The sequence below is a fragment of the Nocardia wallacei genome, assembly GCF_029869545.1.
In the GTDB taxonomy this organism is placed as follows: Bacteria; Actinomycetota; Actinomycetes; order Mycobacteriales; family Mycobacteriaceae; genus Nocardia; species Nocardia wallacei_A.
Genome location: NZ_JARWQD010000160.1, coordinates 1 through 55247, shown reverse-complemented (window position 1 = coordinate 55247; position 55247 = coordinate 1). Strand labels below are relative to the sequence as shown.

Here is a 55247-nt window from a genome sequence, read left to right as displayed (position 1 = left end):
GCTCGTCAGGCTGGTCCTGGCCAACTGGGGCAGTCACGGGCAGCAGTGGCAGCCGGTGGTCGAGCAGCTGGAGGGCATGGTCGACGATCCGGAGCCCCTGGTGGCCGTGGCCGGGCTGCGCCTGTCCACCATTCAGACCGAGCTGGCCGCCAAACATCTTGCGGCGCACAATATTCCGACGGTCAGTTCGATCGCCACCGCGGACCAGCTCAACTACGGCCAGATTCGCGGATTCATCCGCTCGGCGCCGCCGAACTCGGAATACGCCGCGGCACTGCACGATTACCTGCGCGGCCGCCCCGAGCTGGATACCGCGATCCTGGTGTACGACGCGAACTCCGATATCAACGACGACCCGGGCACGACCTCCGGGGCGGACCTGTTCACCCGGTCGCTGCGCGACGATTTCAGCGCTCGTTTCGCCGATGTCATCAGGTTCCCCGCGCAGAGTTACGTGGGTATCTCCGGTCCGACGGCGGCGAGCCCGAGCCTGTTCACCAATATCGTGCAGAACATCTGCGCGGTGAAACCCGAGGTGGTGCTGTACGCCGGTCGCGTGGTGGACTTCGGCAACTTCCTCGAGTCGATGTATGCGCGGGTGTGCCCGGACACTCCGGTCACGGTGTTCGGGGCGAGCGCGGATTTCGGTGCGCTGCACCTGCGATCGCACGAGGCGAAGCTGCGGGACAAGAACATTCGCATCGCGTATGCCACGGAGACCGATCCGGCGGGCTGGTTGCGGAATGCGCCGGGGACGCCGCCGTTCTTCCGCGAGTTCTTCGACAAGTTCGGCGAGCTCGGATTCGATCCGGCGCATCTCGACGACGGTGGCGCCATCTCGACCCACGATGCCCTGCTCATCGCGGCGAAGGCGGCACGGCTGTCGGCCCGCGCCCATGTCGGGCAGGAGCTGCCGACGCACGAGGATGTCCTCAACCAGATGCTGAATCTGAACAGCCTGGACGAGGTCCCCGGGGCCTCAGGGCAATTGAGCTTCAGCTTCCGGGGTGCCGACAGCGGCAACCCGAGCAACAAGCCGGTTCCGGTGATCGAGGTGCCGTCGGCCGCGGTCGCGCAGACCGCCGAGGTACACCACACGAAATAGCCGCACTCATGAAAACCGTTGCCATTAAGCCGGGGTCGAGTTAGGATTGCCTAATGTCGAGCCGTGAGGTGGATCTGGTCGGTGTCCCGGTGACAATGCTGTGGACGTTGCACAATCGCGCGTCGGAGGCGGGTCGCCGCGACGGGAAGCTGCACGATCCGGACTGTGTGCGGATCTACGAGTCGATCGATTTCGATTACGACCGGAACTTCGGCACGCCGGACGGCACCCATGCCGAACGCTCCCGGATCTTCGACGATGCCCTGCGGCCGTGGCTCGCCGAGCATCCGGACGGCACGGTCGTGGAGCTCGGCGCCGGGCTGGAGACGCAGTTCCAGCGCTGCGACAACGGCCGGGTGCGCTGGCTGTGCGTCGATGTTCCCGATGCCGTCGCGGTGCGGGAGCGGTTCCTCCCCGCCTCCGAACGCTGCCGCCATATCGCCTGCAGCGCATTGGATCCCGCCTGGCTGGACGAGGTCGGATCCGGCGAGGTGTTCGTGACCGCGCAGGGCCTGTTCATGTACTTCGACGAGGAGCAGGTGCGAAATCTGGTGACCGCCATGGTGGATCGGCTGCCGGGCCTGCAGCTGATGTTCGACACCATCCCGCCCTGGTTCGCCCGCAAGACGATGTCCGGCTACTCGAAGACCGAGCACTACACGGCCCCGCCGATGCCCTGGGGCGTGCGCCGCGACGACATCGCCGCCCTGCTGCGCGGCTGGAGCCCGCGCATCCGCGAGGTCCACGTGCGCAACTACGGGCCGTCGCGGGGTCCGCTGGCGGTCACGATGCCGATCTTCGATCGAGTTCCGGTGCTGCGCAATATCCCGCCGACGATCACCCGGGTGCGTACCACGCGGGCATAGCGGGACTACATGCTACGGAGCGAATCTCACGCCGATTCGGCCAGCGCCGGTGTCGCGGCCGTCACGTAGCGGTCCAGCACGACATCGGTGAGCGCGGTGTGCGCTCCGATCGTCTTCGCGTGCAGGAGGTTCGGGCCCGCCCGGTGCAGGCGGTCGGTGAGCAGGCCCGGGGCCAGGAACCAGGGAGCGACCAGCACTCGATCGCATCCCTGCTCGTACAGGAGTGAAACGGCCTGCGGTAGCGACGGTTCCGTGGTGGCGAAGCAGACCGAGGTGCGCCAGGCGGTGCCCTCGGCCACCAGGCCGCCGATACGCAGCGTGTGGCGGTTCGCGGCGGCTGAGGACGAGCCGACGGCGGCGACCGCGATCCCGGTCCGTTCGTTTCGCGGGTCGGCGCCGGTCGACAGGATTCGGTCACGCAGCGCCGTGATCAGGCGCGGGTCGTCGCCGAGAACCTCGGCCTGCGTCAGGTGCAGCCGAGGGTGGCGGATGCGTGCGGCGGCCAGCATGCCGGGGAGGTCCACGCGGGCGTGAAAGGCATTGCCCAGCAGTAGTGGAACCACCACCGCCTCCGTATGTCCCTGCGCGGCAACGGCATCCACGACCTGCTCCACCGAGGGAGTGTTCAGATCCAGGAACGCCAGCCGGATATCGAGGTCCGGGCGGCGGACGGACAGGTCGGCGACCACCGCGGACATGGTTGCGGCGGAACGGGGATCGCGGCTGCCGTGCGCGACCGCGATCAGTGCGGGACGGGACGTGGGGAGAACCGCCCCGTTCCGCCCCATTCCTCGGCGGCGTGGGCCCGAACTCATCTCAGACCCCGACCTCGGCACCGACCTCGACGGCCGTCAGCACGTCACCCACCAGGCCCGCGGCCAGCGTGTTGCCGCCCGCCGGATCGATGAGCAGGAAACTGCCGGTGTGGCGGTTGGTGCGGTAGTCGTCGGCGACGATCGGGTCGGCGACGCGCAGCGAGATGCGGCCGATGTCGTTGAGCGACAGCGATTCCGGATCCGGATCGGCGGCCAGCTGCTGCTCGTCGAACCGCTCCAGCAGCGCGCCGACGATGGCCTGGGTGGTGCGGGTGCCGTGCTTGAGCAGCAGCCGCGCGCCCGGCCGCAGCGGCTTGTCGCCGAGCCAGCAGACGGTCGCGTCGAAGGCGTCGATCGGCTCGGGCGCATCGGCGGCCGCCGCGATGGTGTCGCCGCGGGAGATGTCGACGTCGTCGGCGAGCACCAGGGTGACGCTGCGCCCCGGCTGGGCGGCGGCCAGCTCGCCGTCGGCGGTGTCGATGCGCTCGACCGTGGTGCGAATGCCCGAGGGCAGCACCACGACCTCGTCGCCCTTGGCGACCACGCCCGCCGCGACCTGTCCCGCGTAGCCGCGGTAGTCCGGATGGTCGGCGGTGCGCGGGCGGATGACGTACTGCACCGGAAACCGCAGCCCGACCCGGTGGCGGCCGGAGCTGTCGGCATCGACCGGCACCGACTCCAGATGCTCGATGAGCGAGGGCCCGTCGTAGAACGGCGTCTGCTCGGAGCGGGAGGCGATGTTGTCGCCGTGCAGCGCCGATACCGGGATCTCCACCACGTCCTCCGGCGCCCAACCGAGTTTCGTTGTCAGCTCGGTGAATTCGGTCGCGATTCGGTCGAAGACCCCGGCCGCGTCGTCGACCAGGTCGATCTTGTTGACGGCGAGCACCAGCTTCGGCACGCCCAGCAGCGCCATCACGGCGGCATGGCGGCGGGTCTGCTCGATCACGCCCTTGCGGGCATCGACGAGCAGGATCACCAGCTGCGCGGTCGACGCGCCGGATACCGTATTGCGGGTGTACTGCACGTGTCCCGGGGTGTCGGCGAGCACGAAAGTCCGTGTGGGCGTGGCGAAGTAGCGGTAGGCCACATCGATCGTGATGCCCTGCTCGCGCTCGGCGCGCAGGCCGTCGACGAGCAGCGACAGGTCCGGCGTGGCCAGGCCCTTGTCGACCGACGCGCGGGTCACGGCGTCGATCTGGTCGGCCAGCACGGATTTCGTGTCGTAGAGCAGCCGTCCGACCAGGGTGGACTTGCCGTCGTCGACGCTGCCGGCGGTGGCCAGTCGTAACAGGTCGGACATCAGAAATAACCTTCTCTCTTCCGGTCTTCCATCGCTGCCTCCGACACCCGGTCGTCGCCGCGCGTCGCGCCGCGCTCGGTCAGCCGCGACGCCGCGACCTCGGCGAGAATGTCGTCATTGGTCGCGGCGGTCGAAAGGATTGCGCCCGTGGAGGATCCGTCGCCGACGGTGCGGTAGCGCACCGACTTCACCACCAGCTCCTCGTCGTCGCGCGGACCGCCCCAGGAGCCGGGCGTCATCCACATGCCGTCGCGCTGGTAGACCGGGCGCTCGTGCGAGTAGTAGATGGTGGCGAGCTCGACGTCCTCCCGGGCGATGTAGCGCCAGATGTCGAGCTCGGTCCAGTTGCTCAGCGGGAACACGCGCACGTGCTCGCCCGGCGCGTGCCGGCCGTTGTACAGGTTCCACAGCTCCGGGCGCTGCCGCTTGGGATCCCAGCGGCCGAACGCGTCGCGCAGCGAGAAGATGCGCTCCTTGGCGCGCGAGCGCTCCTCGTCGCGGCGGCCGCCGCCGAAGACCGCGTCGAACCGGTGCTCGGCGATGGCGTCCAGCAGCGGCACCGTCTGCAGCGGGTTGCGGATGCCGTCGGGCCGCTCGGTCAGCCGCCCGTCGGCGAGGTAGTCCTCGACCGACGCGACATGCAGGCGCAGCCCGTACTTGTCGACCACGCGGTCACGGAACTCGAGCACCTCCGGCAGGTTGTGGCCGGTGTCCACGTGCAGCAGCGCGAACGGCAGCGGCGCGGGCCAGAACGCCTTGAGCGCCAGGTGCAGCAGCACCGTGGAATCCTTGCCGCCGGAGAACAGGATCACCGGCCGCTCGAACTCGCCCGCGACCTCACGGAAGATGTGGATGGATTCCGACTCCAGGGCGGCCAGGGTGTCGAATCGCGTGTCAGTGGCTGTTGTCATGAGGCGTGTAACCCGCATTCGGTCTTGGCGAGGCCGGCCCAGCGGCCGCTTCGCGGATCGGATCCCGGTTCCGGCTTCCGCGTGCACGGAGCGCAACCGATGGACGGATACCCCTCCTCCACAAGGGGATTGACGAGAATTCCGTGTTCTTCGATGTAGCCGGTCATCTCGTCGTCGGACCAGGCGGCGATCGGATTGATCTTCACCAGGCCGAAGGCCTCGTCGAAGGAGATCAGGGGCGCGTTGGCGCGGGTCGGGGCCTCCACGCGGCGGATACCGGTGACCCAGGCGTTGTAACCGGCCAGCGACTTCTTCAGCGGCACCACCTTGCGCAGGCGGCAGCACTCACCGGCGTCGCGCGCGAACAGGTCCTTGCCGAGCAGCCGATCCTGCTCTGCCACAGTGTGTTCCGGCTGCACGTTGACGATGTTCACGCCGTACACCGTCTCCACGGCGTCACGCGTGCCGATGGTCTCGGCGAAGTGGTAGCCGGTGTCGAGGAACAGCACGTCCACGCCCGCGTGCACCTGCGCGGCCAGGTGGACCAGCACCGCGTCCTGCATGTTGGAGGCGACGATGTACCCGGAGCCGAAGGTGTCCTCGGTCCACCGCAGCAGCTCCTGCGCGGTGGCGTCCGGACCCAGTCGTGCCGCACCGTCTTCGGCGATCCTGCGCAGTTCGTCCTCGGACAGCTTCTCCAAAGTGGTTGCCATAGCTGAAATCTCCCGTTACCGAAGGTCGGCGTCGTCGGCGCGGACAGCCCACTGCGCGAACCGCTCGCCCTCGTCGCGGTTCTTCACGAAATTGCGCACCACACGCTCGATGTAGTCGCCGAGCTCGTCGCTGGTCACCTTGTGCTGGCGCAGCTTGCGCCCGAAGGCGCTGTCGAACCCGAGGCTGCCTCCCAGGTGAACCTGATAGCCCTCCACATGATTCCCGTCGCCGTCGTCGACCAGCTGGCCCTTGAAGCCGATATCGGCGATCTGGGCCCGGGCGCAGGAGTTCGGGCAGCCGTTGATGTTGATGGTGACCGGAACGTCCAGCTGCGCGTTGATATCGGCGAGCCGCTGCTCGAGTTCGGGCGCCAGCGCCTGGGAGCGCTTGCGGGTCTCCACGAACGACAGCTTGCAGAACTCGATTCCGCTGCAGGCCACCAGGTTTCGCCGCCAGATCGACGGCTTCGAGTGCAGCCCCAGCGGTTCCAGCTCGGCCTGCAGCTGCTCGACCTTGTCGTCGGGCACGTCGAGCACGACCAGCTTCTGGTACGGGGTGAACCGGACCCGGTCCGAGCCCGCCCGCTCGGCCGCATCGGCGACCTTGGTGAGGATGGTTCCCGAGACGCGGCCCGCGATGGGGGAGAAGCCGACGGCGTTGAGCCCGTTGCGCAGCCGCTGCACGCCGACGTGGTCGATGACCTGCTTCACCTGCTCCGGTGCGGGGCCGTCGATGAGTTTCCGCTTCAGGTACTCGGTTTCGAGGACCTCGCGGAACTTCTCGACACCCCAGTCCTTGATGAGGAACTTCAGCCGGGCCTTGGTGCGCAACCGGCGGTAGCCGTAGTCGCGGAACACCGCGACGACCGCCTCCCACACGTCCGGCACCTCCTCCAGCGGCACCCACACGCCGACGCGCTTGGCCAGCATCGGGTTGGTGGACAGGCCGCCGCCGACCCACAGGTCCAGCCCCGGCCCGTGCTCGGGATGGTCGACGCCGATGAACGCCACGTCGTTGATCTCGTGCGCCACGTCCTGCTGGCCGGAGATCGCGGTCTTGAACTTGCGCGGGAGGTTGGAGTACTCCTTCTTGCCGATGTAGCGGCTCACGATCTCGTCGATCGCCGGGGTCGGGTCGATGACCTCGTGCAGCGACTCCCCGGCCAGCGGCGAGCCGAGCACCACACGCGGGCAGTCGCCGCACGCCTCGGTGGTCTTCAGGCCGACCTCCTCGAGGCGTCGCCAGATCTCCGGGACGTTCTCGATCTCGATCCAGTGGTACTGGACGTTCTCGCGGTCGGACAGGTCGGCGGTGTCGCGGCCGAACTCGGTGGAGATGCCCGCGATGGTGCGCAGCTGCGCGAGGTTGAGCGCACCGGCGTCGCAGCGCACCCGCATCATGAAGTAGCGGGCCTCGAGGATGTCGATGTTCTCGTCGCCGGTCCAGGTGCCGTCGTAGCCCTGCTCGCGCTGGGTGTAGAGGCCCCACCAGCGGAACCGGCCGCGCAGGTCGGCCTTGTCGATGGAATCGAAGCCGCCCTTGGCGTAGATGTTCTCGATGCGGGCGCGGACGTTGAGCGGGTTGTCGTCCTTCTTGCTCTGCTCGTTCGGGTTCAGCGGTTCCCGGTAGCCGAGCGCCCACTGACCCTCCGACTTGCGGCGGACCGGTTTACCGGTGCGCTGGCCGGTGGCCTGCGGGCGCGGACGCGCGCGGCGTTCCCGCGCGGCTTGCTCGCGCTCGCGCGCGACATCCTGCTCGCGCGCGGCGCGCACGGATTCGGCTTTCTGTTCCCGCGCGGCGCGCACGGATTCTGGGCTGGGACCGGCGTCGGTACTCGACGTCATAGGGTCGCTCCTGCGGGTGGATCAGGCCTTGACGGCAGGCGGGAGGGGCTGGCTCACGCCTTCGGTGTGCAACGGCCGGGATGTGGGCGCCGAGACAGGGGCGCCGGAGTCGGGATGGGCCGCGCTACCGGAGGCAATCCGGCAGACAGCGGTCGCTGCAGACACGCTTGTAGTCGACGTGGCGTCGCGCCACCAGTCGTACTCCAAGCCCAGTCATGGAGCCTATTGTGCCATGTCAGCGGGGTCGTTCCGACCATGGGCCCATATTTTCCGCAGATTCGAGGGAAATTCCCTGGACGGCCGCTCAGTTTTGTGAAATAGCTCATAGATCAATGCGCCGAAACCGTCGCAGCGATCTTGGTGTTGACCTCGAGTCCAGTTCGGGTTGCAGGATCGTTCGCATGACAACCACGCAGACCGACATCGAGCTCGAGGCGATCCGCGACGTCGTCGCGACCGTCGAACACGCCCAGCAGAACGAACTCGTCGACGAGTTCGTGTCGCTGTTCCATCCCGACGCCATCTGGACCACCGGCCACGGGAAACTCCTCGACGGCCGCGACGCCATCGCCGAATTCACCGCCCGGGTCCTGCCCGGCGCCATGCGCGACGGCACCGCGACCTACGAGGTGGTCCTGGTGCGCTTCCTGCGCCCCGACGTGGCCGCCGTCAAGATCCGCCAGCGCTACTTCGACCTCGCGGGCAACATCACCGCCGAGGGCTCCCCCCTCTACGTCATGACCAAGGTCGACACCCGCTGGCTCCTCACCGTCTGCCAGAACACCGTCGTGCAGGACTGAACCGGGGGTGCGAGAAGGGGGAGTCAGGCGGTGGGGAGGTGGACGGTGACGTGGAGGCCGCCGGTGGGGCGGGCGGCGAGGGTGAGGGTGGCGTTGTGGGCTCGGGCGATGCTGTGGACGATGGCCAGGCCCAGGCCGGCGCCCGCGTGGTCGGAGTGGCGGCGGTCGGTGCCGCGGCGGAAGGGCTCGGCGAGCGTGGCGACCAGCCGGGGCGAGAGCACCTCGCCGGTGTTGTCGACGGTGAGCACGACCATGCCGGGGCGCGCGCTGGTCGTGACCCATACGGTGCCGTGATCGGGCAGGTTGTGCACGATCGCGTTGTGCACGAGGTTGGTGGTCAGCTGCAGCAGGAGCGCGGGTGAGCCGAGGGCCGGGGCGATGTCGCCGCCGGTCTCGATGGTGATGCCGCGTTTCTCCGCGAGGGGGAGCAGTGTTTCGGCGGCTTCTTCGGCCATGAGGGACAGATCGACGCGTTCGCGGGTGAACGATCGCCGGTCGGCGCGGCTGAGCAGGAGCAATGCCTCGGTGAGGTCGATCGCTCGGGTATTGACCACGTGCAGGCGTTCGATGAGTTCGGGGGTGCGGCTGTCCGGATCGCTGCGGGCCACGTCGAGCAGTGCCCGCGTGATCGCCAGCGGCGTGCGCAGCTCGTGGGAGGCGTTGGCCGCGAATCGCTGCTGCTCGATGACGTGCGCCTCCAGCCGGGCGAGCATCGCGTCGAAGCTGTCGGCGAGTTCGCGGAACTCGTCCTGCGGCCCCGGTAACCGGATTCGATGAGAGAGCGATCCGTGCTCGGCGGCGCGGGTGGCCGCGGTGATGTGCGTCAGCGGGGCGAGCATGCGCCCGGCCAGAATCCAGCCGCCCACGAGACCGAACACCAACAGGAAGACCAGGAGCGCGGCTGCCGCCGTGCCGAATACGCTCGGGCCGAAGTTGGCGGGGTCGACGATGCGCGGGAGATTGGCGGGGTCGGGAATCAGGGCGGAGGCGCGAACGGCACCGCGCAGCAGGAACGTCCACACGGCGGCGAGCAGCAGCACGCCCGCCAGCATCAGGAATCCGGCGTAGCTGAGGGTGAGTTTGAGGCGAACGCTCAAACCGGGCGCGCGGCCCGCGGTCGGATCCCTCACGTTCCGGTGTCGATGCGGTAGCCGACGCCGGGCACGGTCGCGATGAGCCACGGTTCGCCGAGCCGTTTGCGCAGGGCCGAGACGGTGATGCGCACGGCGTTGGTGAAGGGGTCGGCATTCTCGTCCCACGCCCGCTCCAGGAGTTCCTCCGCGCTGATGACACCGCCTTCGGCGGCGACGAGGATGTCGAGCACGGCGAACTGCTTGCGGGTGAGCGCCACATAGCGGCCGTCGCGATAGACCTCGCGGCGGAACGGATCCACCCGCAGTCCCGCGATCTCCCGCACGGGTGGCCTGTGGTGGCCGCGCCGACGGTCGAGCGCCCGGAGCCGGAGCACGAGCTCCCGCAGTGCGAACGGCTTGGTGAGATAGTCGTCGGCGCCGAGCTCGAATCCGGAGACCTTGTCGTCGAGCCGGTCGGCGGCGGTCAGCATCAGGATCGGCGTGCCGGTACCGGCCGCGACGATGCGCCGGGCGACCTCGTCACCCGAGGGCCCGGGGATGTCTCGGTCCAGGACGGCGATGTCGTAGGCATTGATGCTCAGCAATTCCATGGCCGTGTCGCCGTCACCGGCGATATCGGCCGCGATCGCCTCCAGGCGCAGACCGTCGCGGATGGCCTCCGCCATGTAGGGCTCGTCCTCGACGACCAGCACACGCATGGGTCCGATCCTACGAGGCGCACCCATTTCGTCGGCGTATCGAAAATCGCATACGGTCCGGCAACGCCGCGCCGCCTTGACTGAGCGCATGAGTCGAAAACCCGCAACACGAACGGTGACCCCCGGGCTGGCCGTGATCGGCCTGCTCGTCGCCGTTACCGCGATCACCGGAATCCTCGTCTGCCAGTCGGGGGCGTTGCCGGGTCGCTCGATCGGCGCCGTCCTGCGCGGTGACGACGGCGGTCAGGCGGCCCCGGACGAGGGTGGCCTCCCGAACGGCGTCACCGTGTTCGCCGACGAGTATCCCGGCGTAGGCAATCTCGCACCGGATCTGATCGACGCGCTGCGCGCGGCGGCGGCCGATGCGGGCGACGAGGGCGTCGAGTTCTACGTCACCAGTGGCTGGCGTTCCCGGGATTACCAGAACCGGCTGCTGCGCGAGGCGATCTCGAAGTACGGCTCCACGCAGGCGGCCGCTCGTTGGGTCGCCACCGCGGACACGTCAGCGCACGTATCCGGCGACGCGGTCGACCTCGATTCCGGTGCCGCGGCGTGGCTGTCCGCGCACGGCGCCGATTACGGACTGTGCCAGATCTATCGCAATGAGCCCTGGCACTACGAGTTTCGCTCCGACGCCGTCGAGTACGGCTGTCCTGCCCTGTATCCCGACCCCGCCCACGATCCGAGGATGCGGCAGTGACGATGACTGCGACCGATGTCACCGAGGCGGCGGAGTCGGCTCGACGAGCACAGTGGAATCCACTCACCCGCATCGGGTTCCGGTTCTGCGTGCTGTACTTCGGCCTGTTCTGCCTACTGATTCCGCCGATCGTGTTCGTGCTGACGGGCCCGCTCGGGCGCCGGTTGGGCTACGACGCGCAGTTCTGGCACATCCGGGCGCTGCAGCCCGTCCTGGATCGGGTGGGCCGGGAGCTGTTCGGTACCACCGTCCGGCTGTATCCGACCGGGGTCGGCGACCAGACGATCTTCTGGGTGCTGCTGTTGTGCATCCTCGTCGTCGCGGTGGCCGGAGCGGCGGTGTGGTCGGTACTGGACCGGCGCCGGACCCACTACCGCACGCTGGCGGGCTGGTATCTGCTCGCCCTCCGCATCGCGCTGGCCGGTCAGATGCTGAGTTTCGGCTTCGCCAAGGCGATTCCGACGCAGATGCCCGAGCCGTCGCTGACCACGCTGCTCACCAGATACGGTGACCTCACGCCGATGGCCGTGCTGTGGTCGCAGGTGGGTGTGTCCAGGCCGTACGAAATGTTGCTCGGCGCGGCGGAGATCACCGCGGGGATCCTGCTGCTCGTGCCGCGGACCGCGCTGCTGGGCGCGATGCTGGCGCTGATCGACACGCTACAGGTCGTCGTGCTGGACATGACCTTCGACGTGCCGGAGAAGATGCTGTCCATCCATCTGCTGCTCATGTCGTTGCTGCTGCTGGCGCCCGAGGCGCGGCGGCTTACGCACGTCCTGGTGCTCGATCGCGCCGCCGCTCCCTCCGCGGCGCCATATCCGTTCCGCGGCAGGAGATCTCGCCGCATCGCGGCGCTGACTCAGGCCGCGATCGGCATCTGGATCGTCGTGGCGCTGGTGTCCGGCGGCTGGCACGCCTGGCGTACCGGCGGGCCCGATCGCCCCAAGCCCGCGCTGTACGGCATCTGGTCGGTGTCGCAGTACATCCGCGACGGACAGCCGGTGCCGCCGCTGACCACCGACGAAACCCGCTGGAAGATAGTGGTGTTCGACTATCCGGATACCATCACCGTGCAGCGGATGGACGACACCCTGGTGAGTGTTCCCGTCGACGTGGACGCGGCGGCCCGTCGAATCCGGCTGATCGAGGGGACACCGCGGGCCAGGCCGGTGGCGACCTCCGAGGACGCTCGGAATCCCTTGGGCGCACTCGACTTTCGGCAACCGACTCCGGACACGGCCGTGCTGACCGGGGAGCTGGACGGCCACCCTGTCGCGCTGACGCTCGACCGGATCGACCCGGACAGCTTCCCCCAGCGCAGCACGCCGTTCCGCTGGGTGCAGAATCGCCCGAATTTCTGACCTCCTACGCGACCGATGCGCCCGTGCTGTCGCGCCGGGCCTGCAACTGGGCCGGACGGTGCTTGCCATCGGAGAACCAGCGGTGCTTGCCGGGCTTGCGGGCCTCGGTCGCCAGGTGGTTGATACCTGCCTCGCAGGCGAACTCCTTGAGCTTCTTGCCCGTGAAACCCTTGAAGTACAGCCGCATCGCGGTCTCGTCCTTGTGCCCGAGCTGGTAGATCCCGGCGTTGCGGCCGATGCTCAGGCACATGGCGGGGAACGCCATATCGATCGGCGTGGGCTGCTCCCCGGCGATGCGGTGCAGCAGGGTGTCGGCGGCGTGCGCGCCCAGGCAGTACGCGGTGTAGGCGCTCATCCGGAACGGCAGGTCCGACGGCGCCGACGAATCACCCGCCGCGACGATGTGCTCGTCGTCGACACTGGTGAGGGTCTCGTCGGTGAGCAGCCGCCCGGCGGCATCGGTGCTCAGCCCGCTGCGCGCGGCCAGGTCGGGCACGCCGAAGCCGGCGGTCCAGATGGTGACCGCGCTCGCCAGGGTCCGGCCGTCGGCGAGTTCCACGGCGTCGCGGGTCACCGCGGTGACGGCCGCGTCGGCGCCCTCGATCACGGTCACGCCCAGCCCGGAGAGGTATTTGTGGGCCGTGCGCCGCGCCTTGGGATGCAGGTACGGGACGAGCGCGCTGCCGCAGACCAGCGTGACCGGGCGGCCCTGCTCGGCCAGTTCGGCGGCGGTCTCGATCCCGGTCGGGCCGCCCCCGATGACGGTCACCGCGCCCGTCGTGGGCGTATCGAACAGCACCGACCGCAGCCGCTGCGCCGCCTCCAAAGTCGCTACCGGGTAGGCGAATTCGGCCGCGCCCGGCACCCACGGCGCGGGCGTGCCGCTGCCCACGGCGTAGATGAGGTAGTCGTAGCCGATCGTGCCGCCGTCGGCCAGTGTCAGGGTCCGTCCGGCCGCGTCGATCCGGGTCACGGTGTCCGCGACCAGTCGCACGCCCTCGGCCAGGACGTTCCGGTAGTCGACGACCGCGTCGTGGGTCCCGCCGACCAGCTGGTGCAGCCGCAGCCGCGGCACGAAGACCTGGCGGGGATTGATCACGGTCACGCGCACGTCGTCGCGCTGCGTCAGGCGGTTGGCCGCCATCACCCCGGCGTATCCGCCACCGATCACGACGACTTCGTACTTGGTGCTCATGGTGTTTCCCTTCATTCGGTGGGTTCGGGCACAAGACACCGGGCGCCACACCGGCGTGACAGTCGGTGACGCGGGTCACAGGGGAGGGTCGCCGCGTTCGGTGGTGTCACAGAACCGCGGTGTCCGGTGTCTGGTAGCCGGTACAGACACGAGCGAACAGGAGCCGCCCATGCCCGGCACGTCGGAGACCATGCCCGAACAGCGCGAAGGGAGCCTGACGAACCGGGCCGACCCCGCCACCGAGGCGTTCGTCGCCCACCGCAGGCTGCTGTTCACCGTCGCCTACGAGATGCTCGGGTCGGCCGCCGACGCGGAGGACGTGCTGCAGGAGACCTGGATGCGTTGGGCGGGAGTCGATCTCGGCATCGTGCAAGATCAGCGCGCCTACCTGGTCCGGATCACCACGCGCCAGGCGCTGATCCGGCTGCGCACGCTCGGGCGCCGCAAGGAGTCCTACATCGGCCCCTGGCTGCCCGAGCCGCTGCTCACCGCGCCCGACGTGGCCGAGGATGTCGAACTGGCCGACAGCGTCTCGATGGCGATGCTGTTGGTGCTGGAGACGCTCGCGCCGACCGAACGCGCGGTGTTCGTGCTGCGCGAGGTCTTCGACCTCGGCTACGACGAAATCGCCGAGGCCGTCGACAAGACCCCGGCCGCGGTGCGTCAGATCGCCCACCGCGCCCGGGGACACGTCGCCGCCCGCCGCCCGCGCGGAGACGTATCACCGGCCGAATCGCGGGAGGCGCTCGAGGCCTTCCAACGGGCGATCGACACGGGCGATCTGCAGGGCCTGCTCGACCGGCTCGCGCCCGACGTCGTCTTCCTCGGTGACGGCGGCGGGGTCCGGCAGGCCGCGCTGCGGCCGATCGTGGGCGCCGGTCCGGTGGCGAGCCTGCTGACGGGCTCGCTGCCGCGGATCGGTCGCGAGCTGTCGGTCGAACCGGCGCAGATCAACGGTTATCCGGCCCTGGTACTGCGGCGCGGCGGCGAGATCGACACCGTCATGGCGGTGCGGCTCGACGACGGCCTCATCACGGGGCTGTATTCAGTGCGCAATCCCGAGAAGCTGTCGCACGTGGAACATGAGACCGCACTGGGCCGTTGACGTCGTCCGGGGCCTACGCGGCATGCGGCGTCGGTCCTGGATCGCCGAGGAGTTCGGCCCGCAGGTCGCGGTGCGCCGCGCACCGATGGAACGGCCCGGGCGTGACGAAGGCGGGGTCCAGGCGCTGGGCGAAGGTGAGGTTGTCACGGCGCCAGCAGTCGATGCACACCAGCTTGTCCATGTCGCACTCCTCAGCTCTCATCGAACAAGAGTCCTGTGCGCGAAGGGTTCCCGTTTCCACCCGGCAATCGGACATCCGCGGCCATCCAGTGGCCGGATCGTTACCGGAAGCGTTGTCGAGCACGCCGGGCCGCTGCGGGCGGTATCGTGCGGGTGTGGCGAATCGGGGGATCGAATTCAAGCCGGACGCGCAGGATCCCAAGCGGGTGCAGCTGAACGGCGGCCTGCCGCAGGGGGTTTCACGGGCGGAGATCACCTTCCGCGTGGCGGGTGGTATGCGGGGGACCAGGGTGGTGCGGTGTTCCGAGGCGGAATTCGCCCACCTCCGCACCGCCGATCCCGTGTACGAGGGCGCGTGGAGCAAGCCGCAGCGGCTGCCGATACCGGACGCCCAGCGCTACATCGCCCAGGCGCAGCAGCGGATTCGGGAGCGGGACGACGAGATCCGGCGCCGCCACGAGGCCGTCGACCTGACCTGCCCGTGGTGCGAACGGCAGCGGACCTACATCGGCGTACTGGGCTTCGTCACCGGCCACCCCGGCCTGCTCACCGACCACCCGAGCGAACTGGGCCAACAGGTGATCAAACACCACGCCTACCGCTGCGACCACTGCGGTTCCCTGCAAATGTTCGCCGACGGCTTCCTCACCCACCCGCTGCCAGGCCGCCCGCCCACCAACGACTCGGTGTGATCCCGGCCAAAGCATGCCGGGAATGAGAGAGCGACGCTGGGAGTATGAGCGTGGCGTGCCGGGAGTGAGAGAGCGACGCTGGGAGTATGAGCGTGGCGTGCCGGGAGTGAGAGAGCGACGCTGGGAGTATGAGCGTGGCGTGCCGGGAATGAGCGGGTGGCGCTGGGAGTATGAGCGTGGCGTGCCGGGAATGAGCGGGTGGCGTGCCGGGAGGATGAGGCGAGGCGCCTGGAGTACGCGGGTGAAGCGTGCCGATAGCCTTCCCTTGTTTTCGGCGTGAGGCCCTCACTTGTTTCCGGCGTGCGCCCTTCCCTTGTTCCGGCGTGCTTTTGGCCGGAATCCATCCCCGATGTAGGTCACACCCGGGCCACCGGCAGACTGGGGCGGTGACCTCGATTGCCGCCGGAACTGCCGCGCCCGACTCGGCGGAGTTCGTGCTGCGCGACTTCGGTGGCGGTCCGTTCGGGATCTATGTCCATGTGCCGTTCTGCGCCACCCGGTGCGGGTACTGCGATTTCAACACCTATACGGCGGGGGAGTTGGGCAGTTCGGCCTCGCCGCAGTCCTGGATGGACGCGCTGCGCGGCGAATTGTCCACGGCCGCGGAGGTGTTCGGTGAACTGCCGAGCCCGCAACCGCGGGTGTCGACGATCTTCGTGGGCGGCGGGACACCCTCGCTGCTCGGCGGGGACGGCTTGGCGGGCGTGCTCGACGCGGTCCGCGCGAACTTCACGCTGGCCGCCGATGCCGAGGTGACGACCGAATCGAATCCGGAATCGACCTCGCCGCGGTTCTTCGAGCGCCTCCGCGACGCGGGCTTCACCCGGGTGTCGCTGGGCATGCAGTCGGCGGCCGAGCACGTGCTGCGGGTGCTCGACCGCACCCACACCCCCGGCCGCGCCGTCGAGGCCGCGCGCGAGGCCCGGGCCGCCGGATTCGACCACGTGAACCTCGACCTCATCTACGGCACACCGGGCGAATCCGACGCCGACCTGGACGCCAGCCTGGACGCCGTCCTCGCCGCCGGCGTCGACCACGTGTCGGCGTACTCGCTGATCGTCGAGGACGGCACCGCCCTCGCCCGGCGGGTGCGCCGCGGCGAACTGCCCGCCCCCGACGACGACGTCCTCGCCGCCCGCTACGAGCGCATCGACGCCCGCCTGGCCGCCGCCGGACTCACCTGGTACGAGGTATCCAACTGGGCCGCAACCGATTCCGCCCGCTGCCGCCACAACCTCGGCTACTGGGACGGCGGCGACTGGCTCGGCGCGGGCCCGGGCGCGCACAGTCATCTCGGCGGGGTCCGATGGTGGAATGTGAAGCATCCGTCCCGCTACGCCGACCGGGTGCGCGAGGGCCTCCCGGCGGCGGGCTGGGAGGCGCTGACCGCCGCGGAACAGCACACCGAGCGCGTGATGCTCACCGCCCGCCTGCGCACCGGCCTGCCGCTGGCCGAACTGGACGAATCCGAACGCCGGTCCGCCGACCGGGTGATCGCCGACGGCCTGGCGGTCCGCTGCGCCGACCGCCTGATCCTCACCGATCGCGGGCGGCTGCTGGCCGACGCGGTGGTTCGCACCCTGCTGACCTGATCCCGATCGCTCGTTGGGCCGGAACGACCGGGCTTCGGGGTGTAGCGTTCGAGGTAACCCCCGAGGAGTCTCATGTCCCAGGCACGTCGCATCACCCTTGTCCACGAGCAGAGCGAGTTCGCCGAGACGCGCGCCGCGGAGAAGGCCGAATCCGCGCGTCGCAGCGCGATGGCCGCCCGGGCCGTCGCCAGCTACGCCACCGACGCCGACGACTGCACGTCACTGCTGGCGATGCTGGGGCTCGACGCCGCCGCCGGCAAGCTCGCCGGGCCGCAGTAGCGGCCCCGCCCAATCCGCCCCCGGTACCCGGAGCCACACAGGTCGGGACGCATACGCGGGTGATCTGCCCGCGTGCAATTAAACTGGGATTCGGATGAACCGGGATCCGTGTGATCGTGCCATGCCTCGAGACGGTCGCGCACCCGGCGGACCGAAGGCGAAAGCGAGGAGGTGGGGCCGATGCCGAGTACGGAGCAGCGGCGGATCGAGGTCCTGCGAGCGATCGTCGCCGACTACATCGCGACCAAGGAGCCGATCGGCTCGAAGACCCTGGTCGACCGGCACAATCTGGGTGTTTCGAGCGCCACCGTGCGCAACGATATGGCCGTGCTGGAGGCCGAGGGCTACATCACCCAGCAGCACACCAGCTCGGGCCGCATCCCGACCGACAAGGGCTACCGCCAGTTCGTCGACCACATCGCCGAGGTGAAGCCGCTGTCCCCGGCGGAGCGCCGGGCCATCATGGAATTCCTGGAGAGCGGCGTCGACCTGGACGACGTGCTGCGCCGCGGGGTGCGGCTGCTGGCCCAGCTGACCAGGCAGGTCGCCATGGTCCAGTATCCGACCGCCTCGGCCTCGACGGTCCGCCATCTCGAGGTCGTCGCGCTCAATCCGGCGCGGCTGCTGCTGGTGGTGATCACCGATACCGGCCGCGTCGACCAGCGCCTGGTCGAGCTGGGCTCCGTCGTCGACGACGAGGACCTGGCGGTGCTGCGCGCGATGCTCGGCAAGGCCATGGACGGCAAGCGGCTCGCCTCCGCCTCCGCCGCGGTGGCCGAACTGCCCGAGAACGCCCCGCCCCGGCTGCGCGAGGTGCTGGTGCGCGTGTCGACGGTCCTGGTGGAGACGCTGGTCGAGCATCCGGAGGAGCGGCTGGTGCTGGGCGGCACCGCCAACCTCACCCGCAACGTCGGCGACTTCGGTTTCCCCGGTTCGCTGCGCTCGGTGCTGGAGGCGCTGGAGGAACAGGTCATCGTGCTGAAGCTGCTGGCCGCGGCGCAGCAGCCGGGCATGGTGACCGTGCAGATCGGGGAGGAGACCCAGGTCGAGCAGATGCGCGGAACCTCGGTGGTGTCCACGGGGTACGGTGTGCCGGGTACCGTGCTCGGCGGTATGGGAGTACTGGGACCGACGCGCATGGACTACCCCGGAACCATTGCTTCGGTGGCCGCGGTCGCCCGATACATCGGTGAGGTACTCGCCGAGCGTTGAGCCAGCCACGGCCGCGGGTCGTGAACGGAACAGATTCGGAACAGGACTAGAGACACAAGTGGCACGGGACTACTACGGAATTCTCGGCGTCGGCCGCAATGCGAGCGACCAGGAGATCAAGCGCGCCTACCGCAAGCTGGCGCGGGAACTGCACCCCGACGTCAATCCCGACGCCGACGCGCAGGAGAAGTTCCGCGACGTATCGACCGCCTACGAGGTCCTCAGCGACCCGGAGAAGCGGCGCATCGTCGACATGGGCGGGGACCCGATGGAGTCCGCGGGTGCCGGGGGCGGTTTCTCCGGCGCCGGATTCGGCGGCCTGGGGGATGTGTTCGAGGCATTCTTCGGCGGCATGGGCGCCGGTGGCGGCGGTCCGCGCCGGCCGCGCGGGCGGGTGCAGCCGGGCGCCGATTCGCTGCTGCGGACCCGGCTGTCGCTGGCCGAGTGCGCGGTCGGCGTCACCAAGCACCTGACCGTCGACACGGCGGTGCTGTGCGATCTGTGCCAGGGCGCGGGCACCAACGGCAGCTCCAAGCCGGTGCGCTGCGAGACCTGCGGCGGCGCGGGCGAGGTGCAGACGGTGCAGCGCTCGTTCCTGGGCCAGGTGATGACCTCGCGCCCGTGCCCCACCTGCCGCGGCACCGGCGAGACCATCCCGGATCCGTGCCGCAAGTGCGGTGGCGACGGCCGGGTGCGGTCGCGTCGCGAGATCGCCGCGCCGATCCCGGCGGGTGTCGCCAACGGCATGCGGGTGCGGCTGGCCGCCCAGGGCGAGATCGGCCCCGGCGGCGGCCCCGCGGGCGATCTGTATGTGGAGATCGTGGAGCAGCCGCACGACACGTTCGTCCGCGACGGTGACGACCTGCACTGCACGATCCGGGTCCCGATGGTCGACGCCGCGCTCGGCACCACCGTCGTCATCGACACGATCCTCGACGGCCCGACCGAGCTGTCGATCCCTGCGGGCACCCAGCCCGGCGAGGTGTCGGTGCTGCGCGGGCACGGCATGCCGAAGCTGCGCTCCAGCGCGCGCGGGGATCTGGTCGCGCACCTGGACATCGTGGTGCCGACGAAGCTGGACAACAAGCAGTCCGAACTGCTGCGCAAGTACAAGTCGACGCGCAACGGCGAGCGGACCGAGGTGCTGTCGGCGCAGTCCGAGCACAACAGCGGCCTGTTCGCGCGGCTGCGGGCCTCGTTCAGCGGACGCTGAATCCGCGGTGGCCGCAACCGTTTTCTACCTCGACGAGATCCCGGAACCGGGTGCGGTCGCGGTGCTGGACGGGCCGGAGGGCCGCCACGCCGCGACGGTGCGCCGGATTCGGGTCGGCGAGCCGATCACCCTGTCCGACGGGGCCGGTCTGGTCGCCGCGTCGGAAGTGGTTGCGGCGCAGAAGGATCGCCTCGAGCTTCGAGTGCTGAGCCGAACCGTCGCCGAGCGGGTGTCGCCACCGGTGACCGTCGTGCAGGCGTTGCCGAAGTCGGATCGTTCCGAACTGGCCGTGGAGTTGATGACCGAGGCCGGTGCGGACGCCATCGTCCCGTGGCAGGCGGCGCGCTGCGTCGCCAACTGGGAGGGCAAGGCGCGCAAGGGAGTCGACAAGTGGCGGGGCGCCGCCCGGGCTGCCGCGCGGCAGTCCCGCCGGGCCTACATTCCCGAGGTGGGGGAGCTGCACCGCACCCCGGATGTACTGGAGCTGGTACGGAACGCGAAGGCGGACAACGGGATTGTCGCGGCCCTGCACGAATCGGGTGACTCCCGGTTCACCGATCTGCCGTTCGCCCGGGCCTCCCGGATCGTGCTGATCGTCGGCCCGGAAGGGGGCCTGGACGACACCGAACTCGAGGCCCTGTCGTCCGCCGGTGCCGACGCGGTCCTTTTGGGCCCCACCGTCTTACGCACCTCCACGGCCGCCGCCGTCGCCCTGGGGGCACTGGGCGCCTTGACCTCGCGCTGGGGATGATGCCTGCGGGTCGCCCCGCCGCGCCGTTCACCTGCGAGCCGAGGAGTTCGGCTGCGCCCGTGAAGGCTTCGGCGGGGCGTCGCTGTCGCGGATTCGTCAGGCGCCGGGCGGCGGGGGCAGCGGCTTGCCGTCGGGGCCCAGCGGGGGCGGGCAGGGCTTGCCGTCCTCGCCGACCGGCGGCGGGAGGGGCTTGCCGTCCGTGCCCAGCGGCGGGGGCAGCGGCTTGCCGTCCGTGCCCAGCGGGGGCGTCGGGCATCCCGCGGGCGCGGTGTGGTGGTCGGTCTGGACCGGATGCGGTGCGGCGGTCGCCGCACCGGCCAGGCCGAGGCCCGCGACCGCGGCGGAAACGAGGATGGTGGCCATCCGAAGCTTCATGCGATTTCCTTCTCTCGAACGGTATTGCCCGTCAACGCATTAGACGTGGTGATCCGGGTGCGGTTCCCCAGCGCCGCGAGAAGTGATCCAAGCCACACGCGAGTTCCTTCGAATCCTGTTCTCGCCGCTGGTGGTTTCGCCGGGCCGCGGTGGCTACAGCCAGTTGTCGAGTGCTCCGAGGAAGGCGCCGACATCGTCGTTGTGGACGAAGTGGCCCGTATTCGGCACCGTGCGGACCTCGAAACCCGCTGCGCGGTACTCCGCGGCTCGCCGCGGCGGTGTCAGATCGCTGGGGTCGGCCAGTAGGAGCAGCGACGGCACCAGGGGAAGCACCGGCGCATAGGCGGTTTCGAGGTAGTCCATGCGCGTGGTCCCGGGGTCCCACGCCGCCAGTTCGTCCAGCCGGGCCCGCACGGTCTCGGCGCTCCAGCGTGGCGAGGCTGTTCGAATATCCTCGGCGGTCCAGTCTTTCATCGCCCTGACCGCCGGTTGTGCTGCGCCGTAACTGGTTCCGTCACCCGGATGCCAGGCGGGGTCCTCGTAGACCGCCCGCCGCGGGCGCAGCTGTTCCACGATCATCGCCAGCAGCACGCCGCCGAGGGAGTGCCCGATGGCGAGCTCGACCCGGTCCGGCGCCACATCGAGCAGATCGTCGGCCCAGCGCTCCCGGCTGTATCGCCCGCGCGCGCTCTGCCCGTGCCCGGCCAGATCCGGCGCGAGGACGCGATAGCCGCGCTCGGCCAGCGCCGGTCCGACCTGCCACCACGAGCGTGAACTCGCCGACAGGCCGTGTACCAGCAACGCCACCCGATCCCCGTCGCCCCACTCTTGCACGTGTATCCGAGTCACCACCGCACTCCGCATCAGTATTCGAGATTTCGTCAACCATCGAAATCATGAGCCAGATTTCGAACTCTGTCAAAGTCTCGAAATGCTGCTAGCCTTGCGGCATGCGGGCCCTGAACCATCCGACGATCGACTCGGTGGACCTGCCCACCGTCCTCAACGCCCTCGCCGACCCGATCCGCCTGCGCGTGATCGAGCAACTCGCCGAGGCCGGGGGCGTGGTCTGCGGTGGATTCGACGTCCCGGTCAGCATGTCCACCCTCTCCCACCACCTGAAGGTCCTGCGCGAAGCGGGCCTGGTCCGCGTCACCCCCGAAGGCAGCCACCGCCGCCACGAACTCCGCAGCACCGACCTCGAATCCCGCTACCCCGGCGTCCTCACCAGCATCATCGCCGCCACCCGCGACGACCGGATGTGAGGCTTACGTTCCCTCGGCACGGGCCGGGCGGGAGGTGAGGGTGGTGACCAGGGCTGCTGCGGCTAGGACGAGGATGCCCACGTAGGCCGCTAGTCCGGCCCAGCCGTGCCAGCTGTAGGCGAGGCCTGCGGCGGCTCCGACGACGGAGCTGCCGAGGTAGTAGGCGAACAGGTAGAGGGAGGAGGCGGCGGCGCGGTTTCCGGTGGCGGCGGCGCCGACCCAGCCGCTGGCCACCGAATGGGCGGCGAAAAAGCCTGCGGTGCACAGGAGTACGCCGAACAGCACCAGGGGGAGATTGTCGGGGATGGTGATCACCAGCCCGGCGGCCATGGCGCCGATCGAGAGTGCGAGGACCCGCGCGCGGCCGTGGCGGTCGGCCAGGCGACCGGCGGCCGCGGAGGTGACGGTGCCCGCCAGGTACATCACGAACACCAGACCCACTGTGGCGGCGGACAATCCGAACGGTTCCCGGGTGAGGCGGTAGCCGAGGAAGTTGTACATCGAGACGAAGCTGCCCATCAGGACGAAGGCCAGCCCGAACAGCGGCAGCAGCGTCCGGTGCCGCAGGTGTCCGGCGAAATCGGCCGCCAGCGAACGGATTCCGAGCGGCCGCGCCACGAACTGCCGGGACGCGGGCAGACAGCGCACGAACCACACCGTGCACAGCGCGGCCGCCACCGCCAGCACCGCATCACCCCAGCGCCACGACCCGATCTCCAGCGTGAACGCCGGAATCAGCCGTCCCGCAAGCCCTCCGATGCTGGTGCCCGCCACATACACGCCCATCGCCGCGCCCAGCCCGCCCGCGCCGATCTCCTCGGCCAGATACGCCATCGCCACCGCCGGGACACCCGCGAGCGCCAGACCCTGTAGCGCCCGCCCCGCCAGCAGCACGTCCAGCGTCGGGCTGAACGGCAGCAGCAGGCCGATCACGCTCGCCGCCACCGCCGACGCGATCATCACCCGGGTGCGGCCGAACCGCCCCGACAGCACGCTCACCGGCACGATCGCGAGCGCCAGCAGACCGGTGGTCAGCGATACCGCCAGCGCCGCGTGCGCGGGCGTCGCGCCGAACGCCGCCGACAGGCTCGGCAGCAGCGCCTGCGCGCTGTACATCGAGGCGAATGTGGTCAGCCCCGCGGCGAACAGCGCCAGCGAGATCCGGCGTTCGTGCGCGGCGGTATCGGCCGAGGTGGCGGCGGATGCGGTGGTCATGGCCTCAGCATCGGCCCGCCGCGCTTCGAAAGGAAATGCATAATGATCGGGAAGTTGATGCGAAGACAGCATTAGCGCAGCTACTGCCCGAAAGGTGCGCCGTGCCGAGTGACGATTTGCACTGGTTCCTCACCCTCGCCGAACTGGAGCGAGTCGGGGCCGCCGCCGACCGGCTGCACCTCGCGCAGCCGACGCTGTCGCGGATGTTGGCCCGGTTGGAACACCGCCTCGGTGTGCGGCTGTTCGACCGGCACGGAAAACGACTGACGCTCAACGACTTCGGGCGCGTCTACTACGAGCACGCCCGCAGGGCGCAGGCCGAGCTCGATGCCGCCGGACGGGAGCTGTCGGATCTCGCCAACCCCGCCAAAGGCGTTGTGCGGCTGACGTTCCTGCATTCCTTCGGGGCGCGGCTGGTGCCCGATATGGTCGCGGGCTTCCGCCGCGGCTCGGGCCGCATCACCTTCACGCTCACGCAGGATGCGGCCGAAGCGGTGACGACCCAGGTGCTCGACGGCGCCGCCGACCTGGGCCTGGTGTCGCCGAAGCCCGCCGCGCGCGGACTGGGCTGGCGGACCCTGCTGCACCAGCGGCTCGCGCTGGGCGTCCCGGCCGACCATCGGCTCGCCGGGCGGCGCCAGGTCCGCCTGGCCGAGGCCGCCGACGCCGAATTCATCGCCATGCCCACCGGTTTCGGCATGCGCGCGATCCTCGACGACCTCTGTGCCGCGGCCGATTTCCGCCCGCGCATCGGCCTCGAATCCAGCGATCTGGTGACCGTCGCGGGCCTGGTCGCCGCCGGGCTCGGGGTCGCGCTGCTGCCCCTGGAGGAGCCGCCGGTGCGGGGCCCGCAGCCCGGACCGGTGCTGATCCCGCTGGCCGATCCCGGCGCCGCCCGGGCGGTCGGGCTGATCTGGTCGGCGAACGCCGTCCCGTCCGAGGCGGTGCGCCGATTCCGGGATTTCGCCTTCGACCGGGCCCAGCGCTGAGCGCGGGCGGTCAGCCGCTCGCACGGCGACGGCTACCCCGTTCGCGGCGGGGAAAACCTTCCGGAACGCGCCCGTGACCTGGTGGTAGCCGCATATTCACTGGGCGGTGTCGGTGGTCCGCGTTAAACTTTCATCACACGAAACGACACGTTCGAGACCGGAAGCAGGCCATAGCACCTATTGCGAACCTCAGGCGACATCGGCGACCCGACAACTCCCCAGGCCGGCATGGCAGCCGGCGGCAACGGCACGGGCCCGGCCGCGCGGACCGTGCGTTCCAGCATCGAACTCGCTCCCGAATCCGTCTTCGGCTTCCTCGGCTCGGCCGACGAGAATCTCCGTGAACTCGAAGGACTGCTCGACGCCGACATCCACGTCCGCGGCAATTCGGTGACGCTGACCGGCGCGGCCGCCGATGTGGCGCTCGCCGAGCGCGTGGTCGAGCAGCTGGTGGCCCTGACCGGCCGCAATCGCGTCGTGACGCCGGAGGCGGTCCGGCACACCTACTCCATGCTCACCGAGGGCTCCTCGGATTCCCCGGCCGAGGTGCTGAGCCTGGACATCCTGTCGCGTCGCGGCAAGACCATCCGCCCCAAGACGCTGAACCAGAAGCGCTACGTCGACGCGATCGACGAGCACACCATCGTCTTCGGCATCGGCCCGGCGGGCACCGGCAAGACCTATCTCGCCGTCGCCAAGGCCGTGCAGGCGCTGCAGGGCAAGCAGGTCAACCGGATCATCCTCACCCGCCCCGCGGTGGAGGCGGGCGAGCGCCTCGGCTTCCTGCCGGGCACGCTCAACGAGAAGATCGACCCGTACCTGCGCCCGCTCTACGACGCGCTGCACGACATGATGGATCCCGAGGCCATCCCGAAGCTGATGCAGTCCGGCGTCATCGAGGTGGCGCCGCTGGCCTACATGCGCGGCCGTTCGCTCAACGACTCGTTCATCATCCTGGACGAGGCGCAGAACACCACGCCCGAGCAGATGAAGATGTTCCTCACCCGCCTCGGCTTCGGTTCCAAGATCGTCGTCACCGGCGACATCACCCAGGTGGACCTGCCCGGCGGCACCCGCTCGGGCCTGCGCGTGGTCAGCGAGATCCTCGGCGATGTCGACGACATCCACTTCGCCGAGCTGAACTCGAGCGATGTGGTGCGCCACCGCCTGGTGTCGGAGATCGTCGACGCCTACTCCCGCTACGAGGCCGAGGACCGGCCGCAGCTGTCGCACTACCCGGGCAACCGGGCGCAGCGCCGCGCCGCGGGGCGGGCACGCCGGTGATGTCGGCGCCGGATTCCGGCGCCGCGGGTGCTGCGCACCGATGCCCGGTGGTCGGCGTGCCGCCCATTAGGCTTAGGGCGTGAGCATCGAGATCGCCAACGAGTCGGGCATGGACGTCTCCGAGGAGGAACTGGTCAGCGTCGCGCGGTTCGTGATCGGGCGGATGGACGTGCATCCGGCCGCCGAGCTGTCGATGGTGCTGGTCGATCTCGACACCATGGCCGACCTGCACATGCGCTGGATGGATCTACCGGGGCCGACCGATGTGATGTCGTTCCCGATGGACGAGCTCGAGCCCGGCGGCCGACCCGACGGCAGCGAACCGGGCCCGTCGATGCTCGGCGATATCGTGCTGTGCCCCGAGTTCGCGGCCGCGCAGGCGACCAAGGCGGGCCATTCGGTCGACCACGAGCTGGCGCTGCTGACCGTGCACGGCGTGCTGCATCTGCTCGGCTACGACCACGCCGAGCCCGAGGAGGAGAAGGAGATGTTCGGCCTGCAGAACCGGCTGCTCGCCGAATGGTACGAGAGCCTGCGCGAGGCGCAGCGCCGTGCCGAACTCGCCGAACGCGATCGGCGGCTGCTGGGCAAGACCGGGTTCACCGCGCCCGGTGACCCCCTGGACCCGGCATGAGCGCGGCGTGAACTCACCCGTCCTGCTGATTCTGGCGGTCCTGCTGGTTCCGGTTGGTGGCGTGTTCGCCGCCATCGACGCCTCGCTGGCCACCATCTCGCCCGCCCGCGTCGAGGATCTGGTACGAGCCGACCGCGGCGGCGCCCGGCGGCTGTCGCGGATCGTGGTGGACCGCCCCCGGTACGTGAATCTCGTTGTGCTGCTTCGCCTGGCCTGTGAGATCACCGCCACCGTGCTGCTGGCGGCCGCCCTGAGCGACTGGCTCAGCACCGGCTGGGCGCTGGTGCTCACCGCGGTGGTGATGGTGCTGGTCGACTACATGGTCATCGGTGTCGGCCCCCGCACGCTGGGCCGCCAGCACGCCTATTCGATCGCGCTCGCCGCGGCGCTGCCGCTGCAGGCGATCGGGTCGCTGCTGGGACCGGTCAGCCGGCTGTTGATCCTGATCGGTAACGCGATCACGCCCGGCAAGGGATTTCGCAACGGGCCCTTCGCTTCCGAGGTCGAACTGCGCGAGGTCGTGGACATGGCACAGCAGAGCGGCGTCGTGGATTCCGACGAGCGGCGGATGATCCAGTCGGTGTTCGAACTCGGCGATACCGCGGCGCGCGCGGTGATGGTGCCGCGCACCGAGATGGTGTGGATCGAGGCGGACAAGACCGCGGCGCAGGCGATGTCGCTGGCGGTGCGGTCCGGGCATTCGCGCATCCCCGTGATCGGCGAGAACGTCGACGATATAGTCGGCGTCGTCTACCTGAAAGACCTTGTGCCGTACGCGGATCGGGGCAAGAAGGTGCGGGTGCGCGAGGTGATGCGGCCGCCGGTTTTCGTGCCCGACTCCAAGCCGCTGGACGCGCTGCTGGACGAGATGCAGCGCCGCCGCATCCACATGGCGCTGCTGGTCGACGAGTACGGCGGCATCGCGGGGCTGGTCACCATCGAGGACGTGCTGGAGGAGATCGTCGGGGAGATCGCCGACGAATACGACACCGACGAGATCGCGCCTATCGAGGAGCTCAGCGGCGGCAAATACCGGGTGTCGGCGCGGCTGCCGGTGGAGGACCTGGGCGAGCTGTTCGGCACGGTGATCGACGAGGAGGACGTCGATACCGTCGGCGGCCTGCTGGCGCATGCGCTGGGCCGCGTTCCGCTGCCGGGTTCCAAGGTCGTCGCGCACGGATTGCAGCTGCGCGGCGAGGGCGGTGCCGATGCCCGCGGCCGGGTGCGGGTGCACACGGTGGTGGTCAAACGCGCGCCCGAGAAATCGGATTCGGGGAAATCGGAGACCGATGCCGCCGATTCGGTCACCGCGGATACCACCGACGAGCATCCGCCCGTTCGAAAAGGTGATTCGAAACACAAGGGGCGCAACGGATTCAACGGATACGAGGACGGAGACAGCGATGACTGAGACCGCGGGGCTGGACGCCGAGGACAACAAGCTGCTGGTGCTGGCCCGCGGCGCGATGGGGCGCACCGGCGGCGGCAGCGGTGCGGCGGTCCGCGATACCGACGGCCGCACCTATGCCGCGGGTGTGGTGGAGCTGAAGGCGTTGCCGCTGACCGCATTGCAGGCCGCGGTGGCGGCCGCGATCTCCAGCGGCGCCGAGGGCTTCGAGGCCGCGGTCGTGTGCGGCGGGCTGCGCCACGACGCGGGAATCGCCGCCGTGCACGAGGTGTCGCCCGCCGCGCGGGTCATCCTCACCGATCGCAAAGGGACGGTGACCGATACGGTTTCGAGCGGCTCCGGCGAGGATCGGTACGGGGTGGAGAATCCGATCGGAGACGAGGGCAATACGGGGCACGGCCGCGGCGCCCCGGCGGGCTTCGACATCGACACCGAATCCGAGGTTTTCGAATGAGCTCCGGCTCGTCCGCCGACGGATTCCGTTCCGGCTTCGTCTGTTTCGTCGGCCGCCCCAATACGGGCAAGTCGACGCTCACCAATGCCATGGTGGGCCAGAAGATCGCGATCACGTCCTCGCGCCCGCAGACCACCCGGCACACCATCCGGGGCATCGTGCATCGCGAGCACACGCAGCTGATCCTGGTCGACACCCCGGGCCTGCACCGCCCGCGAACGCTGCTGGGCCAGCGGCTCAACGATCTGGTGCGCGACACCTATTCCGAGGTCGACGTCATCGCCGTCTGCATTCCGGCCGACGAGAAGATCGGCCCCGGCGACCGCTGGATCGTGCAGCAGGTCGGGCAGATGGCGCCGAAGACCACGCTGCTCGGTGTCGTCACCAAGATCGACAAGGTGAGCCGCGACCAGGTCGCCCAGCAGCTGGTCGCTGTCTCGGAGCTGCTGGGGCCCGAGGCCGAGGTGGTTCCGGTCTCGGCGGTCAAGGGCGAACAGGTCGAGGTGCTGGTCGACGTGATCGCCTCGAAAATGCCGGAGGGCCCGGCCTTCTACCCCGACGGCGAGCTGACCGACGAGCCCGAGGAAACGCTCATGGCCGAGCTGATCCGCGAGGCCGCGCTCGAGGGCGTGCGCGACGAGCTGCCGCATTCGCTGGCCGTCGTCATCGAGGAGGTCCTCCCGCGCGAGGAGAACGACGAGATGCTCGACGTGCACGCCCTGCTCTACGTGGAACGCCCCAGCCAGAAGGCCATCGTCATCGGCAAGCGCGGCGCCCGCCTCAAGGAGGTCGGCACCGCCGCCCGCAAACAGATCGAGCACATCCTCGGCACCCGCATCTACCTGCACCTGCACGTCAAGGTCGCCAAGGACTGGCAGCGCGACCCGAAACAACTGGGGAAGCTGGGCTTCTGAGCGCGATGTGAACGGTCGACAGATTTCGACATAACCTGGCACACTCGGGCTTTCGACCGCATCTGATGGGGGCCCGAGGTGCAGGAAATCGTCACCCTATACCAGCAGCTGCTCCGGGTGCTGTTCGTGCCGGACGAGCGGCCGCGAGTACTGCCGCAGCTGGCCCGCATCCGTCGGCGCCGCCAGCTGCGGCCGCCTCCGATCGTGTGCCTGGTCGCCGACGATATCGACGACGCCACCGTGCTGGAGAAGACGCGAGATTGGCTGGAACCGCCGCGCGACCAGCAGCTGCCGCGATGGAAGCGATACCGTGCTGCGCCGCGGGCCATGGTCGACCTGATCCGCCCGGACGAACGGCGGCGCGCCGCCGGCGACGACGCATTGTCCGGCTGCCTGTGGATCCTCGATTGTCTGCGCAGCGGACTGGAGGCCGACGATACGGGCATGGGGCCCATCGTGTTTCCTCGCTATCGCACCGCGTCCTGGCTGGTACGGGTGGGTTCCGGGCGGGATGCGAAGACCGGCGCGGATGCCGGTGAGCAACTGCAGGAGCAGCTTCCCAAGCTGGTGCGTGCGAGCCGGCGCCCGGTACGGGCGGGTCAGGAGACGGGGCCGCAGGTCGGGCAGGCTGTCCCGGAATCGGTTCCGTGGTACCTGCGGCTGTTGTTCGCGCTGTGGCCGATGGTGCGCGGCATGTTCGGGAATCGTCTCCTGGAGATGTCGAGGCAGGCACGGTGGTTCATGGGGCAGCGGTATCTGACCCCGAGGTTGTCCGACAGTTTTCTGGGGTTCGCCGATCGGCTCGCTGCCCACAAGACCAGAGAAGACCCGGAACAAGTCGCGAAGCTGCTGGTGCACTCGTTCCTCGAGGATCTGCGTAAGGCATACGGCCCCAGGATCTTCCGGCCTGCGACGTGGCGGCACACGGCGTATCCGGTGATCTTGTTGCACGGCGTTGCTCCGGACAATTTCGGTGGCGCGCTGCTACGCCGGGTGAGTGACGTGCGCAACGAGACGGGTCTGTTCGATCCGCTTGTCACGATCACCACGATGAATCGCGCGTCCCACACCGCCATGTGGATTGCCGCGCAGGCCGCCATGAGAAACGCTTCGAAGCGACCGGAGACGAATACACCGGACCCCGGCGAGATCGGCGAGATCAATATCGGGCAGGCCCGTTCCGAGGAGCCCGGGTTCTGGCGCGATCCGTGGGCGGCCTGGAAGTCCACTGTCCGGATCAAGCGACATCAGCGCGACCCCGGCGCCTGGTACCTGCCCCTGGACCTTCCGGGTCAACTCGCTCGCCCCGGCAACAAGCTGCTGGAGCCGCCGAGCCCGAAGCCGCCGAAGCCGCCGTTCTCCACAAGGCGGTGGGTAGTCGCCAGTGCCGCAACGGCATTGGTCGTCGTGCTGGCGTCGCTGTCGGCGGTGTATGTGGAGCCACGCCTCACCGGGGGCTGTGCGACCTGGCCGTGGGATTCCGGAGTCGGTGTCGCCGTGCGGGACGGCGAATGCGTGGGCTACAGCGACAACAGCGGCCACACGTTCGCCGACGACGAGGCCCTGATCGAGTTGCAGCAGTTCGTCTTCGAGCAGAATCGGACGGCGGAACAGGCACTTCGCAACAATCCCCGGCGAACCCTGGTGTCGCTGATCTACTTCGCCGGGCTCACCTACACGGTTCCGAACGTGCGATACCCGCGCGCCCAGGTGGAGGAGCTGGCGGGACTGGCGATGCAGCAGCGCGCGGCGAACGAGAGCCAGGACGAATCCGTGCCGCTACTGCGGATCATCGCCGTCAACGGCGGAACCGTCATGCGCCATGCCGTGTGGGTGACCGAGCACCTGCTGCGCCCGCTGATCCGCGACGATCCCAGCATCGTCGGGGTGGTCGGTCTGGACCGCAGCAGTACGGAGACGCGGAGAGCGATTGCGCTGCTGGGGGAGTCGGGCGTGCCGGTGATGACGACCACCCTGTCGGCCGACGGGCTCGGCCTGACCTCGCCGCTGTATTTCCAGCCGATCCCGAGCAACAGCACCCAGGCCCGTCTCGTCGCGGATTACGTTCAGGGAGCACGTGATCCGAGTTCGGGGCAGGCTCGCTACGACAAGGTGGCGATCTATTATCCCGACGACGATCCCAACGATCTGTACGTGCGGACACTGGCCGACTCGATGCGGAAGGAACTGTCCGGCAGGGATATTCCCTTCCGCGAGGAGACCTGGAAGCAGCAGTCACAGTTGAACGGTCTTCCGAAACCCTGTGCGGCTACCCGCCCGGATCGACAGGAACTGCACTTCTTCGCCGGTCGGAACTACGATTTCGGGGCCTTCATCCGGGTGCTCATCGACGGGTGCAGCAACGAGAACGTGCCCGCGATCCTCGGCGACGACGCCGTTACTCGATACATCACCGATCCGGAGGCCCAGAGGTCCGCGCCTGCGGGGGTTCCGATTCGCTATGTCGCCAAGGGGGTTCCGGTTCTGCTCGGTGGCCGCACCTGCGTCGGGGGAGTCGGCAGGGTCGGCAATCAGGTGGTGAGCCCGGGTTTCAACACGATGTGCGTGCAGCTGGCGGCGCTGGTCGAACGATTGCAGAAATACAAACCCGAGCGGCCGGGTGACCGGACCGGCCTGGCGTACGATATCGCGGCGGTCTTCCTGCAGGCGGTGGGGCAGAACCGGGCCCGTACCGACGCCACGGCCGGTGGGGTGGTGCCGAATCGCGGTGCGATCGCCAGCGAGATCAGGGATCACGACTATGTCGGGGTCACCGGGCCGTTGCATTTCAAGGCCGGTCGGATCACCGACGACGCCACCATCGGGATCCTGCGCACCGACGACATTCGCAGCGCGGAGGTCACGCAGCACTGCCTGCTGCTGTTCGACACCTCCGCGGGCCCGGATTCCGGTCGCGGGTCCGACGGTTGTCCGGTCGGAACCCGGCCGGGCGACGAGGATTGGGCGCGCTGAGACGCGGCGGGTCGTCCGGGTCTACCGCTCCCACCACGGCTCGGGGCGGTGGCGCTCCCAGTGCAGCTCCGATTCCAGTTGGGAGGCAACCGAAACCAGCGTCGGTTCGGAGTCGGCCGGGCCCATGAGCTGGGCGCCGACCGGTAGTCCGGCGTCGGTGAAGCCCGCGGGGACGTTGATGCTGGGCCAGCCCAGCACATTCCACGGCCAGGTATAGGGGCAGGCGGCGGTGATGAGGGCGTCGGTGGCGGCGACACCCAGGCCGTCCATGGCGTCCACCGGCGGGGGCGGGGTGGCGGTGGTGGGTGCCAGGACCACGTCGTAGGCGTCGAAGAAGCGGCCGATCTGCCGGTGCAGCAACGGTTCTGCGGTGCGGGCGGCGTACAGGGCCGGGCCGCTGAGCAGCAGGCCCAGCGCGGCGTTGAACCGGGTTCGCGAATCCACCTGGGCACCGGGCATCTTCGCGAGCCGCTCCCGGATCCCGGCCATGGAGCGGGGCAGGAAGCTGGCCCCGAGGGCGATGCCGTAGTGCAGGTCCGCGACGGTCACCTCGTGTCCCAGTCCGCGCAGGGTGTCCGCGATCGCGCGCACCCGGGCGCCCACCTCGGGATCGAGTGCGGTTCTGGTGGCGGTGAACGGAATGCGCAGCGACAGTGCGATTTTCAGTCGTCCCGGATCGCGCCCGACGGCATCGGAGATCGCGAGCGGGGGCGGTGTGTGCTTGTCACCGGGGTGAGGTCCGGACGCTACGTCGAGCAGCAGCGCGGCGTCGGCGACGGTGCGCGCCAGCGGGCCGTTGACGGTCAGCCCGTGGAACGATTCGGCCTGCGGCCAGGTGGAGATGCGGCCGCGCTGCGGTTTGATCCCGACCAGATTCGTCCACGACGACGGGATGCGGACCGAGCCCGCGCCGTCGGAACCCAGTGCGGCAGGCACCAATCCGGCCGCCACCGCCGCCGCCGAACCGCCCGAGGAGCCGCCGGGAGTGCGCCCGGCATCCCAGGGATTGCGGGTGTAGCCGAAGGCCTCGGCGTCGGTGAAGGGCCACTGCCCGATCTCGCAGGTGTTGGTCTTGCCGACGATCACCGCGCCCGCGACCCGCAGCCGGCGCACCGCCTCGGCATCCTCGGTCTGCGCCGGGAACTCGCCGCCGCAGCCGAATGCCGTTGGCTCCCCGGCCATATCGGTATCGTCCTTGATCGCGATCGGGACGCCCAGCAGCGGCGGCCGGGCCCCCGCCGCCAGCTGCCGGTCCGCCTCGGCGGCCTCGGCGAGGGCGCGTTCGCGGCGGACCACGCGGAAGGCGTTGAGCGTCGGCTGGCTCGCCTCGATTCGATCGAGGGCGGCGGTGGTGGCGGCGACCGAGGTGGTCGCGCCCTGTGCGATCGCGGCCGCCAGCTCGGCCAGCCCGAGGTCGCGTGTCGAGGCCGTGGTCATGGTGATCTCCGTCTCGTGGGTCTGCTGGAAAGGTAGCGCGCATCTGGTCGCACGTCCAGGTTGCGGGGAACCGTCCCGGCGATGAACGCTCGAATCGGCCGCTGACCTGCGCCGGGCCGAACGCGGGCGGCCGCCGGTCTTCGACGACCGAGCGTCGTATTCGAATTGTGATGTCGGCGGGTCGGCATTTCCGCAGGTCGGTCGTCCAGCGCCATCGACGCCGAGGGTGTAGTAGACCTACGATGCTTCTTCGTGAAGTGGATGTCCCGGGCGTTCGGCTCGAAAGAGCTACCGCTACAACTGCGTTCGGATCTGGAGGCGGAGGGGATCGTCGTATTCGGCCCCATCAGTGGGTCGGTCGCGCACCGCAGTTATCGCACCGCGCTGCACTACGCCTCGTCGAGCTGGGAGAACGTCGCCGCAGGAACCATCGCGATGAGCAACCGGCGGCTGATCGTCTGGGGCAACCGCACGGCGCTGGTCGATGTCCCGCTCGGGCACCCGGCCGTCAGCATGGAACTGCAGGGCCCCGAACGCATGCTGCTCGAGGCGGACGACTTCGCCATCGACCGCTCCCGCACCGGCTGGACCACCCTGCTCCTGCGAACCCTCCACGCCCCCCGCATCATCCAGGTATACAGCGAGAGCGGCCAGCGCATCCGCCCCTGAGCCCCTGACGGGCACGGTCTCGGATTCGGCGCGCCGTGTGTCGGTGTCGCCCGCGCGTGGGAGGATGGGGCCGTGCGTTTGTATCGTGATCATGCGGTGGTGCTGCGCCAGCACAAGCTGGGGGAGGCCGATCGCATCGTTACGCTGCTCACGCGGCAGCACGGGCTGGTGCGGGCGGTGGCCAAGGGGGTGCGGCGCACGCGGTCGAAGTTCGGGGCGCGGCTGGAGCCGTTCGCCTATGTCGATGTCCAGCTGTATCCCGGGCGCAATCTCGACACCGTCACCCAGGTGCATACGGTCGAGGCGTTCGCGGCCGATATCGTCGCCGACTACGGCCGCTACACCACCGCGTGCGCGGTGCTGGAGACCGCCGAGCGGCTGGCCGGTGAGGAGCGCGCACCGGCGCCGCGGCTGCACACCCTCACCGCCGGTGCGCTGCGCGCCATCGCCGCCCAGCAGCGCCCGCACGAGCTGATCCTGGACGCATTCCTGTTGCGCGCCATGGGTTTCGCGGGCTGGGCACCGGCGCTGGACGACTGCGCCCGCTGCGCCACCCCCGGCCCGCACCGCGCCTTCCACGTGGCCGCCGGGGGAGCGGTGTGCGTACATTGCCGCCCCCCGGGCTCGGCCACCCCGGCGGTGGGTGTGCTGGACCTGATGAGCGCCCTGTGCCGCGGCGACTGGTCGGGTGTCGAGGCCGTCTCCGAATCGGTGCGCCGCCAGGCCAGCGGCCTCACCGCGGCCCACCTGCAATGGCACCTCGAACGCCAGCTCCGCACCCTCCCGCTCATCGAACGCACCCGCCCGCACGGCGCGGTACCCGAGCCGGAGGAAACCCGGGTCGGCTGATCCGGACGCACCACGGCGGTTACGCCGAAGATAGGCGGAACCGCCGCTGCACGGGTACTTCCCTCAGCGCAGGCGGCGGTAGATGATCGGTTGTGCGGCAATGCCGTTCGCGGAGAAGTTGGCGAGCACGAACGAGCGGAACTGCGGATGGAACAGCAGGGTCGGCAGGAAGGTGCGCAGCGTGGGCCAGCTGGCATGGTTGATGATGCTGAAGTCGGCCGGATTCCCCGCAAGCGGCTGCATCGGAACGGAATCGGGCAGATCGGTATTGCGCTGGAACCAGCCCGCGGTGTACTCCCAGACGTCGTAGTTGGTGGCCATGTCGTCGCTGTGGAAGTAGTTGAACAGGAACCAGCTGTCCGGCCCGTGATCGACGTCGGCGATGCGGGCCGGGCTGGACGCGCCGGTGACGTACACGCGGTCGGATTCCCGTTCGGCCAGCGCAACGAGTTCGAGCCAGGCGGGATCGGTGCGCACCGTGGCGATATCGTCGATGGTGCCGGTCCGGACGAGCACGACGACGTCGAACCGCGCTGGCCGCACATTGTGACGGCGCAGCACCCGGGCGCCCTCGCCCGGCGGTCGCAGCGCGGCGCGGAAACCGGTGACCTCGACGACGTCCGCCCTGCGGCCGAGCCGCTCACACACCTGTTCCACCCGCCGAAGCAGTCGGCGCCGCGCCGGGGACGGCAGGGGGAGCGGTCCGGCCCACCCGCCGATCTGCGCTGCCAGCAGGAGAAACCCGTTGTCGGTTGGCGTGGTGAGGCGGACCTTGACAGCAAGGTGGTCGTTGACGATCTCCATCATGAATTCCTTTGCGAGGGACTGCTTTTCGTTATGACGCTGTGCCACAGGGACTGCCATGGAACGGCAGGGTTCGGGCGGCGGCCAGCGCGTCGGCGGCCGCCCAGACGGGGGCGAGCCCGAATTCGGCCATGCCAACACCTGTTGGCATAACTATCGGCCAGTCGGGCGCAGAAGTCAACACATGTTGGCCTACAATTGTGGGCATGGCTAGATCCGCAGACGCAACGAAGACCGCGATCCTGGCGGCGGCCCGCGCGCGCTTCGCCGGCGATGGTTACGAGAAGGCCACCATCCGGGCCGTCGCGGCCGACGCGGGTATCGACCCGTCGATGGTGATGCGCTATTTCGGCAACAAGGACGGGCTGTTCGCCGCGGCGGCCGAGTTCGACCTCGGCCTGCCCGACCTGACCGATGCGCCGCGTGACTCGGTCGGTGCCGCGCTGGTCGAGCACTTCCTGGCGCGCTGGCAGGAGGACAACGCGCTGCAGATTCTCCTGCGTACGGGGGTGACCAATGCCGGGGCGGCCGACCGGATGCGTGCCATCTTCGCCGCGGAACTCGCGCCGCTGATCGCCGCACTCTGCGAGGATCCGGACGAGGCCCCGACCCGCGCGGCGCTGGTCGCCTCCCAGATTCTCGGCATGGCACTGTGCCGATACGTCTTGAAATTCCCGCCCGCCGTGGACATGACCGACGCGGAGATCGTCGCCTGGTTGTCGCCGACCGTTCAGGGCTATCTCACCGGTCGACGCCCCGGCCGCTCGGGCTGACGCTCAGTCGTTCAACAGTTCGCGGGTGAGGGTGTCGGCCCACCAGCGTTCGACTCGGTCCGGGGGCCAGCCGCGTTCGACGGTCAGGGTGAGGTAGACGTCGACGTTGCACAGGGCGGCGAAAATGTCTACGGCCGTGGGGATGTCGAGGTGTGGGCGCAGCGTGCCCCCGGGCCACGATTCGAAGACCTGGATGCGGGTCTGGTCGGCCAGTTCCCGTGCGCGGCGGTAGGTGTCGGCGAGGTCGGGCTCGGTGCGGGCCGCCTCGCGGATCAGGGCGATCAGGTCCGCGGAGTGTTCGAACAGGCGGCGGTCGTACCCGGCCATCGCGGCGAGCTGGTGGCCGGGGTCGGTGGTGCCCTCCAGTTCGGTGAGCATCCGGGACATGTCGGCGGTCAGGTCCGCGGCCTCCACCAGCGCCCACACCAGGCCGGTCTTGTTGGTGTAGGCGGCGTAGACGGTCGGGACCGAGACCCCGGCCTCGCGGGCCACGTCGCGCACCGTCGTCGTCGCCCAGCCCTGGGCGACGAACAACCGGCGGGCGGCGTCGGCGATCTCGGCGCGGGTGCGATGGGCCTGCGCCTGCCTGCGGAGCGAGTCGTAGCGCCGGCGTTGCGGCTGTGCCTCGGTCATTGCCCTCCAGTCTACCTCTGTCTATATTTAATATAGGACGCGTTAAATCAAATTCGGGAGGTCCTCCCGGGCCGTCGCCTCGATCGGCGGCAGGTTTCACCTCGGGAAGGGGTGTTCGGATGAGTTTCACCGATCTGGCGGGATGGGGCGGCATCGGGTTCGTCGTGCTGGCGGTCGTCGTCAACGCCTTCTATGTGCGCGGACGGCTGCCGATGCCGATGTCGGGGCAGAGCCCGGACGCGGTCGTGGAGTCCTTCGCCGCCGTCGGCGATGCGCTGAAGCGGCCGTCGGTGTTCGCGCCGCTGACGTGGGTGTGTACGACGGTGTTCGCGGCCGGGCTGCTGGCGCAGCTGTGGCGCGGCGGGACCGGTGTCGAGGCGTGGGCGCTGGTGGGGTTCGCCGGGGTGCTCATGCAGAACGTCACCTTCGCCGTCGTCGAGGCGCTGCGGTTCGCGATGTCCGCGGCGGCGCGGCACGATCGGGGTTCCACGGTGGCGCTGTGGGCGCTGAGCAATGTGCTGTTCGGGTTCAATCAGCTGTTCCTGGCCGTGGCGCTGCTCGGCTTCTCCGCCGCCGGGGCCGGTGCGGGATTCATTCCGGATTGGCAGGTGTGGCTCGGATATGCCAGCGCCGCACTGCTTTTCGTGTCCTCGTCGGCCAGTCCGTACAACGTGGACGGGACCAACCGGATCGCGGTGGCGGGCCTGGTCGGCTGGCTCGGCTGGGCCGCGTGGATAGTCGCGTACGGCATCGCGCTACTGGGCGCGTGATCGAGAAGGGGTATCCGCTTCGTGGTGACGCCACGGCCCGCCGGGGCAGCGAATCCGGCTGCCCGGCCACGAGCGCTGGGCTACGCTCGCGGCATGCGTCTGGCCCTGCCGTATCACCTCGATGAGTATCGGCCGGATATCGATCTCCCTGTGGACCCGGATGTCGTTGTGCGTCAAGAACTTCCGGACGTCGACGATCCGTGGGCGCGGATGGCCGTGCTCTACGAAGCGGTCGCCGAACGGGTGTCCGAGGCCGTGCGCGGCGGCGATCGGCCGGTGGTCGTCTCGGGGGACTGCACCACCTCGCTCGGGACCGTGACGGGACTGCAGCGCGCGGGACTGGCACCGGGCATCGTGTGGTTCGACGCGCACGGGGATGTGCAGACGGCGGAGACCTCGGCCTCCGGCTATCTCGGCGGGTTCCCCCTGCGCATGCTGGTGGGGTACGGGCGGCACCTGATGGCCGAGCGGATCGGGCTGCGCGATGTCCCCGAGGAGCGGGCGGTCCTGGTCGACGGCCGCGACCTCGACCCACCCGAGGTGGAGTACCTGCGCACCGCACGAATCCGGCAGCGCCCGGTACACGATCTCGGTGACCTCCCGGACGCCCCGCTCTACCTGCACCTGGACTGCGACGTGATCGACCCGCAGGACCTGCCGGGCCTGCTGTTCCCGTCCCCGGGCGGCCCCCGCCTCCCCGCCGTCGCCACAGCCATCCGCCACGTCCTCGACACCGGCCGCGTCGCCGCCCTCGGGATCGCCTGCACCTGGCGCGACGGCAGCGGGGCGGCGCAGCGTATGCGGGCGCTCACGGACCGGCTGTGAGTGGGACACGACCGGCGTGATTTGTGGAGATCCTGTGGCCGTGGACCGATGCGCGGCGGCCGTGATGCAGGATGGACCCGTGATCGGTAATCGCACACCCACCACGGCTCGACCCGCCCGCGCGATTCGCCCGCCGTCGCCGCATCCGTCGGGCGCCAAGGCGCCGGAGTTACCGGCGCAGTTCGTGCCCAGGCATGTGGCGCTGGTGATGGACGGCAACGGGCGGTGGGCGCAGGAGCGCGGGCTGCCGCGCACGGCCGGGCACGAGCGCGGCGAGGCGGTGCTGATGGACACCGTCGAGGGCTGCATCGAGATCGGCGTGAAATGGCTGTCCGCCTATGCCTTTTCGACCGAGAACTGGCGGCGCAGCCCGGAGGAGGTGCGCTTCCTCATGGGCTTCAACCGCGACGTGATCCGCCGCCGCCGCGACGAGATGCACGAGATGGGCGTGCGGGTGCGCTGGGCGGGACGGCGACCGCGGTTGTGGCGCAGCGTGATCAAGGAACTGGAGATCGCCGAGGAGCTCACCAAGGACAACACGGTGATGAACCTCACCATGTGCGTCAACTACGGTGGCCGTTCCGAAATCGCCGACGCCGCAAGGGAAATCGCGCGTCGGGTGGCGGCGGGGGAGCTGGATCCGGAGAAGGTCGACGAGGCCACCTTCGCCAAGTATCTCGACGAGCCGGACATGCCCGATGTGGACCTGTTCCTGCGGCCGTCCGGGGAGTTGCGCAGCTCGAACTTCCTGATCTGGCAGTCGGCCTACGCCGAGTTCGTCTACCAGCACACCCTGTTCCCCGATTTCGACCGCCGCAACCTGTGGGAGGCCTGCGTGGAGTACGCCAAGCGCGATCGCCGATTCGGTGGGGTGAAATGACCGAATTGAGTTCGGCGCAGGAACTGCAGGTACGCGCCGGTGCCTGCCTGGGCCAGTACGACATCGACGTGCGGATCGAGGACGGCGGTTTCGGCTTCGAGTACGAGGGCGCGCTGTGCTCGCTGCGCGGGGTGAACCTGTCACCGGGCCTGGACGTGCTCACCCTCACCTGCGTGCTGGCGTGGGACCGCCCGCTCAAGCCGCAACTGCACAAGCGGGTCGCCGACCGCAACAGCGCCCTGCAGTTCGGCTCGATCACGATCATCAGCCACGAGAAGCTCGCCGACGTCATCCTGCGCTACACCTTCCCCGCCGCCGGACTCGACGACGAGGCCCTGACCACAATGCTGCTGCTGGTGCTGTCCGGCGCGGGGCGCGCCCGGCAGGGGCTGGTGCCCTGAGGATCCGCATCCCGGCGCCCTCCTCCAGCATTCCCGGCGTCGTTCTCCGACATTCCCGGCGTGCTTTCGGCCGGGATCCGCAGCGCTACGCCGGGCGCCTGAACCCGGGCAGGAGCAGCTCGACCCCCCGGGCAATGGACTCGGACGTGATGTCGTCGAGGATCAGATGCTGCAGGACGAAACCCGGGAGCACCCCGAGCAGGACCTGCGCGACGGCCCGGGTATCGGCGTCGGCGGGTAGCCAACCGGCCTCGACCATGCGCTCCGCGTATTCCCGCCAGCGCTCGCGCAGCATACCCATGGCGGTGCTGACGTACCCGTGGACGGTGGCGTCGGTGAGCGCCAGCGCCCAGGCGTGCGGCGCCAGCCGGACGCGACCACCGGCGGCGCTGAGCCGGGAGATCTCCGCGGTGAGCGCCCTGACCACCTCCGCGGGCTCCGGCAGCGGGTCGGCGTGGATGACGCCCTCCATGACACCGCGCAGCAGGGCGGTGGAATCGGCGGCCAGGGCCGCGATGAGTTCGTCCTTGCTCTTGAAGTAGCGGTAGACCGCGCCCGCCGACAGCCCCGACTCGGCGAAGACATCCTGCATCGACGTCGCGTGGAACCCCTTGCGGGCGAAACACTGCTGCGCGGCGTCGAGGATCTGCTGGCGGCGGCGTTCGAGGTGTTCCTCGCTGACTCGGGGCATGATCCAAAAATAAAACGAATATCCGTTCTTGACAAGACGGGCCGCCGATGCGACCGTAGGTGCACCAAAAAGAACGACTATCCGATTTTCTGGGAGTACGTCATGAACGCCACGTCGCGCGCCGTCGCGGTGGGCCTCGCCGCCGCGCTGATCCAAGCCGTCATGCTGATCGCCTTCGCCTGGCCGGCCGCCAACCTGAAGCCGCACGATCTACCGATCGCGGTGGCCGGACCGCAGGCGCCGATGGTGGCGGGCAAGCTGGCCGAGCACGATCGCGATGCCTTCGAGATCACCACCGTCGCCGACGAGGCCGCCGCCCGCGCGGCCATCGAAGACCGCGACGCCTACGGCGCGATCGTCACCGGTGGCGGGGCGCCGCGGGTGCTGGTCGCCTCGGCCGCGAGTCCCGTTGTGGCGCAACAACTCACGGCGATCGCGCAGCAGCTCTCGGGCGCCCCGGCCGCGCCGGTGCAGGATGTCGTGCCCGCCGATCCGGATGATCCGCGCGGTACCGGGTTCGGCGCCATGGTGCTGCCGCTGGTGATGGCGGGCCTCGCCGCCGGTGTGCTGCTGAGCCTGCTGGTGAAGACGGCCGGTGCGCGGCTGCTCGGGTTGGTTACCTTCGGCATCGCGGCGGGGCTGCTGAGTATGGCGGTGGCGCAGGGCTGGTTCCAGCTGCTGCCTGGCTCGTACCTCACCCTGTCCGCCATCGCGGGCCTGGTGTCCTTCGCGGTCGCGGGCACGGTCGCCGGGCTGTACACCGTGCTCGGCGAGGCGGGGATCGGCCTCGGCGCACTGGTCATGCTGCTGATCGGCAACCCGTTCTCCGCCGCCACCTCCGCCCCCGAGATGCTGCCGCAGCCCTGGGGCACGATCGGCCAGCTGCTGCCGCCGGGCGCCGCCGCGACCCTGCTCCGCTCGGTCGCCTTCTTCGACGGCGCGGGCGCCATGACCCCCCTGCTGGTGTTGCTGTGCTGGGCGGCCGCCGCCCTGCTGCTACTGGCCCTCGGCGCCCTGCGCCCCAGCCGCACCACACCAGAGCCCCAGCCGGTAGCCGCCTGATCCCGCACGAATCCACTACCCGCCGTCCGGGCGCCAGGACGCCCGCACGGCGGGTAATCGAACTGAGCCGAGCCCCGCACGGCGGGTAATCGAACTGAGCCGGGCGGGGCGCAGCTATTCACGCACTCTTTGTTCGACCTCGCACTGCTTGCAGGGCCATGTAGGGGGTGCGGGGACTGGTAGGGGGTGCGTGAGGTGGGTCAGGCTCGGGCCGTGTGGCCGTCGCGGACGGCGGCGCACTGGCGGCAGGTGCCGAAGACCTCCATGGTGTGGCTGATGTCGGTGAAGCCGTGCGAGGCGGCGACGGATTCGGCCCATGCCTCGACGGTCGGGCCCTCCACCTCCACGGTGCGGCCGCAGTGGCGGCAGACCAGATGGTGGTGGTGGCCCTTGGAGCACTGGCGGTAGACCGACTCGCCGGTGTCGGTGCGCAGCACGTCCACCTTGCCCGCCTCGGCCAGCGACTGCAGGGTGCGGTAGACGGTGGTCAGGCCGATGCCCTCGCCGCGGCGGCGCAGCTCGTCGTGCAGCTCCTGGGCGGAGCGGAACTCTTCGATATCACCGAGCAGCGCGGCGATCGCGCTGCGCTGGCGGGTACTGCGAATCCCGACAGTCTTCTCGGCTGTGCCCGTGTGGTCCGGCACGAATCACCCTTCCTCGGCATGTGCGACGGCGTCGACGACGATACGCGCCAGGTGGTCGTCGACGAGTTCGTAGATCACCTCGCGCCCGGTGCGCTCACCGCGCACCACGCCCGCCGACTTCAGGATGCGCAGGTGCTGGCTCACCAGCGGCTGCGTCACGCCCAGGGTATCGACCAATTCGTGCACGCAGCGCGGGGACTCGCGCAGCTGCAGCACGATCGCGATGCGCACCGGGGCGGCCAGTGCGCGTAGCAGCTCGCCCGCGTTGTCCAGGACGCCTCGCGGTGGCACCTCCGGAGCGCTGGGCGCGCGGTACGGATACGGGTCGTGCGGGATCGGGGTGGGTGCCTCCACGGCGACGCGGCTACGCCGTGCGGGGACACCACTGTCGGTGGTCATCGAACCAACTCCTTATTGGAAACCGATGCCATTATTGATATGCAAACGTGCGCATGTCAATCCGACACGCTCACCCCCCCGCCGATACTGCTTCGACCAGCCATGGCCAGTGCCTATACCCTGGGTCGAATCACCTTTCACACCCATCCAGAGGGAGAGCTTCAGTCGTGGCACCCAAGTCGAAGGTCGACACCGTCGCCAATCTCGCCAAGCGCCGGGGTCTCGTGTTCCCCAGTGGTGAGATCTACGGAGGCACCAGGTCGGCGTGGGACTACGGCCCGCTGGGTGTGGAGCTGAAGGAGAACATCAAGCGGCAGTGGTGGCGGTCCATGGTGACCAGCCGCGACGACGTGGTGGGCCTGGACTCCTCGATCATTCTGCCGCGCCCGGTGTGGGTCGCCTCCGGCCACGTCTCGGTATTCAACGATCCGCTGGTCGAATGCCTGAACTGCCATCACCGGCACCGGCAGGACCACCTGCAGGAGGCGTACGCGGAGAAGAACAAGATCGAGGACCCGGACACGGTCCCCATGGCCTCGGTCGCCTGCCCGGACTGCGGCACCGTCGGCCGGTGGACCGAGCCGCGCGACTTCAACATGATGCTCAAGACCTACCTCGGCCCGATCGAGACCGAGGAGGGCCTGCACTACCTGCGCCCGGAGACCGCCCAGGGCATCTTCGTCAACTTCTCCAACGTGATGACCACCGCGCGCAAGAAGCCGCCGTTCGGCATCGCGCAGATCGGCAAGAGCTTCCGCAACGAGATCACCCCGGGCAACTTCATCTTCCGCACCCGCGAGTTCGAGCAGATGGAGATGGAGTTCTTCGTCAAGCCGGGCGAGGACGAGCAGTGGCACCAGTACTGGATCGACACGCGCCTGGCCTGGTACACCGACCTGGGCATCGACCCGGAGAACCTGCGGCTCTACGAGCATCCGAAGGAGAAGCTGTCGCACTACTCGACCCGCACGGTCGACATCGAGTACCGCTTCCACTTCCAGGGCAGCGAGTGGGGTGAGCTGGAGGGCGTGGCCAACCGCACCGACTTCGACCTGAAGACGCATTCGGAGCATTCGGGTCAGGAGCTGAACTACTTCGACCAGGCCACCGGCGAGCGCTACATCCCATACGTGATCGAGCCCGCGGCGGGCCTGACCCGCTCGCTGATGGCCTTCCTGATCGACGCCTACACCGAGGACGAGGCGCCGAATGCCAAGGGCGCCATGGAGAAGCGCACCGTGCTGCGCCTGGACCGCCGCCTGGCGCCGGTGAAGGCGGCCGTACTTCCGTTGTCGCGCAACGCCGATCTGTCGCCGAAGGCGCGCGACCTCGCCGCGCAGCTGCGCAAGAACTGGAACGTGCAGTTCGACGACGCGCAGGCGATCGGCAAGCGCTACCGCCGCCAGGACGAGATCGGCACCCCGTTCTGCATCACCGTCGACTTCGACACGCTCGAGGATCAGGCCGTGACCGTGCGCGAGCGGGATTCCATGGCGCAGGAGCGGATCGCGCTCGATCAGGTCGAGGGTTATCTGGCGCAGCGGCTGGTCGGAGCATAGGGGCCGGGGTAGGCGATATCGATACCGTAAGAATCATTTTCAGATTTTCGGTGTCGTTATCGGCTACATGGTCCATTAGCGCGGCTCACGAAGCCCAGTCAATTCGGGTCCCCGGGAATTGGGGTAGCCGACTACTCGTGAAACGTATCGCCTCGCTCCGGCAATATGAATATTGCAGGGGTGCATCGCCGTAATCACGGCGTCAGTCGTCGCATCCTGCCGCGAGGTGGAAGCAATGAGTGAGAGTGTTGTCGGCCCCCGGTCGGGGCTGCGGTGGGTCTCGTTGTCGGAAATCGAAACGGTCGGTTCGGCCGAGAGCCGATCGGCCGGCGTATTCCGGGTGTGGGCGGACTGGTTCCTCACCCTCCCATGCGATGAGCTGGGCCGGGACGGTCCGGTGTGCCCGTTCGTGCGGCCCTCGATGACGCGAGATCTGTTGTGGATAGGGCATATTCCCGGCCCGCGGCCGCGGCTGGACCTGATACGCACGATAATCGCCGACGCGCTCGAGGTGTATCCGACGCTGCCGACGGGCAACGGAAGTTCCACTTCGGTGCTGCGCGCAATGATCACGGTATTTCCGGATCTGATCGACTGTGCCGTGATCGATGCGATCCACTCCGAATTCAAGAGCAAATTCGTCGAGCAGGGGAACATGCTCGGTCAGTTCTATCCCGGATGTGAGCAACCGGGATTGTGGAACAAGGACTTTCGGCCCCTTGACGCGCCGCTGCCGATGCTCGTCGTGCGGAGCATGATGACGACGGATTTTCCCTTTCTCCTGGAACGACCGGAGTGTCGGATTCGGCCACAACCGGCTCACCAGCCCCGAGGCGCTCGAGGTGATCGGCCCGATCCTCGCGGATTACCTGCGCCGCCGCGAGTGACCGCCGAGTTCACCCGTGGGAATTATTCTTGCGTGGTCGACTGTTCGCTCCCACGAGATGCCCCGGACAGGAAGGTGCAGCCATGGCGCAGGCGGTCAGGTTCGATGAGTACGGCGATGTCGATGTGCTGAACGTGGTGGAGGTCCCCGATCCGGCGCCTGGCCCGGGGGAGGTGGCCGTCGCGGTCGTCGCGACCGCCGTCAATCCCGGCGAGGGCAAGATCCGCAGCGGCGCCCTGCACGACATCTTCCCGGCCACGTTCCCGTCCGGGCAGGGCAGCGATTTCGCGGGCCGCATCGCCGCGGTCGGGGCGGGCGTCAGCGGGATCGCCGCCGGTGCCGAGGTGGTCGGTTTCACCCACGGCCGCGCGGCCCACGCCACGCATGTCGTGGTGCCCGCGGAGCAGGTGGCGCCCAAACCGGCCGGCCTGTCCTGGGATGTCGCGGGCTCGCTGTTCGTGGCCGGGACGACGGCCTTCGCGGCGGTGCGGGCGGTCGCGGCCAAGCAGGGCGATACGGTGGCGGTGTCGGCGGCCGCCGGGGGAGTGGGTTCGATTGCGGTGCAACTGCTTCGGGCGCGCGGCGCGACGGTGATCGGCATCGTCGGTGCCGACAATCACGAGTGGCTGCGGTCGCTGGGCGTGGTACCCGTTTCCTACGGCGACCGGCTGGCCGAGCGGATCCGCTCGGTCGCGCCCGAGGGGGTCGACGCCTTCATCGACCTCTACGGTTCCGGATACGTCGACCTGGCGATCGACCTCGGCGTCCATCCCGACCGCATCGACACCGTGGTCGACTTCCCTGCCGTGGCGAGATACGGCGTCAAGGCGGAGGGCAATGCCGCCGCCGACACCATCGACGTCGTCGCCGAACTGGCCGACCTCGCCGCGGCGGGCACGCTGGAGATCCCGATCGCCGCCACCTACCCCCTCGCCCAGGTCCGCGACGCCTATCGCGAACTGGAGCGGGGTCACATCCGCGGCAAGATCGTCCTGCGTCCCTGACACCGGACCGCCGCGGCGAATTGCGGCCAGGGGATGCCGAACTCGTGCGTTCGCAGTATTGTGTTCGCCAAAGTTGGTGCTGCGCGGGGGGATCCGCGCGATGCGGCGTGAGTTACGGCTAGGGAGTAGTGGTGACCCCGGGGGACTCTGCGCGCACGGCCCGGGACCGGCTCGGGTGGCTGTTCGAATTTCGCGTCGCCATGGTGGCGCTGTGCGGGCTGGTGCTGTTCGGCGCCGCGGCCGTCACCGCCGGGCAGTCCCGCGCGTGGGGCTACACCGTGCTGTTCGTCGTGGTGGCGGTGCCGTGTGCGCTCGTCGTCGCGCTGAATATCGTTGTGGAGACGGCGAGTTACGCCTACACCTGGCTGATCCTCGCCGTGGGCCTGGTGCTCCTGCCGCTGTTGCTGATACCCGACGTGCGCCGACGGTTCGGCCGAATGTGGTTGCGCCGCCGCCGTTCCCGGGACCCGACGGCGGCACGACGGTGTTAGTGGCAGGGCACCGGGGGTGAGTCGTAGCGATCGCGATGCACCCGCTCGCCGACATGCATCCCGCGGCCCAGCGGGGTGAGGTCGAGATAGTTGTGGGTGCCGATGAGGACGTCGCCACCGCGGGCATAGGACGAGAACGTATGGAACACCGCGCCGTCGTCATCGCGCCAGAACACGCTGGTGCCGGGCTGCTCGCCGTCGACGAACCACGGCATCTCGCGGTCCAGCAGCTCGGACTTGGTGAGGTAGTTGTATTCCACCGGCGCCACGGACTCGTCCATGGTGACGTGGAAGTCGTAGTTGAAATCGCTGCCGTAGGAGGAGTACATGGGGAACGCCCACCCCATCCGCTCCCGGTAGCGCCGCAGGGTGTCCCACGGCCCGCGTGACACCGCCGCGAAGGTGGTGTCCACGGCGTTGAGGTGGGCGACCGGCCCGACGTTGTCGAGCAGCAGCGCGCAACTGGGGCAGCCCGCGTCGAGGTCCCAGCGCCACATCATGTGATAGACGATGAGCTGACGGCGGCCCTCGAACAGATCCGCCAGGCCGACTTTGCCTGTGGCGCACTCGAATACGTACTCCTTGTCGATCTTCACCATGGGTAGTTCGCGCCGCCGTTCGGCCAGCGCGTCCATGCGGCGGGTGAGTTCCTTCTCCTCGGCGAGCAGCCGCTTGCGCGCGGTCAGCCACTCGTTCCGGGACACCACGGCCGGACGATTCATCGTGAACTCCTTGTTCGGAATGGACGGATTCATCAGGTAGGGACTCGGGCCCGGCCGCAAACTCATCATCGGCACTCGCGACCCCGGTCCGGTCGGTGCCGCGCGCTACGATCGGGCAGATGATCACGATCGAAACCCCGTACACCGGCCACGTTTCGCCGGGCTCGCACCCGCAGCAGCGCGAGGTGCCCGGTGCGCGCATCGTGAAGATGTCGGTCGGCCCGATGGACAACAACTGCTATCTGGTGCAGGACGCCGCCACCGGCGCCGCGCTGCTGATAGACGCGGCCAACGAGTCGGCTCGGATTCTCGAGCTGGTGGGCCAGGAGGTGTCCGGGCAGGTGCGGCTGATCGTCACCACCCACCAGCATCCCGACCACTGGCAGGCGCTGGCGGAGGTGGCGGCCGAGACCGGCGTCCCCACCGCCGCCCACGAACTGGATTCCGCCCCGCTCCCGATCCGGCCCGACAGACTGCTGGCCGACGGCGACACGGTGCACGTCGGCGACCTGGCGCTCGCGGTGATCCACCTGCGCGGCCACACACCGGGCTCGGTGGCGCTGGCGCTCACCGACGGTGCCGGGCGCACCCACCTGTTCACCGGCGACTCGCTGTTCCCGGGGGGTGTCGGCAAGACCGGGTCGCCGGAGGCGTTCGACTCGCTGTACGGCGATGTCACCGGCAAACTGTTCGATCGCTACGGCGACGACACGGTGGTCTACCCGGGCCACGGCGACGACACCACGCTCGGGGCGGAGCGTCCGCACCTGGGCGAGTGGCGCCGCCGCGGTTGGTGAGAAAGCGCTGGATGCCGCACACGTCACACCGCAACCTCGGCGTGACCGACCGCTGGCAGACTCGGGGAATGCCATCGGCCCCCACCCGCCCAGCAACGACGCGTCCACCCAACCCCGCGCCCGCCGCGCGCCGGGGCGGGTCCGGCGCACTGCGGTGGGCGCGCCGGTTGATCCTGGGCACGGTGCTGATGGCGATCGTGCTGGTCGGCGGCACCGCGGTGCGGGTGTGGCAGGTGGCGCGCATCGACGACTATTCGCGCGCGGATGCCATCGTGGTGCTGGGTGCCGCGCAGTACAACGGCACGCCCTCCTCGGTGTTCCAGGCCCGGCTCGAGCAGGCGCACAAGCTGTTCGGGCGCGGCGTGGCGCCGCTGGTGATCACCGTCGGCGGCAAACGCGTCGGCGACAACTACACCGAGGCCGCCGCCGGAAAAACCTACCTGGAGGACCGCGGCGTGCCGGGGGACCGGATCGTGGCGGTGGAGTCCGGATCGGACACGCTGCAGAGCATCGAGGCCGTCGCCGACGCGATGCACGAGCGCGAGCTGTCGTCGGCGGTCCTGGTCAGCGACCCCTGGCATTCGCTGCGCACCCGCACCATGACCCGCGACCAGGGCCTGGAGGCGTGGACCGCGCCGACCCGCACCGGTCCGGCCGTCTACACCCGCGAATCGCAGCTGCACGGCATCGCCCGCGAGACGGCCGCCCTGCTCTGGTACCACCTCACCCACTTCTCCGCCGACTTCAAATACACTGCGGAACAGTGAATTTCGTACCTGCCTACGCCGATCCGGACCGAGAGCGGATGGTGCCGGAGGCGACGTCCACGGCGGGGCTGCGGTGGTCGCCCGCCCCGGCGCGCCGCACCGACTTCGCGCGCGATCGAGCGCGGGTCCTGCACTCGGCCGCGCTGCGCCGCCTCGCCGACAAGACCCAGGTGATGGGCCCGCGCGACGGCGACACCCCGCGCACCCGGCTGACCCATTCCCTCGAGGTGGCCCAGATCGGCCGCAGCATCGCCGAGGGGCTGGGCTGCGATCCGGACCTGGTGGATCTGGCCGGGCTGGCGCACGATATCGGCCATCCGCCCTACGGCCACAACGGTGAGCGCGCGCTCGACCAGTTCGCCGACGAGCACGGCGGCTTCGAGGGCAACGCCCAGAACCTGCGCATTCTCACCCGCCTGGAGCCGAAGGTATTCGACGGCGCGGGCGAGAGCTTCGGCCTGAACCTCACCCGGGCCGCGCTGGACGCGACCGTCAAATACCCCTGGGGCAGAACGGCTTCGAACTCGAAGTTCGGCGCCTACGAGGTGGATCTGGCGCGCCTGGACTGGGTGCGCGAGGGCGCCCCGCCGCGGCGGCAGTGCCTGGAATCGCAGGTCATGGACTGGTCCGACGACGTCGCCTACTCGGTGCACGATGTCGAGGACGGCGTGATCGCGGGCCGCATCGATCTGCGCGCCCTCGCCGATCCCGTCGAGCAGGCGGCCCTCGCCGAACTGGGCCGGGCACAGCACCGCACCCTGACCCTCGACGAACTGATCGGCGCGGCCGAACGCCTCTCGGAACTGCCGGTGATCGCCGCGGCGGCCGGATACGACGGCACCCTGCGCGCCTCGGTGGAGCTGAAGCGGCTGACCAGCGACCTGGTCGGGCGGTTCGCCACCGCCGCGGTCGAGGCGACCCGGGAGGCGTGGGGCGGGCGGCGGCTGTCGCGCTACGCCGCCGACCTCGAGGTGCCGCGCATCGTCGCCGCCGAGGTGGCGATGCTCAAGACGGTCGCGCTGCGGTATGTGATGTCGGATCCGGAGCACAACAAGCGGCAGGCCGCCCAGCGCGAACGCCTCCTGCGGGTCGCCGCGCATCTGCTGGAGTCGGCGCCGCGGAGCCTGGACGCGGTGCTGCTGCCCTGGTGGGAGGAGGCCGCCGACGACACCGCCCGCGTCCGGGTGATCGTCGACCAGATCGCCTCCTACACCGAAAGCCGCTTGGAGCGGGTGGCGGCGGCCGTTCCCTGAGGCCACCCGGCGGCGCCGTCCAGGTCGGAGACACGCCGAGCACGCGGCTACACTCGGTGATCGTGGCCGGACGACTCCCAGATCGCGATATCGCGGCAATACGTGAACGCGTGCGCATCGAGGACGTCGTCGGCGAGTACGTCTCGCTCAAGCGGGCCGGTGCGGATTCGCTGAAGGGGTTGTGCCCCTTCCACGATGAGAAGACGCCGTCGTTCCACGTGCGCCCCAACCACAGTCATTTCCACTGCTTCGGTTGCGGCGAGAGCGGCGACGTCTTCGCGTTCCTGCAGAAGATCGACCATGTGGGATTCGTCGAGGCCGTCGAGCAGATGGCCGACCGGATCGGCTACCAGATCAACTACGAGGGCGGCGGCACCTCGGTGCAGCGCGACCGCGGCACCCGCTCGCGGCTGGTCGCCGCCAATGCCGCCGCGCACGAGTTCTACGCCGCGCAGCTCAACGAGCCGGGCGCCGAGGTCGCCCGCAAATATCTCACCGACCGCAACTTCGACGGCAACGCCGCCCGGCAGTTCGGCTGCGGTTACGCGCCCGCCGGGTGGGACAGCCTCACGAAACACTTGCTGCGCAAGGGATTCGACGTCAAGGAGCTGGAGGCGGCGGGGCTCGCGAAGCCCGGCCGCCACGGCCCGATCGACCGGTTCCATCGGCGGCTGCTGTGGCCGATCCGCAATCTGGGCGGCGACATCATCGGCTTCGGCGCGCGCCGTCTGTTCGACGACGACCAGATGACCGCGAAGTACATCAATACGCCGGAAACGGTGCTGTACAAGAAGTCTCAGGTGCTGTTCGGGCTGGACCTGGCCAAGCGGGAGATCGCCAAGAGCCATCAGGCGGTCGTGGTCGAGGGCTACACCGACGTGATGGCGATGCATCTGTCGGGCGTGAAGACCGCCGTGGCCTCCTGTGGCACCGCCTTCGGCGACGAGCATCTGTCGGTGCTGCGGCGGCTGCTGATGGACGACAACTTCTGGCGCGGCGAGATCATCTACACCTTCGACGGTGACGAGGCCGGTCAGGCGGCGGCGCTGAAGGCCTTCTCCGGGGATCAGAAGCTGGCCGGGCAGACCTACATCGCGGTAGCCCCCGACGGTCAGGATCCGTGCGAGTTGCGGCAGCGCTCGGGCGACGGCGCGGTCCGCGATCTGGTGGCGCGGCGGGTGCCGTTGTACGAGTTCGTGATTCGCGGCCTGCTCGCCGACCACAACCTGGACACCCCCGAGGGCCAGGTGGAGGCGCTGCGCCGGGCGGTGCCGGTGGTGGCGCAGATCAAGGACAACGCGCTGCGCAAGGCGTACGCGACCAAACTGGCCGGGTGGGTCGGCTGGGACGACATCCAGCTGGTGGTGCGGCGCGTGGGGGATGCCGCGCGCCGCGGTCCCCGCAAGGGTGGCGCGCCGGTGCGCGAATCCGCTCCCGCCGCAACGGTTTCCGAGCATCCGGCGGCTCGCCCCAATCCGAACGATCCGGTGCTGGTGCCGCAGCGGCAGGTGCTGGCGGCCGCGCTGCAGTACCCGGCGCTGGCCGGGCCCATATTCGATGCGCTCGAGCCGGAGGCGTTCACCCATCCCGCCTATGTCGCGGTGCGGGCGGCGATCGCCGAGGCGGGCGGGACCGGCGCGGGCCTGGGCGGTTCCGAGTGGGTGACCCGGGTCGCCGACCACACCGACGACCTCACCCTGCGCGCCCTGGTGTCGGAACTGTCCGCCGAGCCGCTTCCGGTCAAGTCGGTCGACGATATCCAGCGCTTCATCACCGGCGTGCTGGCCCGGACCCAGGAGGCATGGGTGGGCCGCCAGATCGCCGAACTGAAGTCCAAACTCCAGCGCGTGTCCTCCACCGAACAGCCCGACGCCTACATGGCCCTGTTCGGCGACCTCGTCGCCCTGGAGCAATACCGCAAGAGCCTCCTAGCCCAAGCCATGGGCAACGGCGGCGACTTCGCCGTGGGCTGAGCGGGACGGTGACGCGCGCTCAGCGGCGCAGCTGATCCTGCGGGATCATGATCGTGGTGCGCTCGTCGAGCGGCTCCATGGGCTCCAGCCTGGGCTGGGTGTTGAGCTTGTCGGACAGCTTCTGCCTACCCACCTGCAGGACCTTGCGGGTGACCGGGCTGGCGGTGATGGCGCGGGTGGTCTTGCTGATCTGCTCGTAGCGCGCCCGCCCGGCCTTCGTCCCGAGCACGTATCCGGCTGCGAGGCCGATGATCAACCGCAGCATTCCTTGGGCTCCTCCCAGTCGCTGTCCGCGCCGTATATCCTGCCCGACGCCGGGGCGGGCTGTCGATCCGGGCCGGTCCGGCCGCGGTGTGGGGTTCACCTTGCCAGACGGGTCCGACATGTTGCCCGGCAGCGGAATCGGTGGTGCGCTCAGCCCAGGGCGTCGCGCACCTGCTCGGGGACCGGTGTCGGCTCGTAGGTGTCGTGCGCGATGCTGATCAGGACCAGCTCCGCGCGGCCCACCGCGCGATCGCCGACCGCCAGCCGCACCGCCACGTCGAACGATGTGCGCCCCCAGCGCGTCACCTCCGGCGTCAGCTCGACCACCTCGCGCAGCCGCGCCGGTGACGACCACTCCATCGCCGCCTTCTTGACCGAGTAGTCGAAGCCGCCGAGGTAGTCCGCGCCCAGGGCATCCTGGAGCCACATGTCGATCGTGTCGTCGACGAACGCGAAGTAGTTGGCGTTGAACACGACTCCCTGCATATCGCAGTCGCCGTACCTGACTCGGATCCGATGCGTGAAGCCCATGGGGGCGAGCGTATCGGCCTACGAGCCGAGGGCGTCGAACACCTGCTCCGCGCGGGTGCGGGTGCGATACATCTCCCACGCTGCCTCGGCGAGCCGGTCCGGGTCGAGCGTATGTCCTTCGGCGGCACCGAATTTCGCCGGATCCGCGGTGACCATGGCGTGGATGTCGCCGCGTTCCACCAGGCCGCCGATGGTGAGGGTGCCCGCGTACACGCCGCGGTCGGCGAGCGCGGCGTGCAGGGTGAGCGCGTAGTTGCGCAGGGCCGCGACCGGCAGCACGAGCTGACCGAGCATCGGCATCGGCCGCACGCTGGACAGTCCACCGGCGAACATCAGCCCGCCCGCGCCCCGGTCGAGCATGCCGGGCAGGACGGCGCCGACGACCCGCACGGCGGGCCAGACCCAGTCGAATGCCGATCGCGCGACCTCGACGTCGATATCGGTGATCGGGACGATCGGCTGCGCCGGGCCCGGGCCGTAGTAGGCGAACTCGACCGCGCCGATCTCGGACAGCACCGTCGTCAAGCGCTCCGCATCGGTGACGTCGGCGGCGTGGGCGGTCGCGTCGATGCCGTGGGTGGCGAGGTCGGCGAGGTAGGCGCCGTGGCGGTCCGCGCTGCGCGAGACCAGGGCGACGCGGTATCCCTCGCGGCCGAAGCGGCGGGCCATGGACATGCCCAGGCCCGGTCCGGCGCCGATGATCGCCGCTGTTGGGGTGGTCATTCGATCTCCTCCAAATATTGAGGGGTGCCTCAGTTTCGATTTCGACGCTATCACTAGATTGAGGGGTGCCTCAAGTTTTGTAGAATGACCGCCGTGACGAAACCGATGCGCCGCGACGCAGCCCGCAACCGCGATCGGCTGCTGCACGAGGCGGCGGGCGTTTTCACCGAGCAGGGTTTGGCGGGCTCGCTGGAGGAGATCGCCCGGCGGGCCGGAGTCAGCATCGGCACCCTGTACAACCACTTCCCGACCCGCGACGCCCTCATCGACGCGCTGCTCCCGCCCCGCCTGACCGCCCTCGACGAATTCGCCGAACAGGCTGCGGCCGAACCGGATCCGTGGACGGCGTTCACCGGCTTCGTCGAGAACATGCTCGGTCGGCTCGCCGCCGACCGCGGCCTGCTGGAGGCGTTCACCGGCGACCACCCCGCCGCGGCCGTACTGGCCCAGGCATGCACCCGGGGCATGACCCACTTCTCCGCCGTCCTCGACCGCGCCCGCACGGCCGGCGCGATCCGCCCCGACGCCACCGACCACGACGTGGTGAACCTGCTCTGGGCACTGTCCCTACTCGGCGAGCACGCCGGAACCTCCGCCTGGCAGTCCGCCCTACCCTTCGTCCTCGACGGGCTCCGCGCGTCACCATGAAAGATCGATCCGGCGCGCGGTAGTGCGCCATCGCCCACCGAACGTGGCTCGGGCGGTGTAGATTTCGGCATCGTTCGCGCTCGAGGGTTTTTCGGGCGTGATCGGCGCAGCGGATTCGGGATCGATCGACCGGCAGGGACGTGAACGGCAATGGCCAACAGCGATTTTCGGAACAAGGCTGGCTGGGTGATCGCCACGGTGGTGGTGGTGATCTTGGCGGTGACCGGAATTCTGCTACTGGTGCCACGGCTCACGGCCGATGAGCCACCGTTCGACGCGGATGCCGTTCCGGGCACGCAGGTCCTGTGGGTGACGGCGCCGCGCGGCGCGGACCACGGAACGCTGGAGCTGTGGCAGCGTGGCAGCCGCTGGAAGCGCACGCTGTCGACGTCGGCATGGGTTGGCAGGGAAGGGATTTCGCCGCAGGCGCGGGAGGGGTCGGCCTTCACGCCGGAGGGCACCTTCACCGTGTCGGAGGCATTCGGCCGCCTGGCCGACACGCGGTCGCGGCTGCCCTATCTGCCCGTGGATTCGTCGAATACCTGGTGGTGGGTGTCGGATACCGCGAGCCCGCTCTACAACCAGAAATATCAGTGCCTCGCGGACGAGTGCCCGTTCGACACCTCGGCCAGCGAGAATCTCGGGGAGACCGACCCGCAGTACAACTATGCGCTGGTCATCGACTACAACCGGGCGCCGGTTGTCGAGGGGCGGGGCTCGGCGTTCTTCGTCCACGTCGCGGTAGGCAAGCCCACCCCCGGGTTGGTCGCGGGGCCCGGGGAGGGCATGCGCACGCAGCTCACCACCCAGGAGGCCGCGAGGTAGCCCGGGATCGGGGTGTTCGGCACCTT

General features: G+C 69.3%; 60 protein-coding genes (1 of these 60 running past the window's edge). 38 read left to right on the top strand and 22 right to left on the bottom strand.

Features of this window, described 5'->3' with window-relative positions:
* Both QH290_RS13150 and QH290_RS13145 read left to right on the top strand, forming a co-directional pair.
* Window positions 1-1105, top strand: partial view of an ABC transporter substrate-binding protein gene (locus QH290_RS13150; RefSeq protein WP_280382996.1) — the 3' portion only. 452 nt of this gene lie to the left of the window's left edge; 1105 of the gene's 1557 nt are visible here — the last part of the coding sequence; the start codon falls outside the window, past its left edge; the stop codon is at window positions 1103-1105.
* 53 nt (window positions 1106-1158) lie between these two features.
* Window positions 1159-1971, top strand: coding sequence for a class I SAM-dependent methyltransferase (locus tag QH290_RS13145; protein WP_280382995.1), 813 nt, complete (start codon window positions 1159-1161; stop codon window positions 1969-1971).
* 26 nt (window positions 1972-1997) lie between these two features.
* Here the strand turns inward: QH290_RS13145 and QH290_RS13140 are convergent, their stop codons facing one another.
* The 5 genes from QH290_RS13140 to QH290_RS13120 are packed head-to-tail and all read right to left on the bottom strand — an operon-like array spanning window position 1998 to window position 7558.
* The gene (locus tag QH290_RS13140; protein ID WP_280382994.1) at window positions 1998-2759 is read right to left on the bottom strand and encodes a sirohydrochlorin chelatase; all 762 of its coding nucleotides are present in this window, start codon (window positions 2757-2759) and stop codon (window positions 1998-2000) included.
* Window positions 2760-2787: 28 nt separating this feature from the next.
* Window positions 2788-4089 (bottom strand): sulfate adenylyltransferase subunit 1, encoded by a 1302-nt coding sequence (locus QH290_RS13135; protein ID WP_280261973.1) that lies wholly within the window; start codon window positions 4087-4089, stop codon window positions 2788-2790.
* Complete coding sequence (gene cysD, locus QH290_RS13130) at window positions 4089-5018, bottom strand: sulfate adenylyltransferase subunit CysD (RefSeq protein WP_425303593.1); 930 nt, start codon at window positions 5016-5018, stop codon at window positions 4089-4091. Before cysD ends, QH290_RS13135 begins: the two co-directional genes overlap by 1 nt.
* Window positions 4997-5713, bottom strand: coding sequence for a phosphoadenylyl-sulfate reductase (locus QH290_RS13125; protein ID WP_280261977.1), 717 nt, complete (start codon window positions 5711-5713; stop codon window positions 4997-4999). Before QH290_RS13125 ends, cysD begins: the two co-directional genes overlap by 22 nt.
* A gap of 15 nt (window positions 5714-5728) precedes the next feature.
* Complete coding sequence (locus QH290_RS13120) at window positions 5729-7558, bottom strand: nitrite/sulfite reductase (RefSeq protein ID WP_280382992.1); 1830 nt, start codon at window positions 7556-7558, stop codon at window positions 5729-5731.
* A gap of 401 nt (window positions 7559-7959) precedes the next feature.
* Here QH290_RS13120 and QH290_RS13115 point away from each other — a divergent pair, with 401 nt between their 5' ends.
* Complete coding sequence (locus QH290_RS13115) at window positions 7960-8358, top strand: SgcJ/EcaC family oxidoreductase (protein ID WP_280261980.1); 399 nt, start codon at window positions 7960-7962, stop codon at window positions 8356-8358.
* A 23-nt stretch (window positions 8359-8381) separates the two neighbouring features.
* Here QH290_RS13115 and QH290_RS13110 read toward each other — a convergent pair whose 3' ends face one another.
* Both QH290_RS13110 and QH290_RS13105 read right to left on the bottom strand, forming a co-directional pair.
* The gene (locus tag QH290_RS13110) at window positions 8382-9455 is read right to left on the bottom strand and encodes a sensor histidine kinase (protein ID WP_425303596.1); all 1074 of its coding nucleotides are present in this window, start codon (window positions 9453-9455) and stop codon (window positions 8382-8384) included.
* Window positions 9456-9484: 29 nt separating this feature from the next.
* Entirely contained in the window at window positions 9485-10150 is a 666-nt protein-coding gene (locus QH290_RS13105; protein ID WP_280382990.1) for a response regulator transcription factor, read from the bottom strand.
* Window positions 10151-10238: 88 nt separating this feature from the next.
* Here QH290_RS13105 and QH290_RS13100 point away from each other — a divergent pair, with 88 nt between their 5' ends.
* A complete protein-coding gene (locus tag QH290_RS13100) occupies window positions 10239-10850 on the top strand; it encodes a M15 family metallopeptidase (RefSeq protein ID WP_280382989.1) in 612 nt (203 codons plus the stop codon).
* Between the two features lie 2 nt (window positions 10851-10852).
* A complete protein-coding gene (locus tag QH290_RS13095) occupies window positions 10853-12211 on the top strand; it encodes a DoxX family protein (RefSeq protein ID WP_425303595.1) in 1359 nt (452 codons plus the stop codon).
* Between the two features lie 4 nt (window positions 12212-12215).
* On the opposite strand, the gene QH290_RS13090 is transcribed toward QH290_RS13095, so the two are convergent.
* Window positions 12216-13406, bottom strand: a complete 1191-nt coding sequence (locus tag QH290_RS13090) for an NAD(P)/FAD-dependent oxidoreductase (protein WP_280382987.1) — start codon at window positions 13404-13406, stop codon at window positions 12216-12218.
* Window positions 13407-13575: 169 nt separating this feature from the next.
* Here QH290_RS13090 and QH290_RS13085 point away from each other — a divergent pair, with 169 nt between their 5' ends.
* Complete coding sequence (locus QH290_RS13085) at window positions 13576-14511, top strand: RNA polymerase sigma-70 factor (RefSeq protein ID WP_280382986.1); 936 nt, start codon at window positions 13576-13578, stop codon at window positions 14509-14511.
* Window positions 14512-14524: 13 nt separating this feature from the next.
* Here QH290_RS13085 and QH290_RS13080 read toward each other — a convergent pair whose 3' ends face one another.
* Window positions 14525-14713 carry a hypothetical protein gene (locus QH290_RS13080; protein WP_280382985.1) on the bottom strand — a complete coding sequence of 63 codons (189 nt, stop codon included), beginning with the start codon at window positions 14711-14713 and terminating at the stop codon, window positions 14525-14527.
* Between the two features lie 133 nt (window positions 14714-14846).
* Here QH290_RS13080 and QH290_RS13075 point away from each other — a divergent pair, with 133 nt between their 5' ends.
* The 6 genes from QH290_RS13075 (at window position 14847) to QH290_RS13050 (ending at window position 20430) form a co-directional block, all read left to right on the top strand.
* Window positions 14847-15383 (top strand): hypothetical protein, encoded by a 537-nt coding sequence (locus QH290_RS13075; protein WP_280261995.1) that lies wholly within the window; start codon window positions 14847-14849, stop codon window positions 15381-15383.
* A 395-nt stretch (window positions 15384-15778) separates the two neighbouring features.
* A complete protein-coding gene (gene hemW, locus QH290_RS13070; RefSeq protein WP_425303594.1) occupies window positions 15779-16975 on the top strand; it encodes a radical SAM family heme chaperone HemW in 1197 nt (398 codons plus the stop codon).
* A 72-nt stretch (window positions 16976-17047) separates the two neighbouring features.
* Complete coding sequence (locus tag QH290_RS13065; RefSeq protein ID WP_280261997.1) at window positions 17048-17254, top strand: hypothetical protein; 207 nt, start codon at window positions 17048-17050, stop codon at window positions 17252-17254.
* Between the two features lie 180 nt (window positions 17255-17434).
* Window positions 17435-18466 carry a heat-inducible transcriptional repressor HrcA gene (gene hrcA / locus QH290_RS13060; RefSeq protein WP_280261999.1) on the top strand — a complete coding sequence of 344 codons (1032 nt, stop codon included), beginning with the start codon at window positions 17435-17437 and terminating at the stop codon, window positions 18464-18466.
* Between the two features lie 58 nt (window positions 18467-18524).
* Window positions 18525-19679 (top strand): molecular chaperone DnaJ, encoded by a 1155-nt coding sequence (gene dnaJ / locus QH290_RS13055; protein WP_280262001.1) that lies wholly within the window; start codon window positions 18525-18527, stop codon window positions 19677-19679.
* A gap of 7 nt (window positions 19680-19686) precedes the next feature.
* Window positions 19687-20430, top strand: a complete 744-nt coding sequence (locus tag QH290_RS13050) for a 16S rRNA (uracil(1498)-N(3))-methyltransferase (protein WP_280382984.1) — start codon at window positions 19687-19689, stop codon at window positions 20428-20430.
* Window positions 20431-20526: 96 nt separating this feature from the next.
* Here the strand turns inward: QH290_RS13050 and QH290_RS13045 are convergent, their stop codons facing one another.
* Both QH290_RS13045 and QH290_RS13040 read right to left on the bottom strand, forming a co-directional pair.
* Entirely contained in the window at window positions 20527-20805 is a 279-nt protein-coding gene (locus QH290_RS13045) for a hypothetical protein (protein WP_280382983.1), read from the bottom strand.
* Between the two features lie 153 nt (window positions 20806-20958).
* Window positions 20959-21654: an alpha/beta fold hydrolase gene (locus QH290_RS13040; protein ID WP_280382982.1), complete on the bottom strand. Its 696-nt coding sequence runs from the start codon at window positions 21652-21654 to the stop codon at window positions 20959-20961.
* Between the two features lie 101 nt (window positions 21655-21755).
* Here QH290_RS13040 and QH290_RS13035 point away from each other — a divergent pair, with 101 nt between their 5' ends.
* Window positions 21756-22070 carry an ArsR/SmtB family transcription factor gene (locus QH290_RS13035; protein ID WP_280382981.1) on the top strand — a complete coding sequence of 105 codons (315 nt, stop codon included), beginning with the start codon at window positions 21756-21758 and terminating at the stop codon, window positions 22068-22070.
* 3 nt (window positions 22071-22073) lie between these two features.
* Here QH290_RS13035 and QH290_RS13030 read toward each other — a convergent pair whose 3' ends face one another.
* Window positions 22074-23285 (bottom strand): MFS transporter, encoded by a 1212-nt coding sequence (locus QH290_RS13030; protein WP_280382980.1) that lies wholly within the window; start codon window positions 23283-23285, stop codon window positions 22074-22076.
* A gap of 101 nt (window positions 23286-23386) precedes the next feature.
* On the opposite strand from QH290_RS13030, the gene QH290_RS13025 reads away from it, so the two are divergent.
* From QH290_RS13025 to QH290_RS12995, 7 genes are all read left to right on the top strand, one after another.
* Window positions 23387-24274, top strand: a complete 888-nt coding sequence (locus QH290_RS13025) for a LysR family transcriptional regulator (RefSeq protein WP_280382979.1) — start codon at window positions 23387-23389, stop codon at window positions 24272-24274.
* A gap of 228 nt (window positions 24275-24502) precedes the next feature.
* The gene (locus QH290_RS13020) at window positions 24503-25558 is read left to right on the top strand and encodes a PhoH family protein (protein ID WP_280262014.1); all 1056 of its coding nucleotides are present in this window, start codon (window positions 24503-24505) and stop codon (window positions 25556-25558) included.
* Window positions 25559-25637: 79 nt separating this feature from the next.
* Window positions 25638-26192 (top strand): rRNA maturation RNase YbeY, encoded by a 555-nt coding sequence (gene ybeY / locus QH290_RS13015; protein WP_280268469.1) that lies wholly within the window; start codon window positions 25638-25640, stop codon window positions 26190-26192.
* Between the two features lie 7 nt (window positions 26193-26199).
* Window positions 26200-27603 carry a hemolysin family protein gene (locus QH290_RS13010; protein WP_280382978.1) on the top strand — a complete coding sequence of 468 codons (1404 nt, stop codon included), beginning with the start codon at window positions 26200-26202 and terminating at the stop codon, window positions 27601-27603.
* The gene (locus QH290_RS13005) at window positions 27596-28054 is read left to right on the top strand and encodes a cytidine deaminase (RefSeq protein ID WP_280382977.1); all 459 of its coding nucleotides are present in this window, start codon (window positions 27596-27598) and stop codon (window positions 28052-28054) included. The genes QH290_RS13010 and QH290_RS13005 overlap by 8 nt, the downstream gene beginning before the upstream one ends.
* On the top strand, window positions 28051-28968 hold the full coding sequence (gene era, locus QH290_RS13000; RefSeq protein ID WP_280268466.1) for a GTPase Era: 918 nt from the start codon (window positions 28051-28053) through the stop codon (window positions 28966-28968). The genes QH290_RS13005 and era overlap by 4 nt, the downstream gene beginning before the upstream one ends.
* Before the next feature lie 78 nt (window positions 28969-29046).
* Entirely contained in the window at window positions 29047-31941 is a 2895-nt protein-coding gene (locus tag QH290_RS12995; RefSeq protein ID WP_280382976.1) for a type 1 periplasmic-binding domain-containing protein, read from the top strand.
* Window positions 31942-31962: 21 nt separating this feature from the next.
* Here the strand turns inward: QH290_RS12995 and QH290_RS12990 are convergent, their stop codons facing one another.
* Window positions 31963-33378 (bottom strand): amidase, encoded by a 1416-nt coding sequence (locus QH290_RS12990; protein WP_280382975.1) that lies wholly within the window; start codon window positions 33376-33378, stop codon window positions 31963-31965.
* A 252-nt stretch (window positions 33379-33630) separates the two neighbouring features.
* On the opposite strand from QH290_RS12990, the gene QH290_RS12985 reads away from it, so the two are divergent.
* Entirely contained in the window at window positions 33631-34047 is a 417-nt protein-coding gene (locus QH290_RS12985) for a hypothetical protein (RefSeq protein WP_280268463.1), read from the top strand.
* Window positions 34048-34119: 72 nt separating this feature from the next.
* On the top strand, window positions 34120-34896 hold the full coding sequence (gene recO / locus QH290_RS12980) for a DNA repair protein RecO (RefSeq protein WP_280382974.1): 777 nt from the start codon (window positions 34120-34122) through the stop codon (window positions 34894-34896).
* Between the two features lie 63 nt (window positions 34897-34959).
* Here the strand turns inward: recO and QH290_RS12975 are convergent, their stop codons facing one another.
* Window positions 34960-35703: a hypothetical protein gene (locus tag QH290_RS12975; RefSeq protein ID WP_280382973.1), complete on the bottom strand. Its 744-nt coding sequence runs from the start codon at window positions 35701-35703 to the stop codon at window positions 34960-34962.
* 203 nt (window positions 35704-35906) lie between these two features.
* Here QH290_RS12975 and QH290_RS12970 point away from each other — a divergent pair, with 203 nt between their 5' ends.
* Window positions 35907-36473, top strand: coding sequence for a TetR/AcrR family transcriptional regulator (locus QH290_RS12970; RefSeq protein ID WP_280268460.1), 567 nt, complete (start codon window positions 35907-35909; stop codon window positions 36471-36473).
* Window positions 36474-36476: 3 nt separating this feature from the next.
* Here the strand turns inward: QH290_RS12970 and QH290_RS12965 are convergent, their stop codons facing one another.
* Window positions 36477-37106 (bottom strand): TetR/AcrR family transcriptional regulator, encoded by a 630-nt coding sequence (locus tag QH290_RS12965; RefSeq protein WP_280268459.1) that lies wholly within the window; start codon window positions 37104-37106, stop codon window positions 36477-36479.
* Window positions 37107-37225: 119 nt separating this feature from the next.
* Here QH290_RS12965 and QH290_RS12960 point away from each other — a divergent pair, with 119 nt between their 5' ends.
* From QH290_RS12960 to QH290_RS12945, 4 genes are all read left to right on the top strand, one after another.
* A complete protein-coding gene (locus QH290_RS12960) occupies window positions 37226-37876 on the top strand; it encodes a 2-oxoglutarate/malate transporter (protein ID WP_280268458.1) in 651 nt (216 codons plus the stop codon).
* A 93-nt stretch (window positions 37877-37969) separates the two neighbouring features.
* Window positions 37970-38701, top strand: a complete 732-nt coding sequence (locus QH290_RS12955) for an arginase family protein (protein WP_280382972.1) — start codon at window positions 37970-37972, stop codon at window positions 38699-38701.
* A 64-nt stretch (window positions 38702-38765) separates the two neighbouring features.
* Window positions 38766-39581: an isoprenyl transferase gene (locus tag QH290_RS12950; RefSeq protein ID WP_280268470.1), complete on the top strand. Its 816-nt coding sequence runs from the start codon at window positions 38766-38768 to the stop codon at window positions 39579-39581.
* Complete coding sequence (locus QH290_RS12945; RefSeq protein ID WP_280268456.1) at window positions 39578-39982, top strand: hypothetical protein; 405 nt, start codon at window positions 39578-39580, stop codon at window positions 39980-39982. Before QH290_RS12950 ends, QH290_RS12945 begins: the two co-directional genes overlap by 4 nt.
* 85 nt (window positions 39983-40067) lie before the next feature.
* Here QH290_RS12945 and QH290_RS12940 read toward each other — a convergent pair whose 3' ends face one another.
* Window positions 40068-40673, bottom strand: coding sequence for a TetR/AcrR family transcriptional regulator (locus tag QH290_RS12940; RefSeq protein ID WP_280268455.1), 606 nt, complete (start codon window positions 40671-40673; stop codon window positions 40068-40070).
* Window positions 40674-40775: 102 nt separating this feature from the next.
* Between QH290_RS12940 and QH290_RS12935 the strand changes: the two genes are divergently transcribed.
* Window positions 40776-41735 carry a hypothetical protein gene (locus QH290_RS12935; RefSeq protein ID WP_280382971.1) on the top strand — a complete coding sequence of 320 codons (960 nt, stop codon included), beginning with the start codon at window positions 40776-40778 and terminating at the stop codon, window positions 41733-41735.
* Window positions 41736-41935: 200 nt separating this feature from the next.
* Here QH290_RS12935 and QH290_RS12930 read toward each other — a convergent pair whose 3' ends face one another.
* Entirely contained in the window at window positions 41936-42379 is a 444-nt protein-coding gene (locus QH290_RS12930) for a Fur family transcriptional regulator (RefSeq protein ID WP_280268012.1), read from the bottom strand.
* Between the two features lie 3 nt (window positions 42380-42382).
* Window positions 42383-42778 carry an ArsR/SmtB family transcription factor gene (locus tag QH290_RS12925; protein WP_280382970.1) on the bottom strand — a complete coding sequence of 132 codons (396 nt, stop codon included), beginning with the start codon at window positions 42776-42778 and terminating at the stop codon, window positions 42383-42385.
* 167 nt (window positions 42779-42945) lie between these two features.
* On the opposite strand from QH290_RS12925, the gene QH290_RS12920 reads away from it, so the two are divergent.
* The 4 genes from QH290_RS12920 (at window position 42946) to QH290_RS12905 (ending at window position 46718) form a co-directional block, all read left to right on the top strand.
* Window positions 42946-44337, top strand: a complete 1392-nt coding sequence (locus tag QH290_RS12920; protein ID WP_280268010.1) for a glycine--tRNA ligase — start codon at window positions 42946-42948, stop codon at window positions 44335-44337.
* 283 nt (window positions 44338-44620) lie between these two features.
* Window positions 44621-45355 carry a DUF6875 domain-containing protein gene (locus QH290_RS12915; protein WP_280382969.1) on the top strand — a complete coding sequence of 245 codons (735 nt, stop codon included), beginning with the start codon at window positions 44621-44623 and terminating at the stop codon, window positions 45353-45355.
* Complete coding sequence (locus QH290_RS12910; RefSeq protein WP_280382968.1) at window positions 45307-46227, top strand: NADP-dependent oxidoreductase; 921 nt, start codon at window positions 45307-45309, stop codon at window positions 46225-46227. Before QH290_RS12915 ends, QH290_RS12910 begins: the two co-directional genes overlap by 49 nt.
* A 131-nt stretch (window positions 46228-46358) precedes the next feature.
* Complete coding sequence (locus tag QH290_RS12905) at window positions 46359-46718, top strand: hypothetical protein (protein WP_280382967.1); 360 nt, start codon at window positions 46359-46361, stop codon at window positions 46716-46718.
* On the opposite strand, the gene QH290_RS12900 is transcribed toward QH290_RS12905, so the two are convergent.
* Window positions 46715-47440 (bottom strand): DUF899 domain-containing protein, encoded by a 726-nt coding sequence (locus tag QH290_RS12900; protein ID WP_280268006.1) that lies wholly within the window; start codon window positions 47438-47440, stop codon window positions 46715-46717. The genes QH290_RS12905 and QH290_RS12900 overlap by 4 nt on opposite strands.
* Before the next feature lie 119 nt (window positions 47441-47559).
* On the opposite strand from QH290_RS12900, the gene QH290_RS12895 reads away from it, so the two are divergent.
* The 4 genes from QH290_RS12895 (at window position 47560) to dnaG (ending at window position 52230) form a co-directional block, all read left to right on the top strand.
* Complete coding sequence (locus tag QH290_RS12895; protein ID WP_280268005.1) at window positions 47560-48237, top strand: MBL fold metallo-hydrolase; 678 nt, start codon at window positions 47560-47562, stop codon at window positions 48235-48237.
* Between the two features lie 68 nt (window positions 48238-48305).
* Window positions 48306-49004, top strand: coding sequence for a YdcF family protein (locus tag QH290_RS12890; protein ID WP_280268004.1), 699 nt, complete (start codon window positions 48306-48308; stop codon window positions 49002-49004).
* Complete coding sequence (locus QH290_RS12885; RefSeq protein WP_280382966.1) at window positions 49001-50257, top strand: deoxyguanosinetriphosphate triphosphohydrolase; 1257 nt, start codon at window positions 49001-49003, stop codon at window positions 50255-50257. Before QH290_RS12890 ends, QH290_RS12885 begins: the two co-directional genes overlap by 4 nt.
* A 62-nt stretch (window positions 50258-50319) precedes the next feature.
* Window positions 50320-52230, top strand: coding sequence for a DNA primase (gene dnaG / locus QH290_RS12880; protein ID WP_280268002.1), 1911 nt, complete (start codon window positions 50320-50322; stop codon window positions 52228-52230).
* Window positions 52231-52249: 19 nt separating this feature from the next.
* Here dnaG and QH290_RS12875 read toward each other — a convergent pair whose 3' ends face one another.
* The 3 genes from QH290_RS12875 to QH290_RS12865 form a co-directional block, all read right to left on the bottom strand.
* Window positions 52250-52495, bottom strand: a complete 246-nt coding sequence (locus tag QH290_RS12875; protein ID WP_280268001.1) for a hypothetical protein — start codon at window positions 52493-52495, stop codon at window positions 52250-52252.
* Window positions 52496-52644: 149 nt separating this feature from the next.
* Window positions 52645-53025: an acyl-CoA thioesterase gene (locus tag QH290_RS12870; protein WP_280382965.1), complete on the bottom strand. Its 381-nt coding sequence runs from the start codon at window positions 53023-53025 to the stop codon at window positions 52645-52647.
* Window positions 53026-53043: 18 nt separating this feature from the next.
* Window positions 53044-53748, bottom strand: coding sequence for an SDR family NAD(P)-dependent oxidoreductase (locus QH290_RS12865; protein WP_280382964.1), 705 nt, complete (start codon window positions 53746-53748; stop codon window positions 53044-53046).
* A 93-nt stretch (window positions 53749-53841) separates the two neighbouring features.
* Here QH290_RS12865 and QH290_RS12860 point away from each other — a divergent pair, with 93 nt between their 5' ends.
* Entirely contained in the window at window positions 53842-54396 is a 555-nt protein-coding gene (locus tag QH290_RS12860) for a TetR/AcrR family transcriptional regulator (RefSeq protein ID WP_280267998.1), read from the top strand.
* A gap of 150 nt (window positions 54397-54546) precedes the next feature.
* Entirely contained in the window at window positions 54547-55221 is a 675-nt protein-coding gene (locus QH290_RS12855) for a hypothetical protein (protein WP_280382963.1), read from the top strand.
* The last annotated feature ends 26 nt before the right edge of the window (window positions 55222-55247 follow it).

What these genes read in the sequence shown, in the direction of transcription:
- QH290_RS13145 (WP_280382995.1), top strand. Translation starts at nt 1,159, where the DNA reads ATGTCGAGCCGTGAGGTGGATCTGGTCGGTGTCCCGGTGACAATGCTG.
- QH290_RS13140 (WP_280382994.1), bottom strand. Translation starts at nt 2,759, where the DNA reads ATGGGGCGGAACGGGGCGGTTCTCCCCACGTCCCGTCCCGCACTGATC.
- QH290_RS13135 (WP_280261973.1), bottom strand. Translation starts at nt 4,089, where the DNA reads ATGTCCGACCTGTTACGACTGGCCACCGCCGGCAGCGTCGACGACGGC.
- cysD (WP_425303593.1), bottom strand. Translation starts at nt 5,018, where the DNA reads ATGCGGGTTACACGCCTCATGACAACAGCCACTGACACGCGATTCGAC.
- QH290_RS13125 (WP_280261977.1), bottom strand. Translation starts at nt 5,713, where the DNA reads ATGGCAACCACTTTGGAGAAGCTGTCCGAGGACGAACTGCGCAGGATC.
- QH290_RS13120 (WP_280382992.1), bottom strand. Translation starts at nt 7,558, where the DNA reads ATGACGTCGAGTACCGACGCCGGTCCCAGCCCAGAATCCGTGCGCGCC.
- QH290_RS13115 (WP_280261980.1), top strand. Translation starts at nt 7,960, where the DNA reads ATGACAACCACGCAGACCGACATCGAGCTCGAGGCGATCCGCGACGTC.
- QH290_RS13105 (WP_280382990.1), bottom strand. Translation starts at nt 10,150, where the DNA reads ATGCGTGTGCTGGTCGTCGAGGACGAGCCCTACATGGCGGAGGCCATC.
- QH290_RS13100 (WP_280382989.1), top strand. Translation starts at nt 10,239, where the DNA reads ATGAGTCGAAAACCCGCAACACGAACGGTGACCCCCGGGCTGGCCGTG.
- QH290_RS13095 (WP_425303595.1), top strand. Translation starts at nt 10,853, where the DNA reads ATGACTGCGACCGATGTCACCGAGGCGGCGGAGTCGGCTCGACGAGCA.
- QH290_RS13090 (WP_280382987.1), bottom strand. Translation starts at nt 13,406, where the DNA reads ATGAGCACCAAGTACGAAGTCGTCGTGATCGGTGGCGGATACGCCGGG.
- QH290_RS13085 (WP_280382986.1), top strand. Translation starts at nt 13,576, where the DNA reads ATGCCCGGCACGTCGGAGACCATGCCCGAACAGCGCGAAGGGAGCCTG.
- QH290_RS13080 (WP_280382985.1), bottom strand. Translation starts at nt 14,713, where the DNA reads ATGAGAGCTGAGGAGTGCGACATGGACAAGCTGGTGTGCATCGACTGC.
- QH290_RS13065 (WP_280261997.1), top strand. Translation starts at nt 17,048, where the DNA reads ATGTCCCAGGCACGTCGCATCACCCTTGTCCACGAGCAGAGCGAGTTC.
- hrcA (WP_280261999.1), top strand. Translation starts at nt 17,435, where the DNA reads ATGCCGAGTACGGAGCAGCGGCGGATCGAGGTCCTGCGAGCGATCGTC.
- QH290_RS13045 (WP_280382983.1), bottom strand. Translation starts at nt 20,805, where the DNA reads ATGAAGCTTCGGATGGCCACCATCCTCGTTTCCGCCGCGGTCGCGGGC.
- QH290_RS13035 (WP_280382981.1), top strand. Translation starts at nt 21,756, where the DNA reads ATGCGGGCCCTGAACCATCCGACGATCGACTCGGTGGACCTGCCCACC.
- QH290_RS13030 (WP_280382980.1), bottom strand. Translation starts at nt 23,285, where the DNA reads ATGACCACCGCATCCGCCGCCACCTCGGCCGATACCGCCGCGCACGAA.
- QH290_RS13020 (WP_280262014.1), top strand. Translation starts at nt 24,503, where the DNA reads ATGGCAGCCGGCGGCAACGGCACGGGCCCGGCCGCGCGGACCGTGCGT.
- QH290_RS13005 (WP_280382977.1), top strand. Translation starts at nt 27,596, where the DNA reads ATGACTGAGACCGCGGGGCTGGACGCCGAGGACAACAAGCTGCTGGTG.
- era (WP_280268466.1), top strand. Translation starts at nt 28,051, where the DNA reads ATGAGCTCCGGCTCGTCCGCCGACGGATTCCGTTCCGGCTTCGTCTGT.
- QH290_RS12990 (WP_280382975.1), bottom strand. Translation starts at nt 33,378, where the DNA reads ATGACCACGGCCTCGACACGCGACCTCGGGCTGGCCGAGCTGGCGGCC.
- QH290_RS12975 (WP_280382973.1), bottom strand. Translation starts at nt 35,703, where the DNA reads ATGATGGAGATCGTCAACGACCACCTTGCTGTCAAGGTCCGCCTCACC.
- QH290_RS12970 (WP_280268460.1), top strand. Translation starts at nt 35,907, where the DNA reads ATGGCTAGATCCGCAGACGCAACGAAGACCGCGATCCTGGCGGCGGCC.
- QH290_RS12965 (WP_280268459.1), bottom strand. Translation starts at nt 37,106, where the DNA reads ATGACCGAGGCACAGCCGCAACGCCGGCGCTACGACTCGCTCCGCAGG.
- QH290_RS12960 (WP_280268458.1), top strand. Translation starts at nt 37,226, where the DNA reads ATGAGTTTCACCGATCTGGCGGGATGGGGCGGCATCGGGTTCGTCGTG.
- QH290_RS12955 (WP_280382972.1), top strand. Translation starts at nt 37,970, where the DNA reads ATGCGTCTGGCCCTGCCGTATCACCTCGATGAGTATCGGCCGGATATC.
- QH290_RS12950 (WP_280268470.1), top strand. Translation starts at nt 38,766, where the DNA reads ATGCAGGATGGACCCGTGATCGGTAATCGCACACCCACCACGGCTCGA.
- QH290_RS12945 (WP_280268456.1), top strand. Translation starts at nt 39,578, where the DNA reads ATGACCGAATTGAGTTCGGCGCAGGAACTGCAGGTACGCGCCGGTGCC.
- QH290_RS12940 (WP_280268455.1), bottom strand. Translation starts at nt 40,673, where the DNA reads ATGCCCCGAGTCAGCGAGGAACACCTCGAACGCCGCCGCCAGCAGATC.
- QH290_RS12935 (WP_280382971.1), top strand. Translation starts at nt 40,776, where the DNA reads ATGAACGCCACGTCGCGCGCCGTCGCGGTGGGCCTCGCCGCCGCGCTG.
- QH290_RS12925 (WP_280382970.1), bottom strand. Translation starts at nt 42,778, where the DNA reads ATGACCACCGACAGTGGTGTCCCCGCACGGCGTAGCCGCGTCGCCGTG.
- QH290_RS12910 (WP_280382968.1), top strand. Translation starts at nt 45,307, where the DNA reads ATGGCGCAGGCGGTCAGGTTCGATGAGTACGGCGATGTCGATGTGCTG.
- QH290_RS12900 (WP_280268006.1), bottom strand. Translation starts at nt 47,440, where the DNA reads ATGAATCGTCCGGCCGTGGTGTCCCGGAACGAGTGGCTGACCGCGCGC.
- QH290_RS12895 (WP_280268005.1), top strand. Translation starts at nt 47,560, where the DNA reads ATGATCACGATCGAAACCCCGTACACCGGCCACGTTTCGCCGGGCTCG.
- QH290_RS12890 (WP_280268004.1), top strand. Translation starts at nt 48,306, where the DNA reads ATGCCATCGGCCCCCACCCGCCCAGCAACGACGCGTCCACCCAACCCC.
- QH290_RS12875 (WP_280268001.1), bottom strand. Translation starts at nt 52,495, where the DNA reads ATGCTGCGGTTGATCATCGGCCTCGCAGCCGGATACGTGCTCGGGACG.
- QH290_RS12870 (WP_280382965.1), bottom strand. Translation starts at nt 53,025, where the DNA reads ATGGGCTTCACGCATCGGATCCGAGTCAGGTACGGCGACTGCGATATG.
- QH290_RS12865 (WP_280382964.1), bottom strand. Translation starts at nt 53,748, where the DNA reads ATGACCACCCCAACAGCGGCGATCATCGGCGCCGGACCGGGCCTGGGC.
- QH290_RS12855 (WP_280382963.1), top strand. Translation starts at nt 54,547, where the DNA reads ATGGCCAACAGCGATTTTCGGAACAAGGCTGGCTGGGTGATCGCCACG.